Genomic DNA, 57,671 nt, shown 5'->3' on the forward strand with positions numbered 1-57,671 from the left:
CGCGACTCCTAATCGAAGTCCCGGGCCTTCCCGTTCCGAATTCCGGCATGCCGAAATTCATCCCGATCAGGGGCCGTGCAGTAGTGGATGCCGCCATGAGGCGTGAGTGGCCGCCGCAGAACCGTTCTGGCTCCGTGGCAACCCGGAGAACACTACGGATCCCCCTGACCGGTGTCAACTCGCGTCAACCGGTGCGTCAATCGAGGTCACTGAGGCGTCCGCCGGCGTCCGGCTGGGCCTCTTCCACACGACGGAGCAGCCGGGTCAGCATCTCGCCGAGCTGCCCGCGCTCCTCACCCGAGAGGTCCTGGAGGAGCTCCTCTTCGAAGACCGTGGCCATCCGCAGGCCGTCGAGCCACTTGTCGCGGCCCTCCTCCGTAATGCCCACGATGACGCGCACACGGTTGGTCTCGTCGCGCTCCCTCGTCACCAGGCCCTCCGTGACCATCCGGTCGATGCGGTGGGTCATGGCCGCCGGGGTCAGTCCGAGGCGCTTGGCCAGGTCGCCGGGGCCCAGGCGGTACGGATCACCGGCGAGCACGAGGGCCTTGAGGACCTCCCACTCGGCGTTGCTGATGCCGAGCTCCGTGGTCTGGCGCCCGTACGCGACGTTCATGCGGCGGTTGAGGCGGCTGAGAGCCGAGACCACGCGCTCCACCTGCGGATCCAGGCCTTGGAACTCGCGCTGGTAGGCGGCGATCTGCTCTTCGAGGCTGGGCTCAGCTGGGCCCGGTGTGTCAGCCATGCCGGAAGTATCGCACGGGCCGTTCGACATAAAGCCCTTCGCCGTGTACTCTTTAGCTTCGAAGTTTAGAGTTGAAGTCTTCAGGTTCGAGTTCAAGGGGTGAGTGTGACCACCGCGATGGGCGCAGCGCTGCGCCGGATCCAGTTGGGCAACGCGCTGAGCGCGTTCGGCAACGGCTTTACGGTTCCCTTCCTGTTTGTCTATGTCTCTCAGGTGCGGAATCTCGGCGCGAGCACGGCGGGGATCGTGCTGGCGACGTTTGCCGTGGCCGCGCTGATCGTGCTGCCGTTCGTCGGTCGGGTCATCGACCGCCGGGGTCCGCTGCCCGTTGCCGTCGTGGGTACGGTCTCCGCCGCCATCGGCTCGATGGGGCTCGGCCTGGCGAGCAGCCAGTCGATGGTGGTTGCGGCCGCGGCCGCGCTGGGTGCGGGTATAGCGGTCATCCAGCCGTCGCTGGCGACGATGATCGTCTGGTGCTCGACGACGGCGACCCGTTCGCGGGCCTTCGCGATGCAGTTCTTCCTCAACAACCTGGGCATGGGCGTCGGCGGTCTGCTGGGCGGCCAGCTGGTGGACACCTCGGACGCGTCGAGCTTTGTGCGGCTGTTCGCGATCGAGTCCGTGATGTTCCTGGTGCTGGGTGCGGCGGTGGCGACCGTACGGCTGCCGAAGGTGCCCAAGGTGACGGACGCCGTTCCCACCGACCCCGATGCCAAGGGCGGCTGGCGCACGCTGGCCGGGGACCGGGCGATGGTGCAGCTGTCGGTGCTGGGCTTCGTGATGTTCTTCGCCTGCTACGGACAGTTCGAATCGGGGCTGGCTGCGTTCGCGGTGGAGGTCACCCGGATATCGCCCGCGACGCTCGGTATGGCTCTTGCTGCGAACACGTCGGCGATCGTGCTGGCGCAGTTCGTGGTGCTCAAGCTGGTCGAGCGGCGGCGGCGCAGCAGGGTGATCGCGCTCGTCGGGCTGATATGGACGGTGGCGTGGGTGGCTGCCGGGGTGTCCGGGCTTGTGCCGGGGGCGCACGGTGTGGCGACCGCGCTGCTCATTTCGACGTACGCGCTGTTCGGCATCGGCGAGTCGATGCTGTCGCCGACGATGGCCCCGATGGTGGCGGATCTGGCCCCGGCGCGGCTGGTGGGCCAGTACAACTCGGCTTTTGCCCTGGTCAAGCAGCTGGCGCTGGCCGTGGGTCCGGCCGCCGGCGGTCTGATGGCGGGTGCGGGGATGTACGTCACCTATATATGTCTGCTGATCGGCTGCTCGCTCGGTATCTCCGTGCTGGCGCTGCGGCTGGGCCGCCAGCTCACTCCGGCGCAGGAGAACCCGCTCGCGGTGCGGGCGCAGCGGTCGGCGCCGGACGTCGCGCCGTCGGCCGAGGTCGAGGCCGCGGAGGTCGAGGCTGTGGAGCGTGTGCCCGTCGCGGCCTGACCGAGCAGCCTGGTGAAACGTGCGCGCCCGTGCCGGAAGCAGTGCTTCCGGCACGGGCGCCGTGTCATCCGTGCCCGGCGGGCAGGGCGAATTCGCACCACACGGCCTTGCCGCCGCCCGGTGTGCGGCGGGATCCCCAGGACGAGGCGATCGTGGCGATGATCGAGATGCCGCGCCCTGCCTCGTCGGCGGGCTCGGCGCGGCGGCGGCGTGGGAGGTGGTCGTCGCCGTCGGTGACCTCGATGATCAGCCGTCGGTCGGTGCGGCGCAGACGCAGCCGCATGGGCGGTGTGCCGTGCTGGAGGGAGTTGGCCACGAGCTCGCTCGCGGCCAGGACGCCCAGGTCGCGCAGCTCGGTGGGGAAGCGCCAGCTGGCGAGGACGCCGGAGGCGAAGGCGCGGGCGCGGGGGGCCGCCTCGACGCCACCGAGCAGTTCGAGCGCGGCGTTGTGGAAGAGCTCGGCGTCGTGGCCGGTGCGGGCGGGGTGCTGGAGTACGAGGACGGCGACGTCGTCGTCGTGTTCCTCGGTGATGCCGAGGGCTCGGATGAGGCGGCCGCACATGACCTGGGGCGAGCCGGTGGCCCCGGCGAAGGCCCGTTCCAGCGCGGCGACGCCTTCGTCGATGTCCTCGTAGCGCCGCTCGACCAGGCCGTCCGTGTAGAGGACGGCGCTGGAGCCCGGTCCCATGGGCATGGTGCCGGAGGTGTGCAGCCAGCCGCCGGTGCCCAGGGGCGGGCCGGTGGGCTCGGCGGCTCGGCGGACCGAGCCGTCGGGGTCGCGGACGAGGATGGGCAGGTGCCCGGCGGAGGCGTAGACGAGGCGGCCCTCGTTGGGGTCGTGGATGGCGTAGACGCAGGTGGCGATCTGGGTGGCGTCGATCTCGGCGGCGAGGCCGTCAAGGAGCTGGAGGACCTCGTGGGGCGGGAGGTCGAGCCGCGCGTAGGCCCGTACGGCCGTACGGAGCTGGCCCATGACGGCGGCGGCGCGAACGCCGCGGCCCATGACGTCGCCGATGACGAGGGCCGTGCGTCCGGCGCCGAGGGTGATGACGTCGTACCAGTCGCCGCCGACGGCGGTGTCCTTGCCGCCCGGTTGGTAGGTGGCGGCGACACGCAGGTCGTCGGGCTGTTCGAGCTCCTGGGGGAGGAGGCTGCGCTGGAGGGTGACGGCGGCTTCGCGCTGACGGCGCTCGCTGGCGCGCAGCCGTTCGGCGGCTTCGACCTGGTCGGTGACGTCAGCGGCGAAGACGAGCACGCCGCGATGGGGTGCCGGGCCTTCGGCGACGTCGATCGGGGAGCAGGTGAAGGTGTAGTAGCCGTGCCGGGGGCCGGCGTCGGTGTCGGCGGGGGACGGCACGCGGCGGGACTTGATGGTGCGGGGTTTGCCACTGCGCAGGACTTGGTCCATGAGGGGCAGCAGGCCGAGTTCTTCGAGCTCGGGCAGGGCGTCGCGGGCGGGGGCGCCGGGGATGCGGGGGCCGAAGAGCGTGGCGTAGGCGGCGTTGACGTAGGCGATGCGGTGGTCGGGGCCGTAGACGACTGCGACCAGGGCGGGGACCTGGCCGAGGATGGCATGAACGGACAGCCCGTCGAGGGTGGGCACGGCGCCGGGCTCATCGGCGGACGGCGGGGCGCACTCGGCACGGGCCGCGGGCACGGAACCGGTTCCGGCGGGGGCCTGCGGGGTGTCCGCGGCCGGCTGCGAGGGGGTGGACGCGGTGCGGTCGGCGCGGGCCGCGGCGCGGCGCTGCGTTCCGGGGAGCCGGGCGCTCCAGCGGGTGAAGTTCACTGAGGATTACCTCGCGGAGTCGTTCCGGATCAGCTCGGCGACGTGGGGTGCAGCGCGGCGGCCGGCGCAGGGCGGCTGAGCCGCGCGCCGGGCTGCTGGGGGTCGCGGTTGGCGGTGCGGGGGCCGGCCCCCGGGGGAGTGCAGCAAACGTCCGAATCCTCATGATTGTTACTCTTCGCGGCTACGAGCCCACCCATGGTCACACGTCCAGTGTGGCCGACCGGACTGACATCCGTCAGACGCCGTGCCCCACGGGGGAGTTCCCAACTCCGGTCGGGGGCCGCCACCTGGCTCAACTCGCCTCCGGATGGCGGCCTGTGCCCGCCGCGAGTTCGAATTCCGCGCGGGGGTTTTCCAGGGAGCCGAGCGAGACGATCTCACGTTTGAACAGCCCGGCGAGGATCCATTCGGCGAGGACACGCGCCTTGCGGTTGAAAGTGGGCAACCGGCTGAGGTGGTAGGCGCGGTGCATGAACCAGGCCGGGTAGCCCTTGAGCTTCTTGCCGTAGATGTGGGCGACGCCCTTGTGGAGGCCCAGGGAGGCGACGGAGCCGACGTATTTGTGCTGGTAGTCCTGCAGTCCATTGCCCCTGAGGGTGGAGACGACGTTGTCCGCGAGGACCTTGGCCTGACGCACGGCGTGCTGGGCGTTGGGGGCGCATTCCTTGCCGGTTTGTTCTGCCGTCAGGTCGGGCACCGCCGCCGCGTCCCCGGCCGACCAGGCATGTTCGACGCCCTGCACCTGGAGGGTCGCGGCGCACTTGAGCCTGCCGCGTCCGTTGAGCGGCAGGTCGGTGGCGGCGAGAATCGGGTGCGGTTTGACGCCTGCCGTCCATACGAGCGTACGGGTGGGGAAGCGGGCGCCGTCGCTGAGGACGGCCACGCGCTTCTCGCAGGATTCGAGGCGGGTGTCGAGGCGTACGTCGATATTGCGACCGCGCAGTTCCCGGACGGCGTACCGGCCCATTTCCTCGCCGACTTCGGGGAGGATGCGGCCGGTGGCCTCGACCAGAATGAATTTCAGGTCGCCGGGTTCGATGTTGTGGTAGTACCGGGCCGCATAGCGGGCCATGTCCTCGAGTTCGCCGAGCGCTTCGACGCCTGCGTAGCCGCCGCCGACGAAGACGAAGGTCAGCGCCGCGTCGCGGACTTCCGGGTCCCTGGTGGACGAGGCGATGTCCATCTGTTCGAGGACATGGTTGCGCAGGCCGATGGCCTCTTCCACCGATTTGAATCCGATGCCGTAATCGGCGAGTCCGGGAATCGGGAGCGTGCGGGAGACGGAGCCGGGGGCGAGGATCAGTTCGTCGTAGTGGACCTCGATCGCACCGGTGCCTTCTTCGGCGGTGGCGAGCGTCTTCACGCTGGCGGTGCGCTTGGCGTGGTCGATGGCGGTGGCCTCACCGGTGATGACCTGACACTTTTTCAACGTCCGGCGCAGCGGCACCACAACGTGGCGCGGGGAGATGGAACCGGCCGCGGCCTCGGGCAGGAAGGGCTGGTAGGTCATGTACGGCTCGGGGTCGATCACCAGGATGTCGGCTTCCCCCCGCCCCAGCTTCCGCTGCAGACGCAAGGCGGTGTACATCCCGACGTAGCCGCCGCCCACGATGAGAATGCGGGCCGGCCGCTTCTTCTCCGGCGTTTGCCTCTGCTCCGCCTCTTGCCTCTGCTCCGGCCTCTCGGGCTTCTCGTTCTTCCCCGTCTTCTCTGCGTTCCCCGACTTCTCTGCGCTCTCCGCCTTCTCTGTCTTCTCCGGCCCTTCCTTCTCCTGCGCCGCCGGTGCCTCCCGCTTCTCCCGCGCCGGTTCGCTCACCAAGGCCCCTTCCTCCTCGCGTCGTCGCGTTGTCCGCCATGGTGACCATCGCGCGGTCCGCCGCGTCGGCCATCGCGTCGTCCATCGCCTTGTGTCGTCGCGTCGAGGCGTGTCTCTTGGCACACCTCCCTCCCATGACGCATCGCCGACGAGGGTTTGTCCACAGGCCCTTCGAAATGTATGACCGGCTCCGGAGCTGATCCGTCCGTGGCGACAGCCTCGTTGCGATGGAAAGTCCCGCAGGTCAGGGGGGATGCGGTGGGGTGGTGCGGTGGTGCAGAATCAGGAGGGATCAGGCCGGTACTCCAATCGGGGAAGGCCTGTGGGTAGCTACCCCCTTCTTTCTTGACCTGGGCTCAACTATGTTCGTACTCCGTCGGGGTGTCGAGACGCGCCCCGGCAGTCAGGGCGGGGAGTCTCCGGGGGGAGACGTCATAACCGGGGGAACGTATGCACATTCAGGGCTCTCATTGGTCTGCTGCTGTCGCGACGACGACCGACGGCGCTGGTGGCCGTAATACGCCGTTGCGCGTGGATGCTCAGCGCAATCTCGAACATGTGCTGCGGGCGGCTCGCGAAGTCTTCGGCGAGCTGGGGTACGGGGCGCCGATGGAAGACGTGGCGCGCCGGGCCCGAGTAGGAGTGGGGACGGTCTACCGCCGGTTCCCGAGCAAGGACGTGCTGGTCCGGCGGATAGCCGAAGAAGAGACGGCACGCCTCACCGAGCAGGCACGGTCGGCGCTCGGTCAGGAGGACGAGCCGTGGTCGGCGCTCTCCCGGTTCCTGCGCATGTCGGTCGCGTCCGGCGCGGGCCGGCTGCTGCCGCCCCAAGTGCTGCGGGTCGGTGTCGACGTGGAGCACGAGGACGGCGGGGTCCAGGCCCCGGCCCAGATACAGCCCCAGCCCCAGGCGCGGGTGCCGCAGCAGCGGCAGCCGGGTGCCACGGGCGGGCAGCTGCACGAGCTGCGGCTGGTCGAGCAGCTGCCGACGGCCGTCGACGAGAAGGACGACGCGGGCGCGGCGGCGCTGCTGGACGTCGTGGGACGGCTGGTGGAGCGGGCACGGTCGGCGGGTGAGCTGCGCGCGGACGTGACGGTCGCGGATGTGCTGCTGGTGATAGCCACGGCCGCCCCGTCGTTGCCGGACGCGGCGCAGCAGGCGGCGGCGTCTTCCCGGCTGCTGGACATCCTGCTGGAGGGGCTGCGTTCGCGGCCGGTGGCCTAGGCATCGGGGTGCTTCCCTGAGGCCGGGGAGGCCGGACGTCAGGGCCGAGGAGGCTGGGCGTTCGACAGTCTTACCCGTACGAGTGACCTCCGGTGATCCGGCAAAAGAACACAACCCGGACGAGTGGTTGCCGATCCCGGAGTGATCCTGGCGCACGCCCGTATGCCACCCTTGCTCGGTGTTCGGGTACGCCGGCATGTACGGGAGCCTCCGCTATGGGTGTTGACGGGCGGGAAGATTCGCGCGGGAGCGACGAAGCGGATGATCCGCCGTCGCGCCAGGTGCCCGGTCAGGGTGGCCCTTTCGCTCCCGGACCGGCCCTGCCGCAGCAGCGGGAGGGCGGCTGGCTGGGGCCGCCCGACATTCCGGCCCAGGCCGACCCCCGTGCCGGTGAGGGCCTGCCGGAGGGCGATGCCGATGTGCCCGACGATGCCGATGCGCCGCCGTCCGACCTGGACCTGGTCGCGCGGATGCGCGGCGGTGAGAACGATGCGTACGAAGAGCTGTACCGCCGGCATGCCGACGCGGTGCGCCGGTACGCCCGCAGCTGCTGCCGTAACGACCACACCGCCGAGGACCTGACCAACGAGGTCTTCACCAAGACGCTGCAGGCGGTGCACGGCGGTGCGGGGCCTGAGACGGCGGTCCGCGCCTATCTGCTGACGACCGTGCGGCGGGTGGCGGCGGCCTGGGCGAAGACGGCCAAGCGAGAGCAGTTGGTCGAGGACTTCGCGGTCTTCGCCTCCTCGGCGGCGGCCGCGTCCGTGACCGCGGACGACGACACGCTCAATCTGGGCGCGGACGTACAGGCCATGCAGCAGGCCGAGGAGTCCTTGGCCGTGCAGGCGTTCAGGAGCCTGCCTGAGCGCTGGCAGACGGTGCTGTGGCACACGACGGTGGAGGAGGAGTCACCCGGCGAGGTAGCGCCGCTTCTGGGGCTGAGTGCCAATGCCACGGCGGTGCTGGCGCACCGGGCCCGTGAGGGTCTGAAGCAGGCGTACCTGCAGGCGCATGTGAACACGTCGCTGATGTCCGGGGGCGAGTGCGCCCAGTACGCGGACCGGCTGGGCGCGTATACGCGCGGCAGGCTGCGCACCCGGGCCGAGCGGGGGCTGCGCAAGCACCTGGAGGGGTGCGCGCGGTGCCGTACGGCGGCGCTTGAGGTCGCGGACGTCAACGAGCGGCTGCGTTCGCTGCTGCCGGTGGCCGTCATCGGCTGGCTGGCCGCCGAGTACTCGGTGAAGGCCGCCGTGGGCCTTGCCGCGGGCGCGGCGGGTGCAGGCGCGGCAGCCGGGGCGGGCGCGGGAGCGGCATCAAGCGGGGGAGCGGGGGGTGGGGGGGCAGGGGGCGCCCCCGGGAGTGCCGGCCTCGGGATCGCGGCGAAAGTCGGCGCCGCCATCGGTCTGGTCGTCGCCACCGGGGCCGTGATCGCCTACGCCGTGACGGGTGACGCCTCCGCGCCTCCGCATGCGCTTCGGAAGCCGGAGATCAAGTCGACTGCGGCGCCGGCCGCCTCGGCTCCGGCCTCGGCCGGGCCGACGCCCTCCGCCGCGCCCCGTGCCTCGCGGGCCCCGTCGCCGGCTCCGTTGCGGGCGAGGGCGGCCGCGCCGCGCTCCCCCGCACCGCACTCCCCCGCCCCGAGCCTGACCCCGTCACCGACGCCGACGCCGAAACCGGCCCTGCCCGCGCCCCCGGCCGCCTCGTCGGCCCCCGCGCCCACACCGTCCCCTTCCGCCTCGTCCACGCCTCCCCCGGCCCCCCGCCCCACCCCGGCCAAACCGACTCCCCCGGCCGAGGACCCGGCCGTCTACCAGCTCAACCAGCTGCGCTACGGCCACTTCGGCGACGGCACCAAGCCGGAGGTCCGGCTCGGCGGGGGCAGCTGGCTGTGGCAGCGGTACGGCATGAGGATCGGCGGCACGGCGTATCCGCACGGGGTGAGCGTCCACGCCCAGTCGTCGGTGACCGTCGACCTGAACCGTTCCTGCACGTCCTACGACGCCATGGCCGGGCTGGACGACATGACGCTCGGCCTCGGTTCGGCCACCTTCTCCGTCTACGGGGACGGCGCCCGGCTGTGGAGCTCGGGCGTGGTCCGCGGCGGCAGGCCGGCGGTGCCGGTCCATGTGCCGCTGTCAGGCCGCAAGACGCTGCGTCTGGTCGTCGAGCGGACCTCGTTCCCGGACAACGTGGCGGTGGCGGACTGGGCCCTGGCCCGTATCACCTGTATCCAGCCCCACCACGGTGACTAGCCGCACCACTCGCCACCGATGACAACCGGGCCGCAGCCGTCACAGGCTGGGCCTCGGCAGCACCCCGCCCGCCACCGCGCGCTGGCGGGGTGCTGCCGTGCCCGTCCAGCACGTGCCGCGGCGGGCCAGGAGGCGGCGCAGCCACAGTTCTGTGGAGACGAGTTCGGCCAGGCCGTCCAGGGGCAGCGGTTCGCCTTCCGCCGCCGCGTACAGGGCGCCCCGTACGACGTGGGCCTCGATCAGGCCCGCGTCGGCGATCAGAGGCGTCTCGAAGAGGTCCAGCAGGAGGCCCGCGGCCGCCCTGAGGCCCGCTCGTGCCGCCGCGGCGTGGGAGGCGTGCGAGGGGGCGCCCCAGCCGGGAGGCAGGTTCCTGATGCCCGTTCCCGCGAGGACGGCGCGCAGCACTGATGCGCGCGCCCCCGGTTGAACGCGGAGGGCCTCGGGGAGTGCGCGGCAGGCGCGCACGACCTGGTTGTCGAGAAAAGGGGCGTGCAGCCGCTGGCCCCGCACCTCTGCCGCCTGTTCGAAGATGCGGTGGTCGGCGGCATGCCGGGCGAGTGCCGCGGCGGCGCGGCGTTCGCCCGGGCGTTGCAGGAGGCCCATGGGGCGTACGGCGGCGGCCTGGAGGCGAACCGATACTTCGGCCAGCGCCTCCCCCGTGAGCCACCGGGCGGCGGGGCCCGGCCTGCACCAGGTGAGCGCCGCGAGCGAGGCGTCCACGGGCCCTGCCCCTCCGAGCGGGCCTTCTGCCGTCTCCATGGCGTGGAGGCCGGGCCTCAGCAGGGCGGCCGCCGCGGCTTCCAGCCCCTCCCGGTGCGTCGTACGGGCCAGTCGGCGGGCGGCCCGGTAGACGGTGAAGGGGACGAAGAGGGAGTGCGCCGAGGGGCCGTCGGCCCGGGCCAGGGCGGAGACAGGGCGCAGCAAGTGGCGTCGGCGGCGGTCCAGGAGCAGGTCGGCGAGGCGTGCGGGGTGGGCGTCAAGTACTTGGCGGGCGCCGTGTCCGACGAGGTGGTCGGCGCTGCCTGCGGTGAGGCGTCGGCGGTGGCGTTCAGCGGTGACGAGCGCGGGGGCGGGTTCGTCGGTGAGCGGGCCGTTGTCGAGGCCGGCGTAGGGGAGTGCTTCGGTGCCCGCGGCGACGATGACGTGGTGCAGGCGGGGGCTTGCGGCGATGGCGCGGGCGCGTTCGAGTTCGTGTGCGCGGGCGTGCCCGTCGTCGGCTGCGAGGTCGTTGAGGGTGACGGCGAGGAGGCGTTCTCCGGCGCCGGTGCCGTGGCCGATGGGGGTGCCGGGCAGGCCCGGCAGTCCGGCGGCGAGCAGGGCCAGGGTGCCGGAGGCGCTGCCTCCGGTGAGGTCGGCGCCGATACCGGGGGCGGGTGCGCCGCGGGCGGCGCGGCGGTGGGCGGGGCCCATGCCGGGTACGGGGCCGGGGTCGCGGTGGGTGTGGCGGGGGGCGGCGAAGCGGGTGCGTACGGATTCGACGAGGACGTCGCGTACGCCGTCGATGGCCTGGGCGGCCTCGAGTTGGGGGGCGGCGACGGCGAGGGAGGCGGTGGGTTCGTAGCCGGTGATGTCCCGGGCGCCGTCGCGCAGGACGAGGGCGTGGCCGGGGGGTACGCGGCGTACGCCGAGGTAGGGGGTGCCGTCGCCGAGTGCTTCGGGGGAGTCGGGGCAGGCCAGGAGTGCGGCGAGGTGGCCGATGTCGAGCTGGGCTTCGACGAGGTCGGCGAGGGGGAGGGCGGCGGTTGCGTAGGCGGTGCCGCCGGCCCAGGTGGTGTGGAAGACGGGCCGGGCGCCCGCGAGGTCCGCGGTGATGGTGAGGCGGCGCCCGACGTGGGCGACGGCGGTGTAGCTGCCGGGCCATGCGGTGAGGTGGCGGAGGGCGCCGCCGCGTGCGGCGGTGAGGCCGGTGCGCAGTGCGTCGTCGCTTGCGCCGCAGCGGCCGAGGACGGCGAGGCGGGTGTGGGGGTCGGCTTGGACGACGCGGACTTCGTCGGGGCGCCAGTCGCCGACGGCCCACAGAGGTGCCGGGTCGCCCCACAGGAGGCGGGCGCCTACAGGGTGGACGGCGGGGTTGTCCGGGGTGTGGGGCCCGTGGGGTCCCGGGGTGGTGGTGCAGCTCCACCCCACCAACCAGCGCATCGCCGCCTCCACAGGCTGTGGACAGCCACCGGGCGCCGTGGGCCGTGTGGTGGCTGTCGGGTAGCAGTCGTCGTCGGGCGGGCGGGCCGGGTGCCGCTCGCCGGGGTTGCGGACCTCAGGTTGCACATTGGACAACTCGCATCGGGCAGCTGTCATCATGCACAGCAACCCCAGGGTTGCGACATCCGGTGGACGACCAATGGCGGCCGTCTGCGGTCTGCGGCGGCGAGCCCAACGCACCTCACAACGGCGAGAGATGGCGTTTCGTCACGGTTTCGGGGGCGCCTGCCCTGGGCGGCCCAGGCGGTGGGCCCTGGCGGGTTCCGGCCAAATTCAAGTGATCTGCCGGCGGAGGGTTAGAAGGGGCGCATTCGCCAACTGCTTCCGTTTACGGGTCTGTGCTCCGGCCCGCCGGTCCGGTGCGGCCGTCCGCCGGCGGGGAGGGCTTTGCTGCGCCCTATAGGCGCGAGCCTGCTTCGGACATGCGGCGAGCGGCTTCCGGATGCCCGGTGGCGTCCCGCAACGTCACAGTCCGGGAGGCGCGAGCCACCTCCCGGACCGTTCCGCCGCCCGCGGGGAATGAGGCGACGGCTTCCCCCAGCCCACTGGATCCAGTACAGCGGGCCAACCCACGCTCCTCCATGAAACCCCGTGCGCGGTTGGCGAGGACAGAGCGCACGGTGGGCGCACGGCCACACACAACCGGAGCACGTGCCCCTCGGTGCACGCACATACGGACCAGAATCTCGCCATCCGGGACATCACCTCTTAACGGTCGGGATGCGGCGAACTACGCTGGGTTTACGAATGCCTCGTGCCTATGCCGGGGCGGGCGTCGCGTCGTCGAGGGGTGCGCATGTCCAGGGAGCCACGCGGACCGAACGAGAAGCTGGGCACTGTCCTCGCCCTCGCGGGCATCAGCAACGCCGGACTCGCGCGCAGGGTCAACGACCTCGGTGCGCAGCGGGGATTGACGCTTCGCTACGACAAGACGTCGGTCGCCCGCTGGGTCTCCAAGGGCATGGTGCCGCAGGGTGCGGCTCCGCATCTGATCGCGGCGGCCATAGCGGCCAAGCTCGGCCGCCCGGTTCCGCTGCACGAGATCGGTCTGGCGGATGCCGATCCGGCGCCCGAGGTGGGGCTGTCGTTTCCGCGCGATGTCGGCCAGGCGGTGCGGGCCGCGACGGAGCTGTACCGGCTGGATCTCGCCGGTCGGCGTGGGGGCGGGGGGATTTGGCAGAGCCTGGCCGGTTCTTTTTCCGTCAGCGCGTATGCGACCCCTGCTTCACGTTGGCTGATAACGCCCGCCGACAGCTCGGTGGCCCGCGAGCCGCACGAGGCGGCCGGGGAGCCGGGAGCGAACGGCGCGCCTGTGCATGGCAGTTGCGGCAGCAATGGTTCCGTATCCGCCGGGCACGGCTCGCCCGGCGCCGGTGCGCCCCCTGCCGCCGGCCCCGAGTGCGGTTTAGTGCTGCGGGTCGGGCACAGCGATGTGACCAAATTGCGGGAGGCGGCGGACGATGCGCGCCGCTGGGACTCCAAGTACGGTGGCGGCGACTGGCGTTCGTCCATGGTCCCCGAGTGCCTGCGGGTCGACGCGGCGCCGCTGCTGCTGGGTTCGTACAGCGACGAAGTGGGCAGGGCGCTGTTCGGCGCGACTGCCGAACTGACGCGCCTGGCCGGGTGGATGGCCTTCGACACGGGCCAGCAGGAGGCCGCGCAGCGTTACTACATCCAGGCGCTGCGTCTGGCGCGGGCGGCGGCGGATGTGCCGCTCGGCGGGTACGTGCTGGCTTCGATGAGCCTGCAGGCCACCTACCGGGGGTTCGCCGACGAGGGCGTGGATCTCGCGCAGGCCGCCTCCGAGCGCAATCGCGGGCTGGCCACCGCCCGCACGATGAGCTTCTTCCGTCTGGTGGAGGCGCGGGCGCAGGCGAAGGCGGGGGACGCACCCGCCTGTGCCGCGGCGCTCAAGGCCGCCGAGGGGTGGCTGGAGCGGGCGCGGCCGGGCGACCCGGACCCGTCCTGGCTGGACTTCTACTCCCACGAGCGGTTCGCGGCCGACGCGGCCGAGTGCTACCGGGACCTGCGCATGCCGCGGCAGGTGCAGCGGTTCACCGAGCAGGCGCTGGCACGCCCGACGGAGGAGTTCGTGCGCTCGCACGGGCTGCGGCTGGTGGTGTCGGCGGTGGCCGAACTGGAGTCGGGGAATCTGGATGCCGCGTGTGCGGCGGGGGTGCGGGCGGTGGAGGTCGCCGGGCGGATTTCGTCGGCGCGGACGACCGAGTACGTACGCGACCTGCTGCACCGCCTGGAGCCGTACGGGAACGAGCCGCGGGTCGCGGAGCTGCGCGAGAGGGCGCGGCCGCTGCTCGTCGCCCCGGCGTGAGCCGCAGCCGTCCCTGAGGAGCCGGCCCCGCGGTCGGCCCCGGCGCCCGGACGTATCGCCTGATCGTTTCCATCCGGGGACCTGAGCCGCCCCGGTTGTCAGTGGTACGGGTCATGATGGGGACGTGGGTGAGGCGCTGGGGTTTCCGTCGCGGCGGCGGGCGCGGGGAGGTGGTGTCGACGTGACGACGGCGGGCGGCCGCTTCGACTGTGACGTGCTGGTGGTCGGTGGCGGCATCGTGGGCCTGTCCACGGCCTACGCAATCACGCGCGCCGCGCCGGGCACGCGCGTCGTGGTGCTGGAGAAGGAGAGCGGCCCCGCGCGCCATCAGACCGGGCGCAACAGCGGAGTGATCCACAGCGGTGTCTACTACCGGCCGGGTTCGCTCAAGGCCCGCTATGCCGTGCAGGGCGCGGCGGAGATGGTGACGTTCTGCGCCGAGCACGGCCTGCCGTACGAGGTGACGGGCAAGCTGATCGTCGCGACCGAGCGGGCGGAGCTGCCGCGGCTGCACGCCCTGGCGCAGCGCGGCCGGGAGAACGGCATCCCGGTGCGGGAGCTGGGCCGCGCCCAGATAGCGGAGTACGAGCCGCGGGTGCGGGGCATCGCCGCCCTCCATGTGGGCACGACGGGCGTGTGCGATTTCGGCGCGGTGGCGGGCCGGCTGGCCCGCCTGGCGCAGGAGGCCGGGGCCGAGGTGCGGTACGGGGCGGAGGTGCGCGTCATAAGGCGGCGGGCGGACGCGGTGGCGGTGCGCACGGCCGGGGGCGCGGTGCTGCGGGCCCGGGCGCTGGTCAACTGCGCGGGGCTGCACAGCGACCGGGTGGCGCGGCTGGCGGGCGATGCCCCCGGCATGCGGATCGTTCCTTTCCGCGGGGAGTACTTCGAGCTGGCCCCGTCGCGTACGGACCTGGTGCGCGCTCTGGTGTATCCGGTGCCGGATCCGGCGTTCCCCTTCCTGGGCGTCCATCTGACCCGGGGCATCGACGGGCGGGTGCACGTGGGGCCGAATGCGGTGCCGGCGCTGGCTCGGGAGGGGTACGGCTGGGGGGTGGTGCGGCCGCGTGAGCTGGCGGGCACCGTGGCCTACCCCGGTGCGTGGCGAATCGCCCGTCGGCACTGGCGGTACGGGGCGGGCGAGGTGCGGCGCTCGCTGTCGAAGCGGGCCTTCACCGAGGCTGTGCGCCGGCTGTTGCCGGAGGTGTCGGAGGGGGAGCTGATACCGGCGCCGTCGGGGGTCCGGGCGCAGGCGGTGCTGCCGGACGGGACGCTGGTGGACGACTTCCTGTTCGCGGAGTCGGCGCGGATGGTGCACGTGCTCAATGCGCCCTCCCCGGCGGCGACGGCGTCGCTGCCGATCGGCCGGGAGGTGGCGCGCAGGGTGCTGGCCGGTCTGGAGTGAGGAGCGCCGTGGCGGCCGTGGCCGGGGGGCGGGCCCCGGTTCAGTGCCGGTGGGCGTACACGCGTACGTAGTCGACGACCATCCGGGCGGGGAAGGGGGTGGAGTCGTCGGGCGGGCCCGGCCAGTCGCCGCCGACTGCCAGGTTGAGCAGCAGGTAGTGGGGGTGGTCGAAGACCCACTTCTGTCCGTTCTTCAGCCCGCCGGAGCAGGCGCTTCCGTAGACCTTGCCGTCGAGCAGCCAGGTGATCCTGTCGGGCGTCCAGTCGATGCGGTAGATGTGGAAGCCGTCCGCGAGGCTCCTGCTGCGAGGGAGGCCGGTGTGCCTCTCGATGCCCTGGCTGACGTAGCCCGGGCCGTGGACGGCGCCGTGCACCGTGCCCGGCTGTCTGCCGAGCACCTCCATCACGTCGATCTCGCCGTTGTCCGGCCAGGCCACCTTGTCGGAGTTCGCGCCCAGCATCCAGAAGGCGGGCCACATGCCGTGGCCCCCGGGGACCTTGATCCTGGCCTCGAAGCGCCCGTAGGCGCGGGAGAAGCGGCCCTTGGTGGTGATCCGCCCGGAGGTGATGTCACAGGGCCCGACCACGCAGGCCATGCCGGGCAGCCGCTCGCGGCGGGCGGTGACGACGAGATGGCCGGCGCCGTCGAGGGAGACGTTGCCGGGCCGGTCGGTGTAGTACTGCCACTCGTGGTTGCCCCACTGGGGCTCGCCACCCCGGTCGAAGACCCACTTCTGCGGGTCGGGGCGGCGATGGGCGGGGCCGCGGAAATCGTCCGACCAGACGAGCTTCCACTCCCCCGCGTGGTGCTCGTACGCCTGCACGGCGCCCGGCCTGCGGGCGTCGTCCCTGTGCCCGTACGGTGTGCCGCCGCCGTCGTGGCCCGCGCCGCCTTCGTCATGGCCCGCGCCGCAGCCGGCGAGCAGCGGCGCGGTGGCCAGCAGTGCCACCGCGCAGAGCCTGGTGGCGAAGAGCCTGGCGGTGAAGGGGCGCAGTCGCATGAGTGGTCTCCGTCTCACGGGAGGGAGCTCTCGGGCCCCGGCGGGCGGTGCCGGGCAGGATCGTAAAGGCGTGGGCGCGGCTGCCGGGGCCGCCGCGCCCTGGTGTGGGGCGGGGCGCCCGGAACGGCGGTACGGCGGGGTGGGGCGCCCCCTGGCTGCCGTGGGGGTCCGGGTCCGCTGCCTTGCGGGGCCCGGCTCCACCGCCGTACGGGGCCTCGGCCCCGGCCCGCTGCCCCCCGGTCCGCTGCCGCAAATGTTCCGCTTCCGCCGCCCGTAGACTGGGAGGACTGTGTCCGAGAACCGTGCCCCCGCCCCCACGCCCGTAGCCGCCCAGGTGCCGGCTCCCGCCCGCGCGCGCAAGGAGCCGATGTTCCCCGATGGTCCCGCGCCGGACCCGGCGGGCTCGCACCACGAGCGCCGCATCCGCTCGTTCCAGCCGCGCCGCAGCCGGGTCACGCCCGGCCAGGGCGAGGCGCTGCGCCGGCTGTGGCCGAAGTGGGGCCTGGACATCGACGGCCTGAGCCGCCTGGACCTGGGCGAGCTGTTCGGCGACCCCGAGCTGCCCGTCGTCCTGGAGATCGGCTTCGGCATGGGCGAGGCCACGGCCCGGATGGCGGCCGCCGACCCCGGCACCGGCATCCTCGCCTGTGACGTCCACACCCCCGGCCAGGGCAACCTCCTCGCCCTCGCCGAGCGGAACGGGCTGGAAAACGTGCGGGTCGCCAACGGCGACGCGATCATCCTGCTCCGCGAGATGCTCGCCCCCGACTCCCTCGCGGGCATGCGCGTCTACTTCCCGGACCCCTGGCCCAAGAAGCGCCACCACAAGCGCCGTCTGATCCAGCCGGAGTTCCTGGCGCTGGCCGCCACCCGGCTCGCACCCGGGGCCGTGCTGCACTGCGCCACGGACTGGGAGCCGTACGCGGAGCAGATGCTGGAGGTCCTGACCGCCAGCCCGGACTTCGAGAACACCCAGGCCGACGGCGGTTACGCGCCGCGTCCGGAGTTCCGCCCGCTGACGCGGTTCGAGGGGCAGGGCCTGGACAAGGGCCACGTCGTGCACGACCTGCTCTTCCGCAGGCGCGCGGCAAAGTAGCCGAGAAACCGGCGGCACCCGGCCGCGGCCCTTGGTTAGGGTCTTCGGGTGCACCAGTCACCGCCTCCGCCCCTGTTCCCGCCCCACCAGCCGGCGCCTTCGGCGTTCCGGCACTATGCGCAGCGCCGCGCCCTGTGGGACACCCTCTGGGACAGCAAGGCGGTGCGGGCCGGCGGGCTGATCCTGCTGCTCGCCCTGTGCGGTCTCGTCATCCTCGCGCTGGTGCGCGAGCAGACGGGCACCGAGGGGTTCCTGGTGGGCCTGGGGCTGGCCGTGCTGCCGGTGCCCCTGCTGATAGCCGCGTTCCGCTGGATGGACCGGGTCGAGCCCAAGCCCTGGCGGAACCTCGTCTTCGCCTTCGCCTGGGGCTCGTGCGCGGCCACCCTGGTGGCCCTGCTGGCCAATGGCTACGCCACCAAGTGGCTGCTGACCTCGATCGACGTGTCGCACCGCGCGGACGCCTCCAGTTGGGGGGCGACGTTCGTGGCACCGGTGGTGGAGGAGAGCGCCAAGGCCGCGGCCGTTCTGCTGCTGTTCCTCTTCCGGCGCCGCGACTTCAACGGCATCGTGGACGGCGTGGTGATCGCGGGCATTACGGCCACGGGGTTCGCCTTCACCGAGAACATCCTCTATCTGGGCAACGCCTTCGCCTCCGACCAGAGCTTCGGTTACTCGGGGCTGGGGGCGACGACGGCGGCGACGTTCTTCATGCGGGTGCTGATGTCGCCGTTCGCGCATCCGCTCTTCACGTCGATGACGGGCATCGGCTTCGGCATAGCGGCCACACTGGCCCCCAGCCGCCGCGTGCTGCGGGTGCTCGTCCCCGTGGCCGCCCTGCTGACGGCGATGGTCCTGCACGGCGTCTGGAACGGCTCGGCGTCCCTGCCCGGCCTGGGTTTCCTGGCGGTCTACGCCCTCTTCATGGTCCCCGTCTTCGGCGCCCTGACGTGGCTGACGATCTGGTCCCGCCAGAACGAGCTCCGCACCATCAGCACCCACCTGCCGGCCTACCAGGCCGCGGGCTGGATCACCCCGCCGGAGCCGCTGGCCCTGTCCTCCATGCGGGCCCGCGGCATAGCCCGCGACACGGCCCGCCGCACCGGCGGCCCGGCGGCGGCCCGCACGGTGGCCGAGTACATCTCCTTCGCCACATCCCTGGCCTTCCTCCGCCAACGCGCCTACCGCGGCACGGCGGACCAGGACTTCACGGCACGGGAACAGGAGCTGCTCCACCACTTGTGGCAGCGCAGGGAGGTGGCGCAACCGGCGCTGGCGTCCTCGGTGGCAACGGCTCCCCGCCCTTTCGCGGCGCCGGTGTGGCCGGGGGCGCAGGGGTGGGGAACACCGGGCCAGACCCCGGGACCGATGCCAGGCTGGCCGCAGGGGCCGGGGCAGGGGCGCTGATAAGCCCCCCAGCGGCCTGCTGAGGCCCCGGATATCGGATCGTCTGCCCCGCAACACCACTACCCTCTGAACCGTGCCCGAAGACATCGAGTGGACGGCCCCCGAAGGCTCCTGGGCCTCCTCAGCAGCCCGCCGCCGCAACATGCAGGCGATCCGCAGCCGGGATACGAAGCCCGAGCAGCTGATCCGGCGGCTCGTGCACGCCCAGGGCCTGCGGTACCGCCTTCACGCAAGGCCCCTGCCCGGCCTCCGCCGGACAGCGGACCTCGTCTTCCGTCCGGTGAAAGTCGCCGTATTCATCGATGGCTGCTACTGGCACGGGTGCCCGGAGCACTACGTATCGCCCCGGACCAACCCCGGCTACTGGTCGGACAAGGTCGCCCGCAACATGGCGCGCGACCGGGACACCGACGAGCGCCTCATCGAGGCAGGCTGGCTCGTGCTCCGCTTCTGGGAGCACGAGTCACCCGACAGTTGTGCGCTCTCGATCAATACTGCTGTCCGCGATCGACGCGCTGAGCTCAGCATCGGAGGCACTCCGCGCAGCCGGGACTGACGGTGCCGTGAGTTCCGCTTCTCCCGACTGAGGATCACGGGCAGCAAGAAGCACCTTGGCAATTGCCAGACCCACGGCCTTCGCAACTGGCGGCGGAAACGCGTTGCCTACCTGGCGGTACCGGGCTGTCTTCCCGCCTACGAACTGCCACCCATCGGGGAACCCCTGGATGATCGCTGCCTGATCCACCGTGAGCATGGGGCCTTCATCCCTCAGGAAATCACGCCCCGGATCTTCACAGCGGTGCATATCATTCGCTACGCCGAGCGCATTGACGCCTAGCGCCTTCCATGCAGCCTTTGCGCGACTTGGCCCGAGGTCTGCTCCCCCGTGCTTCTTAGAACCGCCCACCAGGGTAGGTGCAACACCACCCGCCTCAGTGGCCTTCTTAAGCCACCGGTCGTAGGCCTCGCCGACCTCTTGCGCCAGATCCGGAAAGTCCTTCTTCAGGCGGTCGCGACGCTCCTCCATGGAAGGCTGGAGCGCCTTCACCACACTTACAGTCTGCACAGACGCATGGCCAGGCCATTCGAATTCCACGCCATTTAGTTCAGCCTGAGCAGCTACATTATTACGAATTGCGACAAGAATCGCACGAGGTCTCAGCTGAGGAACTCCGAAGTCCTGGGCCTGAAGTAGATCCCATTCACAAATTCGATATCCATGCTTCTTGAGATCCGCCATGATGACTTCTTCACGGTAGCCGCGGAATTTAAGATCCATGATCCCGCGAACGTTTTCAATCATCACAGCCTTGGGCTTAAGAAGCTCCACAAGCTTAAGCATACGAGGAAACAGGTCCCGCTCATCATCCCGGCCCAGCTGCTTTCCCGCAACGGAGAAAGGGGGGCAGGGGACTCCGCCCGCCAGCAAATCCAGCTCGCCAGGCTCCAGTGCGCGCCCGCCCAGCTGCTTCATCGAACGGTGAGGCTTGAATTCATTGACATCCTCGTCCAGGACCTCGCATTCACCCCATTCCGCATCGACTTTGAGGTTTTCCTCAAGCGTCTTGCAGGCATGCTTATCGATTTCCACCAATGCGAGGTGCTTGAAACCGGCCTGGTGCAGCCCGACCGCCTGCCCTCCAGCGCCGGCGCAAATCTCGATCGAGGTCAACGGCTCGGTCTGTGGCACTACTCGGCCGTTGACTAGCACGACGAACTCCTCCTGGTACGACGAAGACAGAGGCTCAAGTTTCGCAGAGAGAACAGCGAGCCACCATGCATCCCGCTCCAGGAGTGTCCCCGGCACTATGAGCGCCACCCCGGGCAGGGGCGGCGCTCGCAAGGCCAGATGTTTAATTCCTACCTATTTCTACCCATATGCCTCAGCAGAGCTGCCATGTCACTCGGGGCCAGACCAGCAGCCACCGAAGGCTCTTCCTGCAAGTCAGACAGCTGCTGCACCGATGGATCGTCGAGGATCTTTCCCATGAACTCGAGCTTCTGATCGAGCCGTACCTCCACCACCTCATCGATCGTGTTGCGCGCAGCAAGCACGGTCACCCGGGTCTCAGTCCCGGGAGCAAGGCCAAGGCGGTGGATCCGGTCGAGGCTCTGCAGAAAGCGCCCCGCCATGAAGTCGCGGTCCACATACACAGCGTCGTGACAGACGTGGTGGAGGCTGATGCCCTCCCCCAGGGTGGCCGGGTTCGAGACCAGCACCATGCATGTGGGGTCTTCGCGGAAGCGCCTGAGCTGCTCGTCGCGATCAGGAGTTCCGCCGTGGACAACCGCCGGCCCGTACTTGTCCAGCAGCTGTGCCAAGGTGGTCAAGCTGCGCACGAACGTCGTCCAGACCAGCGTCTTCCGCCCCCGCGCCGCGTTCTCAGCAACGATCGCGGCAGCTTCCTTGTACTTCGGCGACAGCTCATAGTCAGGAAGGTTCTGCATCAGCGAGAAGAGAGAGTTGCCCTGCGGGATCTCTAGCGGCGGCAGCTGATACGCGAGGGGCTCGTGGCGACTCGCTCCTTCCAGCAGCAGAGCGGGGCTCGTAGCCGCCATCAGCAGCCGCAGCGCGGTCTTGCCGAGTGAGCTGAGGTCCTCACGCGCACTACCGGTGCTCATGCCTCCCACCAGCGAGCTGTAGATCTCGTTGTGCAGATCCGGCATGTCCACGTACCGCATCCGCAACTCCATCGGAGGCAGACCCAGCTCTTGCTTCGTGGTCCTCGTGAACAGGGGACGGAGAACGGCGCTCGCCCGGCCAAGGTCTCCGCCAGCTACAGCCTGCGCCACAGTTCGCTGCCCATGCCCTGGCCAGACGAAGCCCAGCAGGTTCTCCAGGTCCTTCGTTCCGTTAGGAGCCGGCGTGCCAGTAAGGATCAAGCGCCGTCGCGCAAGCGGGCCGAGGGCCATACAGGCAGCACCATAAGTCCCCCGTGCACCGAGCTTCATGCGGTGCGCCTCGTCAAGCACGATCATTGACGGAGCCGACTTGAGCCAGCCGGCGAGGGTACTAAGCGAGCGGTCAAGCCGCTCATAGTTGACGACCAGCACTTCCGCCCATTGATCAAGCGTGCGGTCGAAGACATGCGTGCGCAACGGATGGCCGAAACAGACGGCGGTCTCGTACTGCCATGATTCGTAGGCCGACTTGGGGCAGACTACGAGCAGCCTCTTCACCGCCCCGCTGGCCTTCTGAGCTGCATAGACAGCGAGTCCGACACGTGTCTTGCCGGCACCAGGAACGCTGAAGTTCGCGCCGTGCTGGAGAGACAGCAACTTGGCAATGTCACGCTGCTGAAAAGTGCTCAGCTCAGCCACCCAGTCCGCCCCGAGCAGACTGGGTACCGCATCAGACGTGACCTCCCCGGATGCCTCCGGAGCATCGAGACGCTTTTTGACGGTCTCGGCGTCGTTGAGAACGCTGACCACCAGGTCGCGGAGATCAGGAGCCCACTCAACCCCGACATGGTGCGGCCAGGTGCTGATGTGGTTCAGACCAGCCAGCAGGTCGTCGAGGTCCACTACTGCAGCGAGCTGGCCGAGCTGGCCGCCCGTACGGAAACGGGCAGCCAGCTGGACGAGATCTTCACGGTAGTTCTCAGTCGTCCTCAGAACGACCTTGGTGCGCGTGTCGTCAAACCCGAGACGCAGGGACGTCTCCGGGACGGCCTCCTGCATCAAGAGCCCTCCGCAGCCACGGCCTCAAGCAGCCAGGCGACACCGTCGCCCGGGTTCGGGAGCCCCCGGCCGGCCTGCTGAGCCAGCTTCCGCAGGCTGACCCGCAGCTTCAGCACCGCGTCGTCGAACGCCTCCTCATCAAGACTCCGCGTCGCCCTTGCCTGCACCAGCTCAACCACACACTGGTCAATGTCTGCGCATGCCTCGGCAAGCCGGGCCGGCGCAAGCTGCTGACGCTTCCGGACCCGGGCGTCCCGGCCCGCACGGTCGATCGCCTTGTCAAAAGCATCGCGGGCCTCGTCAAAGACGTTCTGGGCCTGGCTCTTGTCAGCATCGAGCAGGCTCGACGCCGAGCCACGGACAGCAGCCTTGGCACGGAGGATCTGGTCATTAAGCGCACGAGCAGCCGACACAGCAGATGACGCCGCCGGCACCGCTACACCGAGCCCCGGAATCGAGACTGCCTCCTGCTCGACTGCGCCCACTTCCAGGTCCAGCCCCTTCGGCAGCGCATCGCCAAGGTAATTCTTCTCCAGAAATGCTTCATCAATGTGCCGGATGTCCGTCTTGGCGAAGTTCAGAAGTATGGCGGCAAGCCGCCACTCCTTCAGCACCTCCGCCTGGTCCGGCTCAACCTTCTCCAGCTTCTCGTACAGCCTCTGGAGTTCCTTGAGCTTCTCCTGGTCGTCCTCGAAGTCGACCAGCCTCAGGGAGACCCCACCCCCGCTCTTGCTGCGGTCGATCAGGTCACGGATCGTGCTGAGGATCCACCGCTCTTGGTGGTAGGTACCCACCCGGATCCGGAAGTCCTTCGCGATCACTTCCGGAGTGCGGCCCAGGGATGCCTGCTCTTCCATGGCAAGCAGCCGGTTGATGTACGAGTAGTCCCGTCGATGGTCCTTACGCAGCTGGAGTGACAGCTCAACCGCGTTGATGTCCACCCAGGTGAAGGAATCGGGGAGTACTCCGACCCTCATCGACTGCTGACCGATCTCACGCATGGCCGCAGCACGGGTATTCCCGTTAACCAGCACACCATGACGGGTAACCAGCCCGGGATCGTTCTGACCGAACTGCTCGAGGCTTTCCTTCAGCTTGTCGAACGCGGTGTCGCGCCGGTTCGGGTCCGCCGGCTCAGCCTGGAGAAGGAACCGCAGGTAGTCCTGGCTCTCTGCGCTCCACGGATCCTTGACCAGAGCCCTTTCCCGTGCAGCATCGTGGCTGCGCTGAGCGCGGATGCGGTGCGTACCAGGGTTGTAGTAGAGGCCGTTGAGCGGGAGGTCAATCACCTCAACGTGCAGCGGCTGACCATTCCAGTCGATCGTCACGGTCTCCCGGGTGCCCCCTGAGTTCTTCACCTCCTCCAACCTCTTCTTAATCAGTTCACCAAACTCAGCCGCACGCGGCGGCGGCGGGAACTCCCGCATCGCCTCTCCCATCCCCTCGTCCTACTCGTTATCGCCGGTCACGGCCTGGATGAACGCTGCACGGGCATCAGCGGGCAGCGTTCTGTAGATGCCCCACAACTTCTCAAGAGCGCTCAGCGTACGGCGGTCCGCCTCAATCCACCCCGTGAGGACCTTCCGCTCCAGCGGTGCCAGCGCCTGCACCCTGGCGAGCAGTTCACTGAGGTCGACTTCACGGCTCTTGCTGCTCACACGGCAACGGTTGCATTCCGTGACGTACTGGTAGTCGACCGTTCCATCGGCCAGCAACACCTTGCGCCGGGCGACGTCGAACTTGGCCAGCTCAAGGCCACCGTCGCCGTACTCCTCGCCCACACCGATCCCGCAGGTGCGGCAGAGGTTGTTGTCAGCCGTGAAGACCCTTACCCGCTCGGGGCGCGAGATGCCTTCCTTGTGCTTGGCCCGCTTGGCCTGGCCGGGAACCCAGATCTCAGCCCCCTTCTTCACATACCTCTGCTCATCCTGCTTCAGCGACGGGTCATCCCGGCTCGTGTCGATCTGCCATCCGTAGTCACGCAATTCCCGTACGCGGCGGTCGATCTGCGAATCTTCCGGGAACGCCTCGCGCAGCTTGTTCTTCTTGAAGATCTCGCCTTCGCCGACCTCGGCCTCAAGCCAGAGTGCCGCCCGCACCCTGCCCCCAGCCAGCTTGCCCCCCACCTTGAGCGTCCTGTCCTGCCACGACGGCAACGTCATCTAAGCCTCCCGATCCAGTCGCAAAACCCATGTGCGTGTGCTTCACGCTGCAGACTGCACACGGAGCACCACGTCCCCCCGGGTCTCCGGCGGTAGGTCTATCTATCCATCACCACCGAACACGGGTCCAGAGAAAACTCGCGTTGCGCCCCAAATAGTCAACACCACGTGTTGCAAAATGAGTTGGTCGTACCGACAGGGGAGGACGGTCAGCGATGCAGGCAGGGCAGGTTGGCACCAAACTCGGCAGCAAGGACTTGCCGCCGGGGAGATACAGGCTCGCGCAAGTACTAGTGGCCCTGTACGGGCACATGGACATGCCGAGCCTGCGTCGAGCGGCTCAGCATCTTGCGACAAAGGGGTACACAAAGGACCCGAGCGAGCTGTCCAGGTACTTCAACGGCGAGCGGCTCCCGCCCGAAGGCTTCGTTCAACGGCTCTACGAGACCGCTGTCGAGGAGGCAGGGGTTGCCGCTGTCGGCCTGACCTGGGAACAGGTACAGGAAGCACATGCTGGCGCGGAGCCGTCCCTGTGTCAGACCTGCCCCAAGCTTCGGCGCGAGAACCGCACCCTGAAGGGCAGGCTGAAGAAGCTACGCGCCGACAAGGCCGGCCTAGAGTCGGCTTTGGCTGCCGCCAAGGAGCGACAAGCGTTCCTGCCGGTCCCCTCTCCAACTGGGGACCGGCAGGAACGGGCTCGCGATGTGGCCGCCGCCTGCCAGATCATCCACCGTGTCGAAGAGCTGCAAACGCGGGGTGAGGAAGGAGCAGCCTTCGACTGGGTCCGCGAAACGGCGGAGCTGCTGACCCCGGCAGAGAGCGCAGCCACCCTTGTTCTGCTCAGACAGCAGCAGGAGGAGCAGCTCGCGGAGGCCCTCATCCAGATATGCGGCCGCGATCACCCTGGCGACAAGGTCATACGTGTGGCACTGGAGTTGCATGATTACGGCTTGTCGGAAGATGCCGGCGCGGTCCTGAGAGCCGCCACAAGGTGATGCCACCGCATCCAGGCTCAGGCACATGCATGAGCCGCTTCATCCGCGAGACGGCGCACAAAGCCCCCAATGCGGGGGGCTTCACCTGCTTAGACGGACCGATTCAGGCAACCAGCCCACCCACCTTGATGTCCGTTATAAGCGCCCCCAGTCTGCTCCGGGTGGCCCAAATGACCACCTCGGGGGTGTCGCTCTCACGGATATTGATCCCTGCCTCGCATCGGGCTATCTCGACACAACTGCCTTCTGATTCAGAAAATGAGGACTTCTGCCAGGTTATGGATGCACTCATTTGCGGTCTTCTCACAATTCCTTTGCGATGCGGTTGATGACATCTCTCGACTCATGGACTCCGAGTGTCAGCCGTTGGAGAGCGTCATACATGGACCGATACCTCGCAAGCTGCGCATCAGCGTCCAGGAAGACAGAGCCGTAAGCCGAGTCAAGTTGCACTGTGTCCAGCTGAGGCACTACACCTCCTGCGTAGAGCATGGTCTGTGCAGATCCGAAGAATTCCTCAGAGGTGAAGGGGATGACCCGCACAGTCACAGTGGGCCACTCGGACACTTCCAGCAGGAACCGTAGCTGGTCCCGGGCCGCGCCGCGCCCTCCGTACAGCACATGCAGAGCTGCCTCGTGGATGATGGCTTCAAGGAGCGGTGGGGTTGTGCGTTCAAAAATCACCCTGCGCTTCATGCGGTGCTCGATCCTTGCGTTCAGTTCCTTGGCGGGCAACGCGGGGATACGGCCAGCGAAGATGGTCCTGGCGTAGTCCGAGGTTTGGAAGATCCCGGGAACGGTCAGGGTCTGGTAGGCCCGCAGGAACCTCGCATGGTGTTCCAGCTCGGCAATATTGAGGAAGCCGGCCGGCAAGACTCCTCGATACTCCTCCCACCAGCCCTTTGCACGCTCCTCGGCCATTCCGCACAGCGCGTCAATCAACTTGGCGTCGGTGGCGGAGTAGAAGGCGGCCAGCCGCCGGACTCTCTCGGCGCTGACGCCCCAACGTCCCGATTCGATGTGACTGATCTGCGCCTGGTTTCCGCCGAGCAGCTCGCCGGCCGCACGAGCGGGTAAGCCCGACGCTTCGCGCATTTTGCGGAGTTCCGTACCCAGCCGCACTTGCCTCGCCGTTGGACTGCTCCGGGGTGGCATCGAGTTCCCTCTCCCTTTCAGGTCAAGTGTGCACCGGCACAGTCTTGTGGGTCCACCGCCGGAAACGCACGCTTTGGCCCAAGCTTGAGGCGGCACATGTATGTGCCCTACCGTCCCTGTCAGCACCGCGCACCCCACGCCGGGAAGACCCGAAGTGCAGCTGCCTGCATGCCAGTTGGCATGCTCGAAGGCGGCCCGAGCCACGGACGGCAGTGGGCGCGGAGGTCCGTCATCGGCCTCGTTGGGAGACACGCTCATGCGCTCGACCATGCTCGCCAGCTGCCGCTTCACCCGCGACTTCGGGCCCCAGGAGTCGTATCAACTCGCCACACCTGCAACCCTGTCCGCCCCGCGACTCAGCCGTGACTTCATCGCATCGGTGCTCGACGCCACTGGGCACCCGTCGCTCATCCACAACGCGCGCATCTGCGTGTCCGATCTGGTGACGAACGTCGTGCAGCATGCGCGGGGGTCGGCCGTCGCCATGGAGATTGGTGTTGGCGTTGCGCGGGTCGTTGTCGCCGTGCTGGACGCCGAACCGAACAGGCGACCATTTCTACGGTTCCCCCGGTCGGATGACGAACGCGGCAGAGGACTGATGCTCGTCAAAAGTCTGGCGTCCGACTCGGGTGTGACCCCGGTCTGGGAAGGGCTCAGCATCGTCGGCAAGGCCGTGTGGTTTGAGCTGCGGGACGGTAGCGGTCAGCAGTAGACGTCCGTACCCGGGCTGCCGTTCGGGGGCCGGTGTCGGAGAGTTAGCGTGGGGTCGATCGGCTTGATCGGTGTTCCACGTTCGTTCTCTCGATGCGGAGGTTGCGGCCATGGCAGCAACTGCACAGGTTCCTACGGCCGCGATCGCCGCGACCGGGCTCGTTGGTGGGTATGCCACCGCCCGTTGGACCAAGAAGCGGCCCCTCGGTGGTGTGGTGTTGGCTGCTGCCGGGGTGGTGGCTGCCCGGCAGTGGCATGCGCGGGTCGGGGGTGGGGCCGCCGCTGGGCTTGCCGGGCTTTATGTTGCCGCCTTTGCCGGGTCGCATCCGTTGGCCAAGAAGGTGGGGGCCTGGCCTTCCGTCTTCGGCGTGGCGGGTGTGGTGGCCGTGGCCTCTTGGGCTGTCGAGCGCAACGCCGGATGAGAGTAGGGGGGCGGCGAGTCACGCCGCCCCTCCCCTCTTCGCTTACGCCGACGCCTCCGTCAGGCGCGTCAGCTCCGCGTCCGTGAGGCGGAGGTCGGCCACCGCAAGCAGGGCCGGGAGCTGGTCCACCGTGCGGGCGCTGGCCAGGGGGGCCGCGACCGTGGGCTGGGCGGCGAGCCAGGCCAGAGCCACCGTCGCGATCTCGGCTTCGCGGGCGCGGGCCACTTCGTCGAGGGCGGCGAGCACGCGCTGGCCACGGTCGGTGGTCAGGTGCTTGGCGGCGCCCTCCGCCCGTGCGCTGTCCACCGCCCCGCCGGCGCGGTACTTGCCCGTGAGGAAGCCCGAGGCCAGGGCGTAGTACGGGATCGCGGCCAGGCTGTGCCGGGCAGTCACCGAGGCCAGTTCGCCCTCGTACGTGTCGCGCGACACCAGGTTGTAATGCGGCTGGATCGCCGCGTACTTGGCCAGGCCCGACGCGTCGGAGAAGGCCAGGGCCTCGGCCAGGCGCTCCGCCGTGATGTTGGAGGCGGCGATTTCCCGGACCTTGCCCTCCTTCACCAGCGCGTCGAGTGCGGTGATGAATTCCTCCACCGGCACCGACGGGTCGTCGTAGTGCGTGTAGTAGAGGTCGATGTAATCCGTGCGCAGGCGCCGCAGCGACTCCTCCACACCGGACTTGATGGTGTGGGCGGACAGGCCCGGCCGCTCGGGTATGCCCGCGCCGACCTTGGTGGCGATGACGACGCCGGCGCGGTTGCCGCGGGCGGCAAGCCAGTTGCCGATGACGGTCTCGGATTCGCCGCCCTTGTTGCCGGGCGCCCAGGCCGAGTACACATCGGCGGTGTCGATGAAATTGCCACCCGCCGCGGTGTAGGCGTCGAGGACTGCGAAGGACTGCTCTTCGTCGGCCGTCCAGCCGAAGACGTTGCCGCCGAGAGCCAGCGGATGGACGGACAGGTTGCCGATCTTGCGGTGATTGTCAGCCATGCAGTTCTTCAATGCCCGTACCGGAAACGTTATTCCGCCGGCGCCGGTGCCGGGACCGGTTCCCCCCGGGCCACCGACAGGGGGGTTGCGATGTCTTCCAGGGAGCGGCCCTCCGCCCGTACGGCCAGGAATGCGGCCACCACGCCGGCCATGCACATCAGCGACGCGCCGATCTGGAAGGCCAGCACCGTGTCGCCCACCACGCCGTTCTGCGTCAGCGACGAGAACAGCAGCGGTCCGCTGATGCCGCCCGCCGCCGTGCCCACCCCGTAGAAGAACGCGATGGCCATGGCCCGCGTCTCCATCGGGAAGATCTCGGAGACGGTCAGATAGGCGCTGCTCGCGCCCGCCGAGGCGAAGAAGAGGACCACGGCCCAGCAGGCGGTCAGCGTGACGTCGTTCAGCCGGCCGGTGCCGAAGAGCCAGGCCGTGCCGAAGAGCAGGACCCCGGACAGCAGGTACGTCGAGGAAATCATGATGCGGCGGCCGACGGTGTCGAACAGCTTGCCCAGCAGCAGCGGTCCGAGGAAGTTCCCCACCGCTATGACGGCGAAGAAGTAGCCCGTACGGGAGGTCGACACGCCGTAGAAGCGGGTGAGGATCGCACCGAAGCCGAAGGTGATGGCGTTGTAGAGGAACGCCTGGCCGATGAAGAGCGCAAGGCCCAGGACCGCCCGCTTGCGGTAGTCGACGAAAACGGTGCGGGCGATGGAGCGGAAGCCGATGCTCTCGCGCGGGCGGATGCGGATCTCGCCTTTGGCGGGCGGCAGCGGTGCGCCCTTCTCCGTCTCGATGCGTTTCTCGATCGTCGTGACCAGCTGTTCGGCCTCCGTACTCCGGCCGTGGATGAACAGCCAGCGCGGACTTTCCGGCACCTGGCGCCGTACGAGCAGGATGACGAGCCCCAGGATCACGCCCATGCCGAAGGTCAGCCGCCAGCCCACGTCTTTCGGGAAGATGGCCGTGTCGAGCATCAGGACGGAGAGCAGTGAGCCGCCGATCGCGCCCAGCCAGAAGCTGCCGTTGATGATGAGGTCGACGCGTCCGCGGTAGACGGCGGGGATCAGCTCGTCGATGGCGGAGTTGATGGCCGCGTACTCGCCTCCGATTCCGAAGCCGGTCAGGAAACGGAAGGTGAAGAACCACCAGGAGGAGTACGAGAGCGCGGTCAGCGCCGTCGCGGTCAGATAGACCGCGAGCGTGACCATGAAGAGTTTCTTGCGGCCGAATTTATCGGTCAGCCGGCCGAAGAACAGGGCCCCGGAGCATGCGCCGGCCACATACAGCGCGGCCGCCATTCCCGTGACCCCACCGGAGGAGATCGGCAGGCCGCTGCCCTGCTCGGAGAGGCGGCCGGCGATGTTGCCGACCACCGTGACCTCCAGACCGTCCAGGATCCAGACGGTCCCGAGGCCGACCACCACCGTCCAATGCCACCGGGACCAGGGCAGACGGTCCAGGCGAGCGGGTACGGACGTGGTGATCGTCGTCGCGGTCGTCACATACTCTGATTTCCCGATCGAGCCGAGAACATTCCAGGCAATCGACTTCTAGAGGGCGACTTGCGTCTTCTACGGGCGTAGTCTCCAAAAAACCTCGCCACAGGGGGCGCTTGCCGGGGGCGCGTTCCTACGGGTGCAGGCCCCGGTCGCGCAGCCACGGCAGCGGGTCGACCGGCTCGCCCCCGCCCGGCCTGACTTCGAGGTGCAGGTGCGGTCCGGTGACGTTGCCGGTGGCCCCCACCCGCCCGATGAGGTCGCCCGTGGCCACCCGGCCCGAGGTGACGACCATTGAGGAGAGGTGGCAGAACCACAGCTGCGTGCCGTCGTCGAGCGTCAGCACGATCCGGTAGCCGTACGCACCCGCCCAGCCGGCATGGGTGATGGTGCCGCCGTGCACGGCCCTGACGGGGGTGCCGGTGGGCGCGGCGAAGTCCTCGCCGGTGTGGTGCGCGGACCACATGCCACCCGCTTGGCCGAATCCGGCGGTAAGTGTGTAGGAGGCGACAGGGAGCGCGTACGAACCGGTGTGCGCTGTGTGCGGGTGGGACGCGTGGGTGCCCTGATGTGCGTTCGGGTGCTGCGGCTTGTGTGAGTGCTGAGGCTTGTGGGTGCTGTGGTGCGCGGGGGCTGCCTTGTGAGGGGCTGCCTTGTGGGGGGCCGTCTTGTGAGGGGCCGTCTTGTGAGGGGCTGCCTTGTGAGGGGCTGCCTTGTGAGGGGCCGGCGCCGTCTCATGGTGCGCCGGGGTCCCGTGCGCCCCGTGGTCCACGGCAGCCTGGGCTGCGGCCCGGCCTTCGGCCGCGGCGTTCGCCGTCCGCGCCAGAGCCTCCGCCTTGGCCTGCGTCGCGGCCTGCTCTGCGGCCTGCTCCGCCGCCAGGCGTTCCGCGGCCGCCTTCCGCTGTGCCTCGGCGGCCGCAGCCGCCGCGTGCTGGTGCGCGCTGTCAGCAACGCCCTGATCGACAGCGCCCTGCTTGCCTTCGGCCTGCTGGAGGATGCGGCCGAGCAGCGCCTCGCCGGCGTCCGCGGCCCCCGGAGCGGCAGCCGCCTCGACGGCCTGGGCGCCGGCCTGAGCACCGGCCTGGGCGCCAGCCTGAGCCCCCGCGTGGTCACCGGTCTGCTCACCAGCCTGGGCACCAGCCGTACCCGTCGGTTCGGGCACGTCCGGCATGGATATGGCCGGTGCCGGACGGTCCTGGGCACTCGCCATGCCGCTCGCACCGACCGCCGCGATCACGCCCACGCCGAGGACCGCTCCGCTGCGCGCCATCGAGCCGCCGCGCTGCTTGGCCACCCGGTGCCTGCCGCGGGCCGCGGCCGGGGCCTCGCCCCACTGCTCCTCGCCCCCGCCGTACGCGAGGTCGGGCGCTGCGCCCGGATCGCTCGAACTGTCGTCGTGACCGGGGAGGTTGGGCGCGGGCACGTTGGACGCCACGGAGGCGACTCCTTTCCTTCCGACTCGCCTACCGGGTTAGCTGACGGGTTCGGAGCGGGAAGGTCTCCTACGGGCCGCGAACGGTCCGATTCACCCCAGGGGTTGGTGGTTCCCCGGTTCCGCACACGGGATTCGGCGAAGGCGCACGGCGCCGCCTCTTGCGGCGGTTTGACGACCGCGCTGCGTTATCGAACGTTAATAGACACTGCGGCCGGATTCCAAGCCGAAAGGGTGAATCCACGGGCCCGTTGAGCAAGCTTTGCAATGCCTTGCTTGATCAACCTCATGACCGCCCGTCAGCTCCCGAACGCGCCCACCACGACGGCCGGGACGAGCCGGGGCGAGCGGACGGCCGGATACGCCGACGGGCGGGCCGCGCCATCGCGCAACCCGCCCGTCCCACTGTCATCGCACTGTCATCGCCGCAGCGCGCAGCGTCAGCCCGCCGAAGGCCGCCGCGCGCCGCCACCCGCGCCGCCGCGCCGACTCGGGCGCCCGGCGCCGCCACCGGCGCGCCGCCCGCCGGCAGCGCGCTCGCCGCCACCACCGGAACCGCCGAAACCGGCCGCCACACCCGGGCGCGTACGCCCGTGCGAACCACCGGACGCGCGCTCCCCGGCGCCCTTGCCCGCACCGGCGGCCGAGTCCGGACGCGTACGGCCACGGCCGCCACCGGAACCACTGCCGCCCCGCGAGCGGGAGGGCTTCTTCGCCGCGGGCTGCTGCTGCACCGGGGGCGTGATGACCACCGGGACGCCGCTGGGCTCGCGGGCGCCGGTGATGCGGGCGAGCTCCGGGTCGGCCGGGTAGGTCTTGATGACGTTCGGGCTGATCTTCGCCGTCACCATCATCCGGCTCATCTCCCGGCGCTGCTCGGGCAGGACGAGCGTGACGACCGTGCCGGACTCGCCCGCGCGGGCCGTGCGGCCACCGCGGTGCAGGTAGTCCTTGTGGTCGACGGGCGGGTCGATGTTGACCACGAGGTCGAGGCCGTCGATGTGGATGCCGCGCGCGGCGACGTTCGTCGCGATCAGCGCGGTGACCTGGTCGGTGCGGAACTGCTCCAGCGTGCGGTTGCGCTGCGGCTGGCTCTTGCCACCGTGCAGCGCCGCGGCCCGCACACCCTCGGACAGCAGCTTCTTGACCAGCCGGTCGGCACCGCGCTTGGTGTCGACGAACATGATCACGCGTCCCTCGCGGGCCGCGATCCGGGTGACGGCGTCCTTCTTGTCCTGGTCGGTGAGGTGCAGCAGGTGGTGCTCCATCGTGGAGACCGCGCCCACCGACGCGTCGACCGAGTGCGTGACCGGGTCGGAGAGGAAGCGGCGCACCAGGCGGTCGACGTTGCGGTCCAGCGTCGCGGAGAACAGCATCCGCTGGCCGCCCGGGGCCACCTGGTCGAGCAGCTTGGTGACCTGCGGCAGGAAGCCCATGTCCGCCATCTGGTCGGCCTCGTCGAGGACCGTGATCGCCACGTCGCGCAGTCGGCAGTCGCCGCGCTGGATGAGGTCCGCGAGCCGGCCGGGCGTGGCCACCAGGACCTCGGCGCCGCGCGCCAGGGTCTGCGCCTGCCGCCCGATGGACATGCCGCCGACGACCGTGGCGATGCGCAGGTTGACGGCGGTCGCGTACGGGGCGAGGGAGTCGGTGACCTGCTGCGCCAGCTCGCGGGTGGGCACGAGGACGAGCGCGAGCGGGCTGCCCGACTCCGCGCGCCGCCCGGCGGTGCGGGCGAGCATGGCCAGGCCGAAGGCGAGGGTCTTGCCCGAGCCCGTCCGGCCACGGCCGAGGACGTCGCGGCCGCCCAGCGAGTTGGGCAGGGTCGCCGCCTGGATCGGGAAGGGCTCGGTGACGCCTTCCCGCTCGAGCGTGGCGAGCAGGCCGCCCGGCATGTCCAGCTCGGCGAAGGTGGCGACCGGCGGCAGGGCGGGCGTGACGCTGACCGGAGTCTCGAAATCGCCCTGCGGCTCAGCGGCGGGGCGGCGCGCGGCCTGGCCGCCGTTACGGGGCCGGCCGGACTGGCCGCCGCGCGAGCGCTGCGAAGGCGAGGAAGAGGAAGAAGAAGAGCGGGCGGGGCGGGCGGAGCGAGTCATACGGGGACCTTCCCTCAATGGGGTGGCACGCCCGAGATTCGAGGCTTCGCTTCGCGGGGCCGCCGTGGTGAACGGTCGGCGCGAGCCTGGGCGCGCTGGGTGCGGGCAACAATGGGGCCCGCACCCAGTGGTGCGGGCCCCATCGTGTCGTGCGTTGGGAAATCGTCAGATGTTGACGATGTTCTCCGCCTGCAGGCCCTTCTGGCCCTGCGTGACGTCGAAGGAAACCTTCTGGCCCTCGAGGAGCTCACGGAAGCCGTTGGAGGCGATGTTCGAGTAGTGGGCGAAGACGTCCGGGCCGCCGCCGTCCTGCTCGATGAAGCCGAAGCCCTTTTCCGAGTTGAACCACTTCACGGTGCCAGTAGCCATGTCTATCTCCTTAATGGGATGGGCCCCATACCGGAATAGACCGGCAGAAAACAAAAATGCGCCTTCGGCTACATAACCGTCAGGCGCACACGAGTTCATGGGTACCACAACTGCAACTCGTAGAACCATAACACGCAGGGGCGGTCCATGTAAGCCCCTGTGACCGCCGTCACCCCGCACACCCCCGCCCCGCGTCCGCCGCTCCGCATCCGCACGGCCCTATAACTCCACGCCCTGCGCCCTGGCGTGCCGGTCCGCGGCCACCTCGGCCTCCGCCTCGTCCAGATAGACCTCGCACACCAGCCGGCCGTCCCGGTTCATGTTGTGCTCCAGCTCCCACAGGCTGACCTCTCCCCCGCCCTCCAGCAGGAATGCGTGCTCGTAGAAGCGGCACCACGTGGCGTCGCGCCCCGAGCTCCGGCGCCTGGGCTTGGTGATCAGCGCGATGTGGTGGCCGAGCGCCCCCTGGAGCAGCTCGCGCACCACCTCTCCGGGGCCGTCCGTGTTCTCCGCGCGGCGCAGCAGCCGCCGGGCGTGGTCGGGCGAGGCCTCCGAGACGTACTCCCGGCGCGGCCGCGTCGGCCCCATGGCCATCAGCAGCTCTTCCGCCAGCCACTCCGGCAGCTCCTCGGACTCGCTGCCGGGGCCGATGCCCCCGCCGCCGATGTGCTCGTGGACCCGGAGCTCGGCGGCGTCCAGCGCGTCCTCGCGGGCGTACAGCTCGTACAGCAGCCGCTCCTTCGGGCCGGTGTCGTGCTCGAGCTCGTAGAGGAGGAAGCTGCTGCCGTCCGCGAGCAGGAAGATGTGCCGGTAGGTGTTGCAGCGCAGCGGCCGCCGTCCGTCGTTGCGCTGGCGGTACGAGCGCAGCTCCGCCTGGTGCATCAGCGCGGTGCGCAGCCGCTCCAGCACCCGCTCGCTGATCTCGAAGCCGTTCTGGGCCCGGCCCAGCAGCTCCTCGACCTGTTCGGCGGGCGTCCGGTCCGCGCCGCCCGGCTCGCCGCGGCCGCGCTGTCCGCGCTCGCCTCCGCCCCCGCCCGCTCGCGTCTTCGCCATGGCTTTCGACCTCCCGTCCCTCACTCACCCACCCCGCGCACTTACCGTAGCGGCGCGAACACGGGACGGGGGCGGGGTTTTCACCAACTGCCCTGCGGACCGACCGATCGAACAGGCCGTTCACCGGCTGGACGTCGGCGGGGCCGACGAGTCGGGGAATCAGCGCGCCGAGGGCGCCGAGCAGCAGGACGAGCAGCAGGACGAGGAGCAGAAGGGCTGTGAAGCCTGTCAGGTCGGGCGACCAGAGGGCTGGAATGGCCAGGACAACGAGGGCGCGGGTGGTGTCACCCCCCCTTGTCCCGGACACGACTTCGCCCCGGCCGGGAATCCCGGCCGGGGCGAAAAGTGCAGGTCATGCCTGGTGCGATGACCTACCCAGCGGTAGGCCGTGTGGGACTCGAGCCCACAACCAATGGATTAAAAGAGCAACGCGGATCATGATCCTGCGTGATCACGCATGCCGCGTGGTGCTGTCCGTGCAGGTCAACGCCATGCGGTGCGCTGCCCTGTCCTATACGTGATGCGCAGTAAGTGCCTTCTCGCTGTGAAGACAGAGACTTTGGAACAAGCCTCGTCGTCCCAGCGGCGAAGGCACTATCGCTTTTGGCTCAAGGCCCGGACGTCACCGCGAATCAAGCGCGGGAGGTTGGGCGCAGTCGGTTCCTCGGCTATGCGATGCGGATCTCGCCCAGCGGTGTGAAGTCGGCCAGCGGGATGTTGCTCGGGTTGCTGTCCGGGCGCGAGAACATGAGGCCATCGCATGCCGGACGACCCGAAGGGCGCACTTCCCGCGGGTTGCCGACTCCGAGCGCTCCACTGTTCGGGTGATGTGACGTCAACATGGTTGTCAGCGACGTAGTGCAAATGGATTACTGTACGCATCCGAACAGGTAGGCCGCCCATCCCTCCACGGGAGAGTGGCAGCTGGCCCACCGTCGGCCCCAGGGACGGCGTACCAGGCCGGTGTGCCAGGCCAGGGTTCGGCTGCCGTCCTGACCGTTTTCCTGAGCGCCCGCAGAGGCAGCGGTTTCGGGCCGGCGTGTTCCCTCAGCACTGTTTCGATCGACCTGAGCGGGAGGGCCGTCCGCGTTCTCGGCGACAGAGCGCTGGCCCCTTCCCAGGCCCATAGGCCGATGTGGCCACGTCGGCCGATCGGGCTCCCGGGCGGCTGTGAGCCGCCGGCTCCAGGCCCCGGCAAGAAAATTCACGGCAGCGCCCACTGATGGCTGACGAGCGTCGGTGAAGCACGGGCCGCCGAGGACAGACCGTTCCTACGCACGTCCAGTCCGTCTGAGCAGGAGGCACATCATGCCTTTCATCCAGCAGAGCACATCGGGCCCAGTGGCAGGCTCCGCCGAGTCCTTCGCCCCCATCACGGTCACCGGCGGGCAAACCGCCACACTGCTGCCCGGTGAAACCGCAGACGTCACCCTCACCTTCACCAACCCGAACAGCAATGTAAGGGCCCAACTGACCTCCATTGCCGCCGGCGATGTCGTTATCGACACCGTTTCGAACGCCGACGACATGACGTACTGCCACGATCAGATCGAACTGTCCACAGCCGGCGTGGGCCCCCTGCCCACGCTTGACCTTAGCCAGGCCAACCTGCCATTCGTGCTGGCTGCCGCTGTGAAGTTGAAGGAAGACTCCGACATCCGCTGTCAAGGGATGACGTTTCACACCACGTGGACGGTCCAAGCCCAGGCCGTCCGCTGAGCGCGGTCCTCATCACCTACGCCATCGAATGAGCCGCGCGATGGACTGCATCCCGGCGTAAATCGAAGGTCTGGCACACGGCGTCACTCCCCGTAACCAGCGACAGGCCTGTTGATCGTCCTCACGAGATACGTGCCTGAGCCCGGTTCAACCGCCGACCCAGGCTCCTATCCGTGGCCCCAGGGGCAAGTAGCCATCTGCGTGAGTAGCAATACGGGCTGTCTATGGGCATGGATTCTTGACCAGAGCGGTCGGACTCGTCCGCTGCCGTGCCCCGGGTCTCTCGTCAGGGCGGGGGATCTGCTGCGTTGACTGCGCCGGGCGGTCGGCGCGGGACGGTGCTGCCGACAGGAGGAAGGGGGTGCACTGTGTGTGGGGTGGGGGGGCTCGCAGGGAGGGTGTGGTGGTGCCCTATGCGACAAAGTGCCACGCATGCTGCCTCTTTCGGGTGATATAACGCCGGGCCGTTGACGCAACTTGTCGCGGGTGGGCTACTTAGGGTAATCGAACCGATGTGGCTGTCCACCATTTCCGGGGGCGCGGGCCGCGCGGCGAAGGTCGTAGCTCCTCGCACAGTCACCGCAGCCCTCTGCCGCCCGGTTGGTGAGCTGCCGTCCCCCCGCGCGCCGGGCGTGGCCAGTCCAGTACGGAGCACTCTCATGACGGTTTCACCGAACCAGGGGTCCACCGGTGGCGGGGACGAGGTGGTCCTCTCCGGACACCACTTCACCGGCACTACCGACGTGCGCTTCGGCTCCCGCCGGGCCGTCGGCTTCACCGTCGTCAACGACACCACTATTGACACCGTCACCCCCGCCGGCAGCGGCGCCGTCCAGGTCACCGTAACCACCCCCGGAGGAACCGGCGCCATCGGCACCTTTTACTACCTGCCGCCGCCGTCCATCCGCCTTGCCACCCCTTCCGCGGGCCCTATAGCCGGTGGCAACACCGTCACGCTCACAGGCATCGGCCTCTACACCACGAGCATGGTCCGCTTCGGCACCCAGGCCGTCGTATTCGCCGTCGTCTCCGACGGCCAGCTCACCGTGACCGTCCCCGCGACGGCCTCCGCAGGCCCGGTGGCCGTGACCGTCACCACCCGGGGCGGTGTCGCCATCGGAGTCACCTACACCTACCTCAACCCGCCTTCCGTCACTGGCGTCACCCCCGCTTCCGGACCGGCAGACGGCGGCAATCTCGTCGTCATCACCGGCACCGCCCTGTCCCACACCACCAGCGTCTCCATCGGCGGCACACCCGTCATCTCCTACCGGATCGCATCGGACACCGAGATCGACGCCGTGGTACCCACCGGAACGCCAGGACCCGCCGATGTGTCCGTCACCACCCTCGGTGGCACCACCACCGCAACCGGCGCCTACACCTATCTGGCAGTCTTCGCGGTTCTGGCCGGCCAGACGGTCACCAATACCGGTCCCTCCGTAGTCACCGGAGACCTCGGAGTGAGCCCGGGGACGGCAATCACCGGATTCCCGCCCGGCCAGGTGAACGGAGCCACCCACTCCGCGGATGCCGCCGCCCTCCAGGGACAGAACGACCTGACCGTGGCCTACAACAACGCCGCCAGTCAGACCCCGAATACCAGCATTTCCGGAGACCTCGGCGGTCTGACACTGACTCCGGGCGTCTACAACGCCTCATCTTCCATCGCGCTCACCGGCACGCTCACCCTGGACGCCGGAAACAACCCCAACGCCGTCTGGGTATTCCAAATCGGATCGACTCTGACGACGGCATCCGCCAGCCGCGTGCTCCTCAGCAACGGCGCCACGGCACGCAATGTCATCTGGCAGGTCGGAAGTTCCGCCACCCTCGGCACCAACACCACCTTTGCAGGCAACATCCTGGCCCTCACGTCGATCACCCTGACCACCGGGGCAACGATCAACGGCCAGGCGCTGGCACGCAACGGCTCCGTGACGATGGACACCAACACCATCACTCGGGCGACGTGACCCGGGCGTTCGAGCGCCCCCGGTCGCGGGGCCACGGATAGGAGCCCGGGGCCTTGACGGCTCGACACGGCCCGCACACTCCACGAGCAGGCGGCCCCGGCCCACGACCTGCGTCACGCTCGCCGACATCGCCCAGCAGCTCATCACGTTCAATCCGGCCGCCCACGTCGAACTCGCCTCGGGCAGGCGGCCGAAGCCACTCCTTTGGACTGAGGAGCGGGTCAGGCGGTGGCGGCAGACAGGCGAGATACCGAGCCCGGTCATGGTCTGGACGCCGCAGCAGTCCGGCGTCTTCCTCGACGCCGCCCAGGACGACCGGCTGTACGCCCTCTTCCACCTGGTCGCCTTCCGCGGGCTGCGGCGAGGCGAGGCGGTCGGCCAGGACTGGAGCAACGTCGATCTCAAGGCGGGGCTCATCACGCCTGCCAAGGAGATCGTGGTGGACGGCTGGGACCCGTACGAGGCCGACCCGAAGACGGACGGCAGCGCCAGCACCATCGCTTAGGACAGCCTCACCGTGGCCGCCCTCCGCGCTCACAGGAAACGCCAGAAGAAGGAGCGCAAGAAGTGGGGCACCCTGGATCGACACGGGCAAGGTCTTCACGCGGGAGGACGGTTCATGGCTGCACCCCGAGACGGTCTCGGAGACCTTCCGCCGGATCTGTGCGACCACGGACCTTCCGCCGATCACCTTTCGTGATCTACGGCACGTCGCCGCGACGCTCACTCACGGCGGAGGCAGTGACATCCACGCCGTGAAGAAGGTGTTGCGCCACTCCACGATCGCGCTGACCTCGGACACGTACACCAGCCTGCTCCCCGAACTCCACCAGGAGATCGCCGAGAAGGCCGCCAAGCTCGTCCCTCGCGCCCGGCTGGCGGGGGCCAAGAAGAAGAACCGGGACGCCTCCGCTCACGCATCGCTCACGCAAAAGGCGTCCTGACATGGTTGTGCCCCGGCCAGGACTAGTGGCCGGGGCGCAAACCCGCAGGTCAGAGCCGCAAAGAAGCGGAAGACCCGGTAGGCCGTGTGGGACTCGAACCCACAACCAATGGATTAAAAGTCCACTGCTCTGCCAATTGAGCTAACGGCCCGCACACCGCAGCATAGCCCGGCCGAGGGCCGGAGCCCGAGTCGTTGTGGCCCACACAGTTGCACGGGCAGGTGTACGGAGGCCCAAACGCGAGGGCCCGTACGGCACTCATGTGCCGTACGGGCCCTCAGGTCACTGCCTACCGTCAGCCGTTGCGCTTCCAGCGCGGCTTGTCGTCGCGGCGGCCGAAGGAGGAACCGGCGCTGCCACCGCGGTGGTCGTCACGACGGCCGGCGGGACGGTCGCCACCGGAGCGGTAACCACCGGTGGAGGGGCGGTCGTCGCGGCGGTCGCGGTTGAACGGACGGTCGCCGCCACCGGAGCGGTAACCGCCGGTCGAGGGACGGTCGTCGCGGCGGAAGCCACCGGTGGAGGGGCGGTCGTCCCGACGGAAGCCACCGGACGGACGGTCGTCACGACGGTCATCGCGACGGAAACCACCGGAGGGGCGGTCGTCGCGGCGGAAGCCACCACCGGACGGACGGTCGTCGCGGCGGTCATCCCGACGGAAGCCACCGGAGGGGCGGTCGTCACGGCGGAAGCCGCCACCGGAGCGGTCGTCACGACGGTCGTCGCGGCGGAAGCCACCCGACGGACGGTCGTCGCGGCGGAAACCACCGGTGGAGGGGCGGTCATCGCGACGGAAACCACCGGAGGGGCGGTCGTCACGACGGAAGCCGCCACCGGAGCGGTCGTCACGACGGTCGTCGCGGCGGAAGCCACCCGACGGACGGTCGTCGCGGCGGAAACCACCCGAGCGGTCGTCACGGCGGAAGCCGCCGGAACGGTCGTCACGACGGTCGTCGCGGCGCTCGAAGTTGCCACGGTCGTCACGGCGCTCGTGCGCCGGAGCGGTCTGGGCGGGCACGGCGGCGGCCGCTGCGGCCTCCTCCTCGGCCTTGACCTCCGCGGCGGCGGCCTCGGCAGCGGCGGCCACGGCCGCCTCCGGGTCCTCGCCGCGCTCGCGGGCGGCACGCGCCAGGAGACGGTCGGCCTCCTCGCGGAACTCGGTGGCGCGGCGCTGGACGCGCTCCAGCTGGCGGGTGAGGTCCTGGACCTCGCGCTCGGCCTGCTTGGCGGCGTTGGCGGCCGAGTCGGCCTGGACCTCGGTCAGCGAACGGGCGCCGGTGATCTTGGCGACGTCCTCGTCGAAGGCACCGCTGTTGCCGACGATGTGGCGCGAGGCGTCGACGCCCGCGTCCTCCATCAGGCGGAAGATCTGCTTGCGCTGGTGCGGCAGGGCCAGGGAGACGACCGTGCCGGACCGGCCGGCGCGGGCGGTGCGGCCCGAGCGGTGCAGGTAGTCCTTGTGGTCACCGGCCGGGTCGACGTTCAGGACCAGGTCGATGCCGTCGACGTGGATGCCGCGGGCGGCGACGTCGGTGGCGACCAGGCAGTTCACGTGGCCGGCCTTGAAGTCCTCCAGCACGCGGGTGCGCGCGCCCTGGGTCATGCCGCCGTGCAGCGCGTCCGCGCGGACACCGGCGTCGAGCAGCTGCTCGGCGACGCGGTCGGCGCCCATCTGGGTGCGGACGAAGATGATCGTGCGGCCCTTGCGGGCGGCGATCGCGGCGGTGACCGGGGCCTTGTCCTTCGGCTTCACGACGAGGACGTGGTGGGTCATGGTGGAGACGGCGCCCGCGGAGGGGTCGACCTCGTGCGTGACCGGGCTGACCAGGTAGCGCTTGACGAGGGTGTCGATCTCGTTCTCCAGCGTCGCGGAGAACAGCAGGCGCTGGCCGCCGGACGGCACCAGGTCGAGGATCTCGGTGACCTCGGGCAGGAAGCCCATGTCGGCCATCTGGTCGGCCTCGTCGAGGACGGCGACCTGGACCTTGTCGAGGGAGGCGGCACCGCGGTTGATGATGTCGCGCAGTCGGCCCGGGGTGGCGACGAGGATGTCGACGCCGCGCTCCAGGGCGTAGATCTGGTTGCCCATCGACGTACCGCCGCAGACGACCTTCATCTTCAGGCCGAGGACGTCGCCGTAGGGCTGGAGGGCGTCGGCGACCTGCATCGCCAGCTCGCGGGTCGGGGTGAGGATCAGGCCGCGGGGGCGCTTCTTCTCGGTGTGGCCGCCCGCCAGGGTCGACAGCAGCGGCAGACCGAAGGAGAGGGTCTTGCCGGAGCCGGTGCGGCCACGGCCCAGGATGTCCTTGCCGGCCAGGGCGTCCGGGATGGTCGCGGCCTGGATCGGGAAGGGGGTGGTGACGCCGTTCTGCGCGAGCTTGCGGACGATGGCGTCGTCCAGGCCGAGGTCACCGAAGGTGATCGTCGGCTCGGCGGCCTCGGTGGGCTCGGCGGCGGTGTCGGTGTCGGTGTCGGTGTCGACGACGGCAGCCTCGACGGCCTCGACGATCATCTCGTCGGACGCGGGCATGACGGTCTGGTCAGGGGAAATGGACATGCGAAATGCGAAACCTTCCGGAGTTTCGGCACGCGCCCAAGCTCCGTGTCGGCTTCACAAATGACCGCCTCGATGCGGTCAGCCACGGCAAGGTAAGGAACGCGCCACACGGCGCGCTTCTGTCAGGCGCCGGGCAAATGGGATCAAACGATCTACCACCATACGCACCTCCAGGGGTCGGGCGCAAGCCGGTCCCCCATGGCCTGCGCCACACCCGGCTACGACGGCCCCGCCTGGGGCCCCGGCTGCGGGGCCGGCGGGGAGGAGGAGCCCGGCGGCTGGGACGGGGGCGACGGCTGGGAGGGGCTGCCGCCCGTCGCCGGCTGGGAGGCCGGCTGGGACGGGGCGGGGGGACGGGCCGGCGTGGGGGCCGTGCCGGGGCCCCCGCCCGGCTTCGCGGGCGTACCCGGCTTGCCCGCACGCCCGGCGGCCGGCGAGGCGGCGGGGGCCGTGGAGGGCGACGCCGAGGGCGTGCCCGAGTGACTTCCCTTGGCGGACGGGCTGCCGCTCGCTCCGCGCACCGCCTTGGCGTCCGTACGCCCCGGCCGCCCGCCCGGCATCCGCAGCCCGTCCGTCTGCGCGCCCGTCTCGCGCTGCCCGCCCGTCCCCGAGGGGGCCGGCCGCCCCGGGTCGCTCACGCTCATGCACCCGCCGAGGGCCAGGGTGGCGACGGCCACGGCCGCGATCCGGGTGAATGTGGCGTGCGCTGACGTTGCGCGCATGTGAGGGACCGCCTTCTGATGCGGAGAGGGGACAGCTCACTGCCCAACTGACCCCGCCCCGCCCAGGACACGCGCGGCGCACCGGCGGCCACCGGTGATCATTCGTGATCACGCCGGTGATCAGGGGCCGGTCATCCGTAGCCCAGTGCGTGCAGCCGGGCGTCGTCGATGCCGAAGTGGTGCGCCACCTCGTGAACGACCGTCACTTCCACTTCCGCGACGACCTCTTCCCGCGTCCGGCACATCCGCAGGGTCGGGCCGCGGTAGATCGTGATCCGGTCCGGCAGCACCCCGGCGTACCACTCGCCGCGCTCGGTCAGCGGCGTGCCCTCGTAGAGCCCGAGCAGATCGGGGGCGTCCCCGTCGGGCTCGTCCTCCACGAACACGGCGACGTTGTCCATCAGCCGCGTCAGCTCGGGCGGGATCCGGTCCAGACCCTCGGCGACCAGTTCCTCGAACTCCTCGCGCGTCATCTCCAGCACGCTCGCCATTGTCCGCCACCGGGGCCCGTACGCCCCCTCGCGGCGCCGGACCGGACCCCCGGGCGGACCCGCGCCGGGGCGCCCCCGGCAAACCGTTTTGGCGTTCCCTCCCTGCATCCCATATGCTTCTCACGTCCCCGACGCGCTGCGAAGCGCCCAGGTGGGCCATTCAGCCCTCATCGTCTAGTGGCCCAGGACGCCGCCCTTTCAAGGCGGTAGCACGGGTTCGAATCCCGTTGGGGGCACGCTGTACCGTGTGCGAGACTAGTGCTCGCACATAGCAAGGTCCTGTGGAGCAGTTTGGAGTGCTCGCCACCCTGTCAAGGTGGAGGCCGCGGGTTCAAATCCCGTCAGGACCGCTGTGATCGCCCTCGGGCGGTCGCGTGGCTGGGTAGCTCAGTTGGTACGAGCGTCCGCCTGAAAAGCGGAAGGTCGCCGGTTCGACCCCGGCCCCAGCCACAGTGAGCCCCTCATCCTCAGGATGGGGGGCTCAGTGCATTCCCGGGCGAAATAGGTTCGCCGCTTCGCGGCGGCTGGTGCGATCCTGGACCCCGTATGTCTACGCAGCCTGCCCCCGCCACCTTCGCCGACCTCGCCGCCCGCCTGCCCGAGCTGATGCTGCGCGACGCGCAGCGGCTGGGCCGGCGGCTGGAGGGCGCGCGCCGTATCCGCAAGCCCGAGGCCCGTACGGCCGTACTGGCCGAGATCGCGGCGGAGGCCGACACGGCCGAGCTGCGCGTCCTGGACCGGCGGGCCGCCGTCCCGGCCGTCGATTACCCCGAGCAGCTGCCCGTCAGCCAGAAGAAGGACGAGATCCTCGAGGCGATACGCGACCACCAGGTCGTGATCGTCGCCGGTGAGACGGGCTCCGGCAAGACCACCCAGATCCCGAAGATCTGCCTGGAGCTGGGCCGCGGCATCAAGGGCCTGATCGGCCACACCCAGCCCCGCCGCATCGCCGCGCGCACGGTCGCGGAGCGGGTCGCCGAGGAGCTGCGGACGCCGCTGGGCGAGGCGGTCGGCTGGAAGGTGCGCTTCACCGACCAGGTCGGCGGCCGGACCATGGTCAAGCTGATGACCGACGGCATCCTGCTGGCGGAGATCCAGACCGACCGTGAGCTGCGCCAGTACGACACGATCATCATCGACGAGGCGCACGAGCGCAGCCTCAACATCGACTTCATCCTGGGCTACCTGGCCCAGCTGCTCCCCCGGCGCCCCGACCTCAAGGTCGTGATCACCTCCGCCACCATCGACCCGGAGCGCTTCTCCCGTCACTTCGGCGACGCCCCGATCGTCGAGGTCAGCGGCCGTACGTATCCGGTGGAGGTCCGCTACCGGCCGCTGCTGGAGGAGGATGCGAGCGACTCCGACCGCGACCAGATCACGGCGATCTGCGACGCCGTGGACGAGCTGCAGAAAGAGGGGCCGGGCGACGTCCTGGTCTTCCTCTCGGGCGAGCGGGAGATCCGCGACACCGCCGACGCCCTGGAGAAGAAGAAGTACCGGTTCACCGAGGTCCTGCCGCTGTACGCGCGGCTGTCGCACGCCGAGCAGCACCGCGTCTTCCAGCGGCACACGGGCCGCCGGATCGTCCTGGCGACGAACGTCGCGGAGACCTCGCTGACGGTCCCGGGCATCCGCTACGTGATCGACCCCGGCTTCGCCCGCATCTCCCGCTACAGCCACCGCACCAAGGTCCAGCGCCTGCCGATCGAGCCGGTCTCGCAGGCCAGCGCCAATCAGCGCAAGGGCCGCTGCGGCCGCACCAGCGACGGCATCTGCATCCGGCTGTACTCGGAGGACGACTTCCTCTCCCGCCCGGAGTTCACCGACGCGGAGATCCTCCGTACGAACCTGGCGTCCGTCATCCTCCAGATGACCGCGGCCGGGCTCGGCGACATCGAGAAGTTCCCCTTCATCGACCCGCCGGACCGCCGCAACATCAAGGACGGCGTCGACCTGCTGCAGGAGCTCGGCGCCCTGGATCCGCAGCAGAAGGACCCCAAGAAGCGGCTCACCCCGATGGGCCGCCAGCTCTCGCAGCTGCCGGTGGACCCGCGGCTGGCCCGGATGGTGCTGGAGGCCGACCGCAACGGCTGCGTCCGCGAGGTCATGGTCATCGCTGCCGCGCTGTCCATCCAGGACCCGCGCGAGCGCCCCTCCGACAAGCAGCAGCAGGCCGACCAGCAGCACGCCCGCTTCAAGGACGAGACGAGCGACTTCCTCGCCTTCCTCAACCTGTGGCGCTATGTGCGCGAGCAGCAGAAGACGCTGTCGTCGTCCGCCTTCCGCCGCATGTGCAAGTCGGAGTACCTGAACTACCTGCGCATACGCGAATGGCAGGACATCTACTACCAGCTGCGTACGGTCGCCAAGACGATGGGCATCCACCTCGCCGAGGAGGAGGCCGCGCCGGAGCGCGTGCACCAGTCGCTGCTGTCGGGTCTGCTGTCGCACATCGGCCTCAAAGATGCCGAGAAGAACAACGAGTACGTCGGTGCCCGCAGCGCCAAGTTCGCCGTCTTCCCGGGTTCCGCCCTCTTCAAGAAGCCGCCGCGCTGGGTGATGTCGGCCGAGCTGGTGGAGACGTCCCGGCTGTGGGCGCGCGTCAACGCCCGCATCGAGCCGGAGTGGGTCGAGCCGCTCGCCCAGCACCTGGTGAAGCGGACCTACAGCGAGCCGCACTGGGAGCAGAAGCAGGCCGCCGTGATGGCGTACGAGCGGGTGACGCTCTACGGCGTGCCGATCGTGGCCCAGCGGAAGGTCAACTACGGGCGCATCGACCCGGAGACCAGCCGTGAGCTGTTCATCCGCAACGCCCTGGTGGAGGGCGACTGGCGCACCCATCACCAGTTCTTCCACGACAACCGCAAACTGCTCGGCGAGGTCGAGGAGTTGGAGCACCGCGCCCGCCGTCGCGACATCCTCGTGGACGACGAGACGCTCTTCGACTTCTACGACCAGCGGCTGCCCGAACACGTCGTCTCCGGTGCGCACTTCGACTCCTGGTGGAAGCACAAGCGGCGCGACGAGCCGGAGTTGCTCAACTTCGAGCAGTCGATGCTCATCAACGAGAACGCCGAGGCGGTCACCAAGGACGACTATCCGGACTCCTGGCGTCAGGGCCGGCTCAAGTTCAAGGTGACGTACCAGTTCGAGCCGGGGGCGGATGCCGACGGCGTGACCGTGCACATCCCCCTCCAGGTCCTCAACCAGGTCTCGGCCGAGGGCTTCGACTGGCAGATCCCCGGCCTGCGCCAGGACCTGGTGACCGAGCTGATCCGCTCCCTGCCCAAGCCCGTCCGCCGCAACTGCGTCCCGGCGCCGGACTACGCCCGGCGCTTCCTGGACGGCGCCGTGCCCGTGCAGGAGCCGCTGCAGGCCGCGCTGGCGCGCGAGCTGCACCGGATGACGGGCGTGCGGGTGGAGGAGAGCGACTTCGACCCGGGCAAGGTGCCGGACCATCTGAAGATCACCTTCCGGGTGGTCGACGAGCGCAAGCGCAAGATGGCCGAGGACAAGGACCTGGAGGCGCTGCGGCTGGGGCTCAAGCCGAAGACCCAGGCCGCGATCACCAAGGCCTTCGAGCAGGCCGCGGAGTCCACCGGCGGCACCGTGCCGGAGCAGCGCTCCGGCCTGACCCGGTGGACGGTCGGCACGCTCCCCCGCACCTTCGAGACGCGGCGCGCGGGCCAGCCGGTCAAGGCGTACCCGGCGCTGGTCGACGAGGGCGCGTCGGTGGCCGTGCGGCTCTTCGACACCGAGCCGGAGCAGCAGGAGGCGATGCGGGCGGGCGTCCGCCGCCTGATCCTGCTGAACCTGCCGTCCAACCCGGCGAAGTTCGCCCAGGACAAGCTCGGCAATCAGCAGAAGCTCGCCCTGTCGCGCAATCCGCACGGCTCGGTCCAGGCGCTCTTCGAGGACTGCGTCTCCGGCGCGGCCGACAAGCTGATCGCGGCGCACGGCGGGCCCGTGTGGGACGAGGAGTCCTTCCGCAAGCTCTTCGACGCCGTGCGCGCCGACATCGTGGACGCGACGCTGGACACCATCCGGAAGGTGCAGGAGGTGCTGGCGGCCTGGCAGGCGTGCGAGCGCCGGCTCAAGGCCACCACGAGCCTGGTGCTGGTCCCCTCCCTCACGGACGTCAAGGAGCAGCTGGCCCAGCTGATCAAGCCGGGCTTCGTGACCGCCCACGGCGTGCGCAGGCTGCCGGACCTGCTGCGCTATCTGGTGGCCGTGGACCGGCGGCTGACCCAGCTGCCCACCAACGCCGAGCGGGACCGCTCCCGCATGGCGAAGGTGAAGGAGATGCAGGACGAGTACGCCTGGCTGCTGGAGCAGTTCCCGAAGGGGCGGCCCGTCCCCCAGGAGGCGCGGGACGTCCGCTGGATGATCGAGGAGCTGCGGGTGAGCTACTTCGCGCATGCGCTGGGCACCGCCTACCCGGTCTCCGACAAGCGGATCGTGAAGGCCATCGACCAGCTGGCCCCGTAGCGGGCGGGCCGCGCCCGCCGCTGTGCCGCACGCCTCACCGAGCTGGTTCGACCGCACCCCCTGACCTGCTGTAGAGTCTGTTTCGCAAGCCCGCGGGAGCGGGCAGCACAGCAAGGTCCTGTGGAGCAGTTTGGAGTGCTCGCCACCCTGTCAAGGTGGAGGCCGCGGGTTCAAATCCCGTCAGGACCGCATAGACTGAGGCCCGCACCCTGGATAGGGTGCGGGCCTCAGTGCTATCGCGCGGCCCCCGGCCCGAGGCGGCGGAGGCCGCGACCGCGGCGGAGCCGCCACCGACTGGGTAAATCCCGTCAGGACCGCATTACTTGAAGGCCCGGATCCCTCGGATCCGGGCCTCCGTGCATATCTCCTTGACTGCGACACGTGCCAGGGGTACCCAGTCATTGGGAGGTGCTGCGCCCCATGACGACGACCACCCGGACCGAAGAGAAGCGGACGGAGAGCATCCGGCACGAGACCCGGGCGCTGCTGCGTGCCCATCTCTCCGCCGCCGCCGGCTACCGCCACCTGACGAGACACTGCTCGGTCTGCCATCGCCTGCTGCGGCTCGCGCAGGAGGCCAAGGACGAAAGTCCGCCCTTGCGGTGACCAACGACGGCCCGCCCGGCGGCAGTCGAGGCGCCGGACGGGCCCCGGTCGTGAACGAAAGTTCCTTTACCGCACAGACACGGCGAGCGACAAGCACGTCACGCTGTGACGGGAGTCACCGAAAGAGTTTCCGCGAAGGGGGAACTTACCCCCTGCCTACACCTGGTCAATTTAATATGTGCAATTGCACTTACCCCCCGAGGGGCCCGGGATCCCCTTGCCGCGCACGGCCGGCGGCAAGCGTCGGCGCATAAAAAAGATCGCGCTGGACCCGGCGGAGTCCAGCGCGATCGACGACTCGCCCAAGTCGGTGGGCTCGGATGCTGTTGGGGCAGGCATCCCGTCGCTGTCTTGCTGTGGAGCTTTGGTGGGCTGCTTACCGGGTTGGGGGCCCCGGAAATCGCCCGGTCATGCTGTTGTTCAGGCCTCGCTGCGCTGCTGCGGAATGCCCGCCAGCAGGGCACGGACCTCCGCTTCGCGGTATCGCCGGTGTCCTCCGAGCGTGCGGATGGACGTGAGCTTGCCAGCCTTCGCCCAGCGGGTGACCGTCTTCGGGTCCACGCGGAACATCGTGGCAACCTCAGCCGGGGTCAGCAGCGGCTCGGCATCAGGGGTGCGAGCGGTCATGAGCGGCCTCCTCGGGAGAACCGAACCATCACGTCGGTTCTTTCCTCTAAATTCTGCACCTTGACCCGCGTTGCCCGAAATGGCGGACGCGGGCCGAGTCGGTTATAGGACGAACGGCTTGTCCTCGGCACTACAACTACACCATCTGTCCAGCCACGTCGGCCAAACCGATGGAATTGCCCTCTCAGGTGTTCAACCTCGACGGAAGCCGATGGACCATGCCATAGCGGACAGTCACATCGCCGTGACGATCAGTCACAACGGGATCACCAGCCACCAGACCCGTCAAGGAGTGCGATAGGAGCGCAATACCGAACTATCCGCCCCTACTTGGGCGGAAGGAGCCCCTCCCGGACTCCTTGTCCTATTTTGCCACGAGGATGGGCGATGAGCGCAAGACCTGAAGTAAGTGCGATAGGTCACGGTTGTGGCAATGGCCCGGATCGGGACCTAGGTCCCGGCGGCCCCGGCCGCCGCTGAAGTCAGTTGGCGAACTGACGGTCCCGGACCGCCCGCCAACGCTCCGTCAGCCGCTCGTACGCCTCGCCCGCCCGCACCCCGTCTCCCGCCCGCAGCGCCGCCAGCCCCTCGGCCGTGTCGGCCGCGGAGTGATCCTCGGCCAACCATGCCTCCGGCACCATATGCACCAGCCCGCCGTAGTCCAGCTCCACCAGTGAGCGCGGGTGGAACTCTTCCAGCCAGCGGCCCACCTCCACCAGCCCGTCGATCAGCGGACCCTCCTCGATGGCGTCCCGGAGCGTGCGCAGCCCCCGGGCGACCCGCCGCCGTGCCTGGACCATGGGCGTGCGGTAGCGCAGGACGAGCTCCTCGCCGCCGGGCTCGCTCTTGCCGTACTCGCGCTCCTCGTCGGAGAAGAGCACGAACCAGCGCAGCGGCACCTGCCAGGTGTGGGTCTTGATCCACGGCCGGGCGTCGGGATTGCGCTCCAGCCAGCGCTCGTAGTCCGCCTCCGCCTGCCGACGCACGACCGGCGGCAGCACTGCGTCCAGCACGGGCGCCGGAAAGCGCCGCGCCAGCTCCTCCAGCGCCAGCCAGCCGCGCAGCCGGGTCCGCCAGGGGCAGATGCACACCACGCCGTCCACCACCGCCACGAAGGCGTCGCCGCTCTCGTGCACCGGCACCGGTACGGGCGGGGTGGGCAGCAAGTCGGCCAGCGACCGACGCAGTTCGTCCTGGACGCCCGGCAGCGTCCCGCGGCGGGCGTAGCGCGCCCAGTGCGTCCGCTCGGGCTCGGGGAACGCGCCCAGGGGCTCGTAGACCCGTAGATATGCCGCGTACGGCACGGTCACCGACGACGCCAGGCCCACGCTCGCTCCCTCAAGCTGTAGGTCACCCCCGGGGAGTCGCGGGTGCCACTCCCCGTACTGTCCAAATCGTCCCATGGCGCCGGACCCCGGGAGAGTGATCCTCGGCACGAGACCCGTACGCCGGGCCGACAGGTCTTACCCTCGTGCCAACCGGCCCTCCACCACCCCTCGGAGGGCGACCTCCGCGACTTATGGAGTCACCACCGTGACTGACGTACGTCCCTCCGCCGACGGCGTGCTGCACACCCTGTTCGGATCCGAACAGGGCGGCCACGAGCAGGTCGTGCTCTGCCAGGACCGCGAGACCGGCCTCAAGGCCGTGATCGCCATCCACTCCACCGCCCTGGGCCCGGCCCTCGGCGGCACCCGCTTCTACCCGTACGCCTCCGAGGAGGAGGCGGTCCGCGACGCCCTCAACCTCTCGCGCGGCATGTCGTACAAGAACGCCCTGGCCGGGCTGGATCACGGCGGCGGCAAGGCCGTGATCATCGGCGACCCCGATCTGATCAAGTCCGAGCAACTGCTCATGGCCTACGGAAGATTCGTGGCCTCGCTCGGCGGTCTTTACGTCACCGCCTGCGATGTGGGCACGTATGTACAGGACATGGACGTCGTGGCCCGCGAGAGCCGCTGGACCACCGGCCGCTCCCCCGAGCAGGGCGGCGCCGGCGACTCCTCCGTGCTCACCGCCTTCGGCGTCTTCCAGGGCATGCGGGCCGCCGCGCAGACCCAGTGGGGCGAGCCGACGCTGCGCGGCCGCCGGGTCGGCGTCGCGGGCGTGGGCAAGGTGGGCCACTACCTCGTCGAGCACCTGGTGGAGGACGGCGCGGAGGTCGTGATCACGGACGTCCGTGCGGAGGCCGTGCAGCGCATCATCGCCCGGCACCCGCAGGTCACCGCCGTGTCCGACGCGGACGTCCTGGTCCGCACGCCGCTCGACGTCTACGCCCCGTGCGCCCTCGGCGGCGCCCTGGACGACGCCACGGTGGCCGCCCTGACGGCGACGGTCGTCTGCGGCGCGGCCAACAACCAGCTCGCCCACCCCGGCGTCGAGAAGGACCTGGCCGACCGCGGCATCCTCTACGCCCCGGACTACGTGGTGAACGCCGGTGGCGTGATCCAGGTCGCGGACGAGCTGCACGGTTTCGACTTCGACCGCGCCAAGGCGAAGGCCACCACGATTTTCGACACGACGCTGGCCATATTCGATCGCGCCAAGGCGGACGGCATCCCGCCGGCCGTGGCGGCCGACCGGATCGCCGAGCAGCGCATGGCCGAGGCCCGGCAGCGGACCGCGGAAGCCCGTGCGGTGGCGGCGAGCACGGCAGCCACGGACGTCACCGTGGCCGCAGAGGCCGCACTGGTCGCCGAGCGTTAGCCCGGCCGCACCCGTCCGGGCGGTCCGTCCGCCCGCTCGGGTGAGCGGTACCCGCACAGTGGTCCCCACAGACGCGCCGCCGGGAGGTGGTGAACGAGAGATCTCTCACCACCCCTCGGCGGGTCGGCGTCCAGGACACGTTAAAATCGCAGCTGACCAGCGAGTACGGGGCTTCTCGCAGGTTCTGCTGCGTGGCACGTCATGCGGGCGACGTACCGTATGGCCGCGGAAGCAGGTACCGTTGAAGCTCTACAGGCCGGACACCTCTACAGGGGTCCGCTCTGACTCATGAACGTGAACGCGTGTCAAGACTCTGGGGCCGTCGAGCCCCGTCAATGAGGGGGTCGAGCCATGGGGCGCGGCCGGGCCAAGGCCAAGCAGACAAAGGTCGCCCGCCAGCTGAAGTACAACAGCGGCGGGACCGACCTCTCACGTCTGGCCAATGAGCTGGGCGCATCGCAGCCGGCGCTGAAGCAGCCGCCGGAGAGCGAGCCGCTCGAGGACGAGCTGGAAGACGACCCGTACGCTCAGTACGCGGCGCGTTACAACGACGATGAGGACGAGGACGACCAGACGTCCGAGCAGTCCGCCTATCGTCGCCGCGCTTGACGCGATAACTCTCACCGGCCCGGTCCGGGGCCTCGCCCCGGGCCGGGTTCTGTGCTGCCCAGACGCTGGCGCTGTGCCGTGCCGACCACTCCGGTGCGGGCCGGATGTGCCCACCCGTGCCGCCCTGCGGCACGACTGCCCACACCCGGCTCACTCGATCAGCTCGCGTAGTCACCATTCAAGGCCACGGCCTCTGCGTGGTCGCCGCGCTCGGTGATCTCTCCCGCTACCCAGGCGTCCACGCCCCGGTCGGCGAAGGTCGCCAGCGCCACGTCCACGGACTCCTGCGGTACGACGGCCATCATGCCGACGCCCATGTTCAGGGTCTTCTCCAGCTCGAGCCGCTCGACGCCGCCGAGCTTCCCCACCAGGTCGAAGACCGCGCCCGGCGCCCAGGTCGAGCGGTCGACGGTCGCGTGCAGGTGGTCCGGGATCACCCGGGCCAGGTTGTTGGCGAGCCCGCCGCCGGTGATGTGCGAGAAGGCGTGCACCTCGGCCGTACGGGTGAGGGCCAGACAGTCCAGCGAGTAGATCCGGGTGGGCTCCAGCAGCTCCTCGCCGAGGGTGCGGCCGAACTCCGGAACCTCGCGGTCCAGCTCCCAGCCGGCACGGTCGAAGAGCACATGGCGGACCAGCGAGTACCCGTTCGAGTGAAGTCCGGACGAGGCCATCGCGATGACGGCGTCACCCGTACGGATGAGGTCCGCACCGAGCAGCCGGTCGGCCTCGACCACGCCGGTGCCGGCGCCGGCGACGTCGAACTCGTCCGCGCCGAGCAGACCCGGGTGCTCGGCGGTCTCGCCGCCGACGAGGGCGCAGCCCGCGAGGGTGCAGCCCTCGGCGATGCCCTTGACGATGGCGGCCACGCGCTCCGGGTAGACCTTGCCGACGCAGATGTAGTCGGTCATGAACAGCGGCTCGGCGCCGCAGACGACCAGGTCGTCCACGACCATGCCGACCAGGTCGTGGCCGATGGTGTCGTAGACGCCCATCCGGCGGGCGATGTCGACCTTGGTGCCGACGCCGTCGGTCGCGGAGGCGAGCAGCGGGCGCTCGTACCGCTTGAGGGCGGAGGCGTCGAAGAGGCCGGCGAAGCCGCCGAGGCCCCCGACGACCTCGGGGCGGGTGGCCTTCTTCACCCACTGCTTCATCAGTTCGACGGCGCGGTCGCCCGCTTCGATGTCGACGCCCGCGCTTGCGTAGCTGGCACCGGTGGTCTCAGAAGACATGGTCTTGAGATCTTTCGTGTCGTTCGTAACTACGGGTGGGCGAGCGCTACGGGCGACGGAGCGCGTCGGCGGCGTCCGCGCCGCCGGCCAGCTCGGTCTCCAGCAGCTGCTTGCCGAGCAGCTCCGGGTCGGGGAGCTCCATCGGGTACTCGCCGTCGAAGCAGGCGCGGCAGAGGTTGGGCTTGGCGATGGCGGTCGCCTCGATCATGCCGTCGAGCGAGATGTACGCCAGGGAGTCGGCGCCCAGCGACTTGCCGATCTCGTCGACCGTCATGCCGTTGGCGATCAGCTCGGCGCGGGTGGCGAAGTCGATCCCGAAGAAGCAGGGCCACTTCACCGGCGGCGACGAGATCCGTACGTGGACCTCGGCGGCCCCGGCCTCGCGCAGCATCCGCACGAGCGCGCGCTGGGTGTTGCCGCGGACGATCGAGTCGTCGACGACCACCAGGCGCTTGCCCTTGATGACTTCCTTGAGCGGATTGAGCTTGAGCCGGATGCCGAGCTGGCGGATGGTCTGGCTCGGCTGGATGAAGGTCCGGCCGACGTAGCTGTTCTTGACCAGGCCCGTGCCGTACGGGATGCCGCTGGCCTCCGCGTAGCCGACGGCGGCCGGGGTGCCGGACTCCGGTGTCGGTATCACCAGGTCGGCGTCGACCGGGGCCTCGGCGGCGAGGCGGCGGCCCATCTCCACCCGGGAGAGGTAGACGTTGCGGCCGGCGATGTCGGTGTCGGGGCGGGCCAGGTAGACGTACTCGAAGACGCAGCCGCGCGGCTTGGCGTCGGCGAAGCGGGAGGTCCGCAGGCCGTTCTCGTCGATGGCGATCATCTCGCCGGGCTCGATCTCGCGGACGAAGGTCGCACCGCAGATGTCGAGGGCGGCCGTCTCCGAGGCCACCACCCAGCCGCGCTCCAGGCGGCCGAGGACCAGCGGGCGGATGCCCTGCGGGTCACGGGCGGCGTAGAGCGTGTGCTCGTCCATGAAGACGAGGCAGAAGGCGCCCTTGACGCCGGGCAGCACCTTGGCGGCGGCCTGCTCGACGGTCAGCGGCTTGCCGTCGTCGTCGGTCTGGCCGGCCAGCAGGGCGGTCACCAGGTCGGTGTCGTTGGTCGCCGCGACCTGGTTGGCCCGGCCGTTCTCCCTGGGGAGGGCGGCGACCATCTCGGCCAGCTCGGCGGTGTTGACCAGGTTGCCGTTGTGGCCCAGCGCGATGGAGCCGTTGGCGGTCGCCCGGAAGGTCGGCTGCGCGTTCTCCCACACCGAGGCTCCGGTGGTGGAGTAGCGGGCGTGACCGACCGCGATGTGGCCCTGGAGGGAGCCGAGGGAGGTTTCGTCGAAGACCTGGGACACCAGTCCCATGTCCTTGAAAACGAGGATCTGGGAGCCGTTGCTCACCGCGATGCCCGCGGACTCCTGTCCACGGTGCTGCAGCGCATACAGCCCGAAATAGGTGAGTTTGGCGACCTCTTCACCCGGAGCCCAGACACCGAAGACGCCGCAAGCGTCCTGGGGGCCCTTTTCGCCGGGAAGCAGGTCGTGGTTGAGTCGTCCGTCACCACGAGGCACACCTTGAGTCTATGGCAGGGACGAGGTTCATCCGAACCGGGGACGACCGGACATGCCTCACACCACGCACAGCCACTCGACGGGCACAGCGAATCACTGTTTTATGGCTGAAAATCATCCTGCGCTCAACTGAGCAGCGGGAGTTGGTCCGCAATGTCGGCCCGTTCGCCACTCGCTGTGACGCTTGCTTCGTTCAACGCGGCGGACCACGCCAAACGGCCTGTGGCCAGGCGAATCCAGGTCAGCGGGTCGGTCTCCACGACATTGGGAGGCGTGCCGCGGGTGTGCTTGGGGCCCGCCACGCACTGCACTACGGCAAATGGCGGGATCCTTACCTCCACGGAGCCGCCGGGAGCCTTGGCGGCGAGGGTGTCGGCAAGCAGCCGGGTAGCCGTGGCCAAAGCCCAGCGTTCGTAAGGGATCTTGGTGTTGAGAGCGGCCGCGAGGTCGTCGGTGTGGGTGACGAGCTCCACGCAGCGGGTGGCCAGGAGGTCGTCCAGCCGCATGCCTCCGACACCGCCCGCCACCAGCCGGTCCGGCGCCGCGACGGCGGTCAGCTCGGCGAACCGGTCCGCGACGCGGTCGATGAGCGTGAGGGGATCGGTCTCGGCCGCCGCGGTGCGGGTCGACTCGTCAACACGCCCGGCCAGGGCGGCCGTCCCGGACGCCCATTGCACGGCGGTGATCTCCCGTACGGGCGGCGCGGGCAGTTCGAGCAGGCGGTTGACGGCGCCCACGCCCAGCGCGATGTGCGCCGTCAACTCCCGTACGGTCCAGGCGCCGAGCCGGGTGGGCAGGGCGAACTGCCCGTCGTCGAGGGCTTCGACGACGGTGCGTACGGTGCGCAGCTGCGCCGTGATGGCGTTGCGCGTCTTGACGAGGTCGTAGGTGCGGGGAGCCATGCGGCCGAGCGTACCGGGGTGCGGTCCGCCGACGCGGTACGGGAGATGGCCGGACGGGTGACCGCCGGACGGGCCGCCTTCGGCCCGTCCGGCGGTGCGGGACTAGGCCAGCAGCCCCGGAATCGTCGCTTCGTGTGCGGTGCGCAGCTCTTCCAGCGGAAGGGCGAACTGCCCCTGCACGTCGATCGCTTCGCCGTCCACGACGCCGATCCGCGTCGCGGGCAGGCCCCGCGCCTCGCACATGTCGCCGAAGCGCAGCTCCTCGCTGCGCGGCACGGCGACGACCGCGCGGCCGGCCGACTCCGAGAAGAGGAAGACGAACGGGTCGATGCCGTCGGGCACGATGATCCGGGCGCCCTTGCCGCCGCGCAGGCACGACTCGACGAGGGCCTGGATCAGGCCGCCGTCGGACAGGTCGTGCGCCGCGTCGATCATGCCGTCGCGGGAGGCCGCGATCAGGATGTCGGCCAGCAGCTTCTCGCGGCCCAGGTCCACGGCCGGCGGCAGGCCGCCGAGGTGGTCGTGGATCACCTGCGACCAGGCCGAACCGCCCAGCTCCTCCTTGGTGTCACCCAGCAGGTAGAGCAGGTGGCCCTCGTCGGAGAACGCCATCGGCGTACGGCGGTTGACGTCGTCGATGACGCCCAGCACCGCGACCACGGGGGTCGGGTGGATGGCGGTCTCACCGGTCTGGTTGTACAGCGAGACGTTGCCGCCGGTGACGGGGGTGCCCAACTCCAGGCAGCCGTCCGCCAGACCGCGCGTGGCCTCGGCGAACTGCCACATGACGGCCGGGTCCTCGGGCGAGCCGAAGTTCAGGCAGTTGGAGATGGCCAGCGGCCGGGCTCCGGTGGCGGCCACGTTGCGGTACGACTCGGCGAGCGCGAGCTGGGCGCCGGCGTACGGGTCGAGCTTGGCGTAGCGGCCGTTGCCGTCGGTGGCGACCGCGACGCCGAGGTTGGTGTCCTCGTCGACGCGGACCATGCCGGAGTCCTCGGGCTGGGCGAGCACGGTGTTGCCCTGCACGAAGCGGTCGTACTGGCTGGTGATCCAGGACTTGGAGGCCTGGTTCGGCGAGGAGACCACCGCGAGGACCTGCTCGCGCAGTTCCTCGGCCGTGGCCGGGCGGGCGAGCTTGCCCGCATCGTCGGCCTGGAGGGCGTCCTGCCACTCGGGGCGGGCGTACGGGCGCTCGTACACCGGGCCCTCGTGGGCGACGGTGCGCGGCGGCACGTCCACGATCTGCTCGCCGTGCCAGAAGATCTCCAGCCGCTCGCCGTCG

At 69.8% G+C, this 57,671-nt stretch carries 43 protein-coding genes, 5 tRNA genes, 1 pseudogene and 1 riboswitch (1 of these 50 running past the window's edge); of the genes and pseudogenes, 23 read left to right on the top strand and 26 right to left on the bottom strand.

Features of this window, described 5'->3' with window-relative positions; all coding sequences use genetic code 11:
• Positions 1-196: 196 nt before the first annotated feature.
• Entirely contained in the window at positions 197-745 is a 549-nt protein-coding gene (locus FHS39_RS14120; RefSeq protein WP_045934467.1) for a MarR family winged helix-turn-helix transcriptional regulator, read from the bottom strand.
• 105 nt (positions 746-850) lie between these two features.
• On the opposite strand from FHS39_RS14120, the gene FHS39_RS14125 reads away from it, so the two are divergent.
• Positions 851-2,179: an MFS transporter gene (locus tag FHS39_RS14125; protein ID WP_045934466.1), complete on the top strand. Its 1,329-nt coding sequence runs from the start codon at positions 851-853 to the stop codon at positions 2,177-2,179.
• Positions 2,180-2,243: 64 nt separating this feature from the next.
• Here FHS39_RS14125 and FHS39_RS14130 read toward each other — a convergent pair whose 3' ends face one another.
• Both FHS39_RS14130 and FHS39_RS14135 read right to left on the bottom strand, forming a co-directional pair.
• Complete coding sequence (locus FHS39_RS14130) at positions 2,244-3,968, bottom strand: SpoIIE family protein phosphatase (RefSeq protein WP_184349720.1); 1,725 nt, start codon at positions 3,966-3,968, stop codon at positions 2,244-2,246.
• A 292-nt stretch (positions 3,969-4,260) separates the two neighbouring features.
• Positions 4,261-5,556, bottom strand: coding sequence for an NAD(P)/FAD-dependent oxidoreductase (locus tag FHS39_RS14135; RefSeq protein WP_184350185.1), 1,296 nt, complete (start codon positions 5,554-5,556; stop codon positions 4,261-4,263).
• Between the two features lie 678 nt (positions 5,557-6,234).
• Between FHS39_RS14135 and FHS39_RS14140 the strand changes: the two genes are divergently transcribed.
• Both FHS39_RS14140 and FHS39_RS14145 read left to right on the top strand, forming a co-directional pair.
• Positions 6,235-7,008 (top strand): TetR/AcrR family transcriptional regulator, encoded by a 774-nt coding sequence (locus FHS39_RS14140; protein ID WP_184349721.1) that lies wholly within the window; start codon positions 6,235-6,237, stop codon positions 7,006-7,008.
• A 215-nt stretch (positions 7,009-7,223) separates the two neighbouring features.
• On the top strand, positions 7,224-9,260 hold the full coding sequence (locus FHS39_RS14145; protein WP_184349722.1) for a sigma-70 family RNA polymerase sigma factor: 2,037 nt from the start codon (positions 7,224-7,226) through the stop codon (positions 9,258-9,260).
• Between the two features lie 39 nt (positions 9,261-9,299).
• Here FHS39_RS14145 and FHS39_RS14150 read toward each other — a convergent pair whose 3' ends face one another.
• The gene (locus FHS39_RS14150; protein ID WP_184350186.1) at positions 9,300-11,399 is read right to left on the bottom strand and encodes an asparagine synthase-related protein; all 2,100 of its coding nucleotides are present in this window, start codon (positions 11,397-11,399) and stop codon (positions 9,300-9,302) included.
• 856 nt (positions 11,400-12,255) lie between these two features.
• Between FHS39_RS14150 and FHS39_RS14155 the strand changes: the two genes are divergently transcribed.
• Complete coding sequence (locus FHS39_RS14155) at positions 12,256-13,788, top strand: NsdA family TPR-like regulatory protein (protein ID WP_184349723.1); 1,533 nt, start codon at positions 12,256-12,258, stop codon at positions 13,786-13,788.
• A 181-nt stretch (positions 13,789-13,969) separates the two neighbouring features.
• Positions 13,970-15,190, top strand: coding sequence for an L-2-hydroxyglutarate oxidase (lhgO, locus tag FHS39_RS14160; RefSeq protein WP_184349724.1), 1,221 nt, complete (start codon positions 13,970-13,972; stop codon positions 15,188-15,190).
• Positions 15,191-15,230: 40 nt separating this feature from the next.
• Here lhgO and FHS39_RS14165 read toward each other — a convergent pair whose 3' ends face one another.
• Positions 15,231-16,190 (bottom strand): glycoside hydrolase family 16 protein, encoded by a 960-nt coding sequence (locus FHS39_RS14165; protein WP_184349725.1) that lies wholly within the window; start codon positions 16,188-16,190, stop codon positions 15,231-15,233.
• Between the two features lie 367 nt (positions 16,191-16,557).
• Between FHS39_RS14165 and trmB the strand changes: the two genes are divergently transcribed.
• The 3 genes from trmB (at position 16,558) to FHS39_RS14180 (ending at position 19,246) form a co-directional block, all read left to right on the top strand.
• Complete coding sequence (gene trmB / locus FHS39_RS14170; RefSeq protein WP_221462809.1) at positions 16,558-17,286, top strand: tRNA (guanosine(46)-N7)-methyltransferase TrmB; 729 nt, start codon at positions 16,558-16,560, stop codon at positions 17,284-17,286.
• A 48-nt stretch (positions 17,287-17,334) separates the two neighbouring features.
• The gene (locus tag FHS39_RS14175; protein ID WP_425507782.1) at positions 17,335-18,690 is read left to right on the top strand and encodes a PrsW family intramembrane metalloprotease; all 1,356 of its coding nucleotides are present in this window, start codon (positions 17,335-17,337) and stop codon (positions 18,688-18,690) included.
• 73 nt (positions 18,691-18,763) lie between these two features.
• Positions 18,764-19,246 (top strand): DNA mismatch endonuclease Vsr, encoded by a 483-nt coding sequence (locus FHS39_RS14180; RefSeq protein ID WP_184349727.1) that lies wholly within the window; start codon positions 18,764-18,766, stop codon positions 19,244-19,246.
• On the opposite strand, the gene FHS39_RS14185 is transcribed toward FHS39_RS14180, so the two are convergent.
• From FHS39_RS14185 to FHS39_RS14200, 4 genes are all read right to left on the bottom strand, one after another.
• A complete protein-coding gene (locus tag FHS39_RS14185; protein ID WP_425507783.1) occupies positions 19,154-20,401 on the bottom strand; it encodes a DNA cytosine methyltransferase in 1,248 nt (415 codons plus the stop codon). The genes FHS39_RS14180 and FHS39_RS14185 overlap by 93 nt on opposite strands.
• Positions 20,402-20,550: 149 nt before the next feature.
• On the bottom strand, positions 20,551-22,371 hold the full coding sequence (locus FHS39_RS14190) for a DEAD/DEAH box helicase (RefSeq protein WP_184349728.1): 1,821 nt from the start codon (positions 22,369-22,371) through the stop codon (positions 20,551-20,553).
• Positions 22,371-23,810 carry a ParB N-terminal domain-containing protein gene (locus tag FHS39_RS14195; RefSeq protein WP_246470270.1) on the bottom strand — a complete coding sequence of 480 codons (1,440 nt, stop codon included), beginning with the start codon at positions 23,808-23,810 and terminating at the stop codon, positions 22,371-22,373. Before FHS39_RS14195 ends, FHS39_RS14190 begins: the two co-directional genes overlap by 1 nt.
• Before the next feature lie 9 nt (positions 23,811-23,819).
• Positions 23,820-24,533 (bottom strand): hypothetical protein, encoded by a 714-nt coding sequence (locus FHS39_RS14200; RefSeq protein ID WP_221462774.1) that lies wholly within the window; start codon positions 24,531-24,533, stop codon positions 23,820-23,822.
• A 215-nt stretch (positions 24,534-24,748) separates the two neighbouring features.
• On the opposite strand from FHS39_RS14200, the gene FHS39_RS14205 reads away from it, so the two are divergent.
• A complete protein-coding gene (locus FHS39_RS14205; protein WP_184349729.1) occupies positions 24,749-25,528 on the top strand; it encodes a hypothetical protein in 780 nt (259 codons plus the stop codon).
• Positions 25,529-25,631: 103 nt separating this feature from the next.
• On the opposite strand, the gene FHS39_RS14210 is transcribed toward FHS39_RS14205, so the two are convergent.
• Both FHS39_RS14210 and FHS39_RS14215 read right to left on the bottom strand, forming a co-directional pair.
• Positions 25,632-25,820: a DUF397 domain-containing protein gene (locus FHS39_RS14210; protein WP_184349730.1), complete on the bottom strand. Its 189-nt coding sequence runs from the start codon at positions 25,818-25,820 to the stop codon at positions 25,632-25,634.
• An 11-nt stretch (positions 25,821-25,831) separates the two neighbouring features.
• Positions 25,832-26,683: a helix-turn-helix domain-containing protein gene (locus FHS39_RS14215; RefSeq protein ID WP_184349731.1), complete on the bottom strand. Its 852-nt coding sequence runs from the start codon at positions 26,681-26,683 to the stop codon at positions 25,832-25,834.
• Positions 26,684-26,939: 256 nt separating this feature from the next.
• Here FHS39_RS14215 and FHS39_RS14220 point away from each other — a divergent pair, with 256 nt between their 5' ends.
• On the top strand, positions 26,940-27,395 hold the full coding sequence (locus FHS39_RS14220) for an ATP-binding protein (RefSeq protein ID WP_184349732.1): 456 nt from the start codon (positions 26,940-26,942) through the stop codon (positions 27,393-27,395).
• Positions 27,396-27,504: 109 nt separating this feature from the next.
• Positions 27,505-27,816: a hypothetical protein gene (locus FHS39_RS14225; RefSeq protein WP_184349733.1), complete on the top strand. Its 312-nt coding sequence runs from the start codon at positions 27,505-27,507 to the stop codon at positions 27,814-27,816.
• Positions 27,817-27,858: 42 nt separating this feature from the next.
• Here the strand turns inward: FHS39_RS14225 and FHS39_RS14230 are convergent, their stop codons facing one another.
• The 6 genes from FHS39_RS14230 to FHS39_RS14255 all read right to left on the bottom strand — a co-directional run bounded on the left by FHS39_RS14230 (position 27,859) and on the right by FHS39_RS14255 (position 35,249).
• Positions 27,859-28,803, bottom strand: coding sequence for an aldo/keto reductase (locus FHS39_RS14230; protein ID WP_184349734.1), 945 nt, complete (start codon positions 28,801-28,803; stop codon positions 27,859-27,861).
• Between the two features lie 29 nt (positions 28,804-28,832).
• Positions 28,833-30,305, bottom strand: a complete 1,473-nt coding sequence (locus tag FHS39_RS14235; RefSeq protein WP_343069578.1) for an MFS transporter — start codon at positions 30,303-30,305, stop codon at positions 28,833-28,835.
• 127 nt (positions 30,306-30,432) lie between these two features.
• Positions 30,433-31,734: a M23 family metallopeptidase gene (locus FHS39_RS14240; RefSeq protein ID WP_343069579.1), complete on the bottom strand. Its 1,302-nt coding sequence runs from the start codon at positions 31,732-31,734 to the stop codon at positions 30,433-30,435.
• A gap of 10 nt (positions 31,735-31,744) precedes the next feature.
• Positions 31,745-31,882, bottom strand: a riboswitch (cyclic di-AMP (ydaO/yuaA leader).
• A gap of 289 nt (positions 31,883-32,171) precedes the next feature.
• Positions 32,172-33,827, bottom strand: a complete 1,656-nt coding sequence (locus tag FHS39_RS14245) for a DEAD/DEAH box helicase (RefSeq protein WP_184349735.1) — start codon at positions 33,825-33,827, stop codon at positions 32,172-32,174.
• 165 nt (positions 33,828-33,992) lie between these two features.
• Positions 33,993-34,196, bottom strand: a complete 204-nt coding sequence (locus tag FHS39_RS14250) for a cold-shock protein (RefSeq protein ID WP_045934015.1) — start codon at positions 34,194-34,196, stop codon at positions 33,993-33,995.
• 219 nt (positions 34,197-34,415) lie between these two features.
• Complete coding sequence (locus FHS39_RS14255; protein ID WP_221462775.1) at positions 34,416-35,249, bottom strand: DUF6227 family protein; 834 nt, start codon at positions 35,247-35,249, stop codon at positions 34,416-34,418.
• 1,308 nt (positions 35,250-36,557) lie between these two features.
• On the opposite strand from FHS39_RS14255, the gene FHS39_RS14260 reads away from it, so the two are divergent.
• From FHS39_RS14260 to FHS39_RS14270, 3 genes and pseudogenes are all read left to right on the top strand, one after another.
• Positions 36,558-36,968 (top strand): hypothetical protein, encoded by a 411-nt coding sequence (locus FHS39_RS14260; protein WP_184349736.1) that lies wholly within the window; start codon positions 36,558-36,560, stop codon positions 36,966-36,968.
• A 659-nt stretch (positions 36,969-37,627) separates the two neighbouring features.
• Entirely contained in the window at positions 37,628-38,944 is a 1,317-nt protein-coding gene (locus FHS39_RS25865; protein ID WP_184349737.1) for an ice-binding family protein, read from the top strand.
• Positions 38,945-39,023: 79 nt separating this feature from the next.
• Positions 39,024-39,888 (top strand): annotated as a pseudogene (locus FHS39_RS14270) (site-specific integrase); the annotation flags it as partial.
• A gap of 78 nt (positions 39,889-39,966) precedes the next feature.
• On the opposite strand, the gene FHS39_RS14275 reads toward FHS39_RS14270, so the two are convergent.
• Both FHS39_RS14275 and FHS39_RS14280 read right to left on the bottom strand, forming a co-directional pair.
• Positions 39,967-40,039: transfer RNA gene (locus tag FHS39_RS14275), tRNA-Lys, on the bottom strand.
• Positions 40,040-40,183: 144 nt separating this feature from the next.
• On the bottom strand, positions 40,184-42,445 hold the full coding sequence (locus FHS39_RS14280; RefSeq protein ID WP_184349738.1) for a DEAD/DEAH box helicase: 2,262 nt from the start codon (positions 42,443-42,445) through the stop codon (positions 40,184-40,186).
• A gap of 198 nt (positions 42,446-42,643) precedes the next feature.
• Here FHS39_RS14280 and FHS39_RS14285 point away from each other — a divergent pair, with 198 nt between their 5' ends.
• Complete coding sequence (locus FHS39_RS14285) at positions 42,644-42,928, top strand: hypothetical protein (protein WP_184349739.1); 285 nt, start codon at positions 42,644-42,646, stop codon at positions 42,926-42,928.
• 370 nt (positions 42,929-43,298) lie between these two features.
• Here FHS39_RS14285 and FHS39_RS14290 read toward each other — a convergent pair whose 3' ends face one another.
• Positions 43,299-43,649: a metallopeptidase family protein gene (locus FHS39_RS14290; RefSeq protein WP_184349740.1), complete on the bottom strand. Its 351-nt coding sequence runs from the start codon at positions 43,647-43,649 to the stop codon at positions 43,299-43,301.
• Positions 43,650-43,821: 172 nt separating this feature from the next.
• Between FHS39_RS14290 and FHS39_RS14295 the strand changes: the two genes are divergently transcribed.
• From FHS39_RS14295 to FHS39_RS14320, 6 genes are all read left to right on the top strand, one after another.
• Positions 43,822-43,894 (top strand) — tRNA-Glu (locus FHS39_RS14295).
• A 39-nt stretch (positions 43,895-43,933) separates the two neighbouring features.
• A tRNA-Asp gene (locus FHS39_RS14300) sits at positions 43,934-44,008 on the top strand.
• Between the two features lie 26 nt (positions 44,009-44,034).
• A tRNA-Phe gene (locus tag FHS39_RS14305) sits at positions 44,035-44,108 on the top strand.
• Between the two features lie 96 nt (positions 44,109-44,204).
• Positions 44,205-48,146, top strand: a complete 3,942-nt coding sequence (gene hrpA, locus FHS39_RS14310) for an ATP-dependent RNA helicase HrpA (protein WP_184349741.1) — start codon at positions 44,205-44,207, stop codon at positions 48,144-48,146.
• A 114-nt stretch (positions 48,147-48,260) separates the two neighbouring features.
• Positions 48,261-48,335: transfer RNA gene (locus FHS39_RS14315), tRNA-Asp, on the top strand.
• Positions 48,336-48,566: 231 nt separating this feature from the next.
• Positions 48,567-48,752, top strand: a complete 186-nt coding sequence (locus tag FHS39_RS14320) for a DUF6274 family protein (protein WP_184349742.1) — start codon at positions 48,567-48,569, stop codon at positions 48,750-48,752.
• A 420-nt stretch (positions 48,753-49,172) separates the two neighbouring features.
• Here the strand turns inward: FHS39_RS14320 and bldC are convergent, their stop codons facing one another.
• Together bldC and FHS39_RS14330 are read right to left on the bottom strand one after the other, a co-directional pair.
• Positions 49,173-49,379, bottom strand: coding sequence for a developmental transcriptional regulator BldC (bldC, locus tag FHS39_RS14325; protein WP_003949541.1), 207 nt, complete (start codon positions 49,377-49,379; stop codon positions 49,173-49,175).
• A gap of 482 nt (positions 49,380-49,861) precedes the next feature.
• Positions 49,862-50,707, bottom strand: a complete 846-nt coding sequence (locus FHS39_RS14330) for a DUF8083 family protein (RefSeq protein WP_184349743.1) — start codon at positions 50,705-50,707, stop codon at positions 49,862-49,864.
• A 205-nt stretch (positions 50,708-50,912) separates the two neighbouring features.
• Between FHS39_RS14330 and FHS39_RS14335 the strand changes: the two genes are divergently transcribed.
• Positions 50,913-52,085 carry a Glu/Leu/Phe/Val dehydrogenase dimerization domain-containing protein gene (locus FHS39_RS14335; protein ID WP_184349744.1) on the top strand — a complete coding sequence of 391 codons (1,173 nt, stop codon included), beginning with the start codon at positions 50,913-50,915 and terminating at the stop codon, positions 52,083-52,085.
• A 351-nt stretch (positions 52,086-52,436) separates the two neighbouring features.
• Positions 52,437-52,694 carry a DUF3073 domain-containing protein gene (locus tag FHS39_RS14340; protein WP_184349745.1) on the top strand — a complete coding sequence of 86 codons (258 nt, stop codon included), beginning with the start codon at positions 52,437-52,439 and terminating at the stop codon, positions 52,692-52,694.
• Between the two features lie 158 nt (positions 52,695-52,852).
• Here FHS39_RS14340 and purM read toward each other — a convergent pair whose 3' ends face one another.
• From purM to purL, 4 genes are all read right to left on the bottom strand, one after another.
• A complete protein-coding gene (gene purM, locus FHS39_RS14345) occupies positions 52,853-53,923 on the bottom strand; it encodes a phosphoribosylformylglycinamidine cyclo-ligase (RefSeq protein WP_184349746.1) in 1,071 nt (356 codons plus the stop codon).
• A gap of 46 nt (positions 53,924-53,969) precedes the next feature.
• Positions 53,970-55,487 (bottom strand): amidophosphoribosyltransferase, encoded by a 1,518-nt coding sequence (gene purF / locus FHS39_RS14350; RefSeq protein WP_184349747.1) that lies wholly within the window; start codon positions 55,485-55,487, stop codon positions 53,970-53,972.
• 125 nt (positions 55,488-55,612) lie between these two features.
• On the bottom strand, positions 55,613-56,389 hold the full coding sequence (locus FHS39_RS14355) for a maleylpyruvate isomerase family mycothiol-dependent enzyme (protein ID WP_184349748.1): 777 nt from the start codon (positions 56,387-56,389) through the stop codon (positions 55,613-55,615).
• Between the two features lie 102 nt (positions 56,390-56,491).
• Positions 56,492-57,671, bottom strand: partial view of a phosphoribosylformylglycinamidine synthase subunit PurL gene (gene purL, locus FHS39_RS14360; RefSeq protein ID WP_184349749.1) — the 3' portion only. Its footprint extends 1,070 nt past the window's final position; only the last 1,180 of its 2,250 coding nucleotides appear in the window; its start codon lies off the right edge, out of view — the gene reads right to left on this strand; the stop codon is at positions 56,492-56,494.

Source organism: Streptomyces olivoverticillatus (assembly GCF_014203555.1).
In the GTDB taxonomy this organism is placed as follows: Bacteria; Actinomycetota; Actinomycetes; order Streptomycetales; family Streptomycetaceae; genus Streptomyces; species Streptomyces olivoverticillatus.

What these genes read in the sequence shown, in the direction of transcription:
- FHS39_RS14200 (WP_221462774.1), bottom strand. Translation starts at nt 24,533, where the DNA reads ATGACGTTGCCGTCGTGGCAGGACAGGACGCTCAAGGTGGGGGGCAAG.
- bldC (WP_003949541.1), bottom strand. Translation starts at nt 49,379, where the DNA reads ATGACCGCTCGCACCCCTGATGCCGAGCCGCTGCTGACCCCGGCTGAG.
- FHS39_RS14210 (WP_184349730.1), bottom strand. Translation starts at nt 25,820, where the DNA reads ATGAGTGCATCCATAACCTGGCAGAAGTCCTCATTTTCTGAATCAGAA.
- FHS39_RS14225 (WP_184349733.1), top strand. Translation starts at nt 27,505, where the DNA reads ATGGCAGCAACTGCACAGGTTCCTACGGCCGCGATCGCCGCGACCGGG.
- FHS39_RS14150 (WP_184350186.1), bottom strand. Translation starts at nt 11,399, where the DNA reads ATGCGCTGGTTGGTGGGGTGGAGCTGCACCACCACCCCGGGACCCCAC.
- FHS39_RS14190 (WP_184349728.1), bottom strand. Translation starts at nt 22,371, where the DNA reads ATGCAGGAGGCCGTCCCGGAGACGTCCCTGCGTCTCGGGTTTGACGAC.
- FHS39_RS14145 (WP_184349722.1), top strand. Translation starts at nt 7,224, where the DNA reads ATGGGTGTTGACGGGCGGGAAGATTCGCGCGGGAGCGACGAAGCGGAT.
- FHS39_RS14255 (WP_221462775.1), bottom strand. Translation starts at nt 35,249, where the DNA reads ATGGCGAAGACGCGAGCGGGCGGGGGCGGAGGCGAGCGCGGACAGCGC.
- FHS39_RS14165 (WP_184349725.1), bottom strand. Translation starts at nt 16,190, where the DNA reads ATGCGACTGCGCCCCTTCACCGCCAGGCTCTTCGCCACCAGGCTCTGC.
- FHS39_RS14340 (WP_184349745.1), top strand. Translation starts at nt 52,437, where the DNA reads ATGGGGCGCGGCCGGGCCAAGGCCAAGCAGACAAAGGTCGCCCGCCAG.
- FHS39_RS14280 (WP_184349738.1), bottom strand. Translation starts at nt 42,445, where the DNA reads ATGTCCATTTCCCCTGACCAGACCGTCATGCCCGCGTCCGACGAGATG.
- hrpA (WP_184349741.1), top strand. Translation starts at nt 44,205, where the DNA reads ATGTCTACGCAGCCTGCCCCCGCCACCTTCGCCGACCTCGCCGCCCGC.
- FHS39_RS14135 (WP_184350185.1), bottom strand. Translation starts at nt 5,556, where the DNA reads ATGTACACCGCCTTGCGTCTGCAGCGGAAGCTGGGGCGGGGGGAAGCC.
- FHS39_RS14250 (WP_045934015.1), bottom strand. Translation starts at nt 34,196, where the DNA reads ATGGCTACTGGCACCGTGAAGTGGTTCAACTCGGAAAAGGGCTTCGGC.
- FHS39_RS14285 (WP_184349739.1), top strand. Translation starts at nt 42,644, where the DNA reads ATGGCCTGCGCCACACCCGGCTACGACGGCCCCGCCTGGGGCCCCGGC.
- FHS39_RS14215 (WP_184349731.1), bottom strand. Translation starts at nt 26,683, where the DNA reads ATGCCACCCCGGAGCAGTCCAACGGCGAGGCAAGTGCGGCTGGGTACG.
- FHS39_RS14120 (WP_045934467.1), bottom strand. Translation starts at nt 745, where the DNA reads ATGGCTGACACACCGGGCCCAGCTGAGCCCAGCCTCGAAGAGCAGATC.
- FHS39_RS14220 (WP_184349732.1), top strand. Translation starts at nt 26,940, where the DNA reads ATGCGCTCGACCATGCTCGCCAGCTGCCGCTTCACCCGCGACTTCGGG.
- FHS39_RS25865 (WP_184349737.1), top strand. Translation starts at nt 37,628, where the DNA reads ATGACGGTTTCACCGAACCAGGGGTCCACCGGTGGCGGGGACGAGGTG.
- FHS39_RS14155 (WP_184349723.1), top strand. Translation starts at nt 12,256, where the DNA reads ATGTCCAGGGAGCCACGCGGACCGAACGAGAAGCTGGGCACTGTCCTC.
- FHS39_RS14355 (WP_184349748.1), bottom strand. Translation starts at nt 56,389, where the DNA reads ATGGCTCCCCGCACCTACGACCTCGTCAAGACGCGCAACGCCATCACG.
- FHS39_RS14195 (WP_246470270.1), bottom strand. Translation starts at nt 23,810, where the DNA reads ATGGGAGAGGCGATGCGGGAGTTCCCGCCGCCGCCGCGTGCGGCTGAG.
- FHS39_RS14230 (WP_184349734.1), bottom strand. Translation starts at nt 28,803, where the DNA reads ATGGCTGACAATCACCGCAAGATCGGCAACCTGTCCGTCCATCCGCTG.
- trmB (WP_221462809.1), top strand. Translation starts at nt 16,558, where the DNA reads ATGTTCCCCGATGGTCCCGCGCCGGACCCGGCGGGCTCGCACCACGAG.
- purM (WP_184349746.1), bottom strand. Translation starts at nt 53,923, where the DNA reads ATGTCTTCTGAGACCACCGGTGCCAGCTACGCAAGCGCGGGCGTCGAC.
- FHS39_RS14260 (WP_184349736.1), top strand. Translation starts at nt 36,558, where the DNA reads ATGCCTTTCATCCAGCAGAGCACATCGGGCCCAGTGGCAGGCTCCGCC.
- FHS39_RS14140 (WP_184349721.1), top strand. Translation starts at nt 6,235, where the DNA reads ATGCACATTCAGGGCTCTCATTGGTCTGCTGCTGTCGCGACGACGACC.
- FHS39_RS14320 (WP_184349742.1), top strand. Translation starts at nt 48,567, where the DNA reads ATGACGACGACCACCCGGACCGAAGAGAAGCGGACGGAGAGCATCCGG.
- FHS39_RS14245 (WP_184349735.1), bottom strand. Translation starts at nt 33,827, where the DNA reads ATGACTCGCTCCGCCCGCCCCGCCCGCTCTTCTTCTTCCTCTTCCTCG.
- FHS39_RS14205 (WP_184349729.1), top strand. Translation starts at nt 24,749, where the DNA reads ATGCAGGCAGGGCAGGTTGGCACCAAACTCGGCAGCAAGGACTTGCCG.